The 57671-nt window shown below is 52.2% G+C and carries 49 protein-coding genes and 1 pseudogene (1 of these 50 running past the window's edge); 11 read left to right on the top strand and 39 right to left on the bottom strand.

What is annotated here, in order from left to right:
- Positions 1–1988, top strand: the 3' portion of a protein-coding gene (locus BLQ17_RS14735; protein WP_092224176.1) for a xanthine dehydrogenase family protein molybdopterin-binding subunit. The gene continues 157 nt to the left of window position 1, outside the view; only the last 1988 of its 2145 coding nucleotides appear in the window; its start codon lies beyond the left edge, outside the window; it ends in the stop codon at positions 1986–1988.
- 211 nt (positions 1989–2199) lie between these two features.
- Here BLQ17_RS14735 and BLQ17_RS14730 read toward each other — a convergent pair whose 3' ends face one another.
- The 3 genes from BLQ17_RS14730 to BLQ17_RS14720 form a co-directional block, all read right to left on the bottom strand.
- Positions 2200–2505, bottom strand: a complete 306-nt coding sequence (locus BLQ17_RS14730) for an EthD family reductase (protein WP_092224174.1) — start codon at positions 2503–2505, stop codon at positions 2200–2202.
- 307 nt (positions 2506–2812) lie between these two features.
- Positions 2813–3199, bottom strand: coding sequence for an Hsp20/alpha crystallin family protein (locus tag BLQ17_RS14725; protein WP_092224172.1), 387 nt, complete (start codon positions 3197–3199; stop codon positions 2813–2815).
- A gap of 42 nt (positions 3200–3241) precedes the next feature.
- Positions 3242–3688, bottom strand: coding sequence for an Hsp20/alpha crystallin family protein (locus tag BLQ17_RS14720; RefSeq protein WP_092224170.1), 447 nt, complete (start codon positions 3686–3688; stop codon positions 3242–3244).
- Between the two features lie 412 nt (positions 3689–4100).
- Between BLQ17_RS14720 and BLQ17_RS14715 the strand changes: the two genes are divergently transcribed.
- Entirely contained in the window at positions 4101–4985 is an 885-nt protein-coding gene (locus tag BLQ17_RS14715; RefSeq protein ID WP_092224168.1) for a hypothetical protein, read from the top strand.
- A 180-nt stretch (positions 4986–5165) separates the two neighbouring features.
- Here the strand turns inward: BLQ17_RS14715 and BLQ17_RS14710 are convergent, their stop codons facing one another.
- The 10 genes from BLQ17_RS14710 to BLQ17_RS14665 form a co-directional block, all read right to left on the bottom strand.
- Positions 5166–5669: a type II TA system antitoxin MqsA family protein gene (locus BLQ17_RS14710; RefSeq protein ID WP_176761253.1), complete on the bottom strand. Its 504-nt coding sequence runs from the start codon at positions 5667–5669 to the stop codon at positions 5166–5168.
- A gap of 269 nt (positions 5670–5938) precedes the next feature.
- Positions 5939–7690 carry an NADH-dependent [FeFe] hydrogenase, group A6 gene (locus tag BLQ17_RS14705; protein WP_092224164.1) on the bottom strand — a complete coding sequence of 584 codons (1752 nt, stop codon included), beginning with the start codon at positions 7688–7690 and terminating at the stop codon, positions 5939–5941.
- A 15-nt stretch (positions 7691–7705) separates the two neighbouring features.
- The gene (locus tag BLQ17_RS14700; RefSeq protein WP_092224162.1) at positions 7706–9586 is read right to left on the bottom strand and encodes an NADH-quinone oxidoreductase subunit NuoF; all 1881 of its coding nucleotides are present in this window, start codon (positions 9584–9586) and stop codon (positions 7706–7708) included.
- A 12-nt stretch (positions 9587–9598) separates the two neighbouring features.
- On the bottom strand, positions 9599–10129 hold the full coding sequence (locus BLQ17_RS14695) for an NADH-quinone oxidoreductase subunit NuoE family protein (protein ID WP_176761252.1): 531 nt from the start codon (positions 10127–10129) through the stop codon (positions 9599–9601).
- 150 nt (positions 10130–10279) lie between these two features.
- Positions 10280–11494 carry a [FeFe] hydrogenase H-cluster maturation GTPase HydF gene (gene hydF / locus BLQ17_RS14690; protein WP_092224160.1) on the bottom strand — a complete coding sequence of 405 codons (1215 nt, stop codon included), beginning with the start codon at positions 11492–11494 and terminating at the stop codon, positions 10280–10282.
- Positions 11491–12894, bottom strand: a complete 1404-nt coding sequence (locus BLQ17_RS14685) for a lyase family protein (RefSeq protein ID WP_092224158.1) — start codon at positions 12892–12894, stop codon at positions 11491–11493. Before BLQ17_RS14685 ends, hydF begins: the two co-directional genes overlap by 4 nt.
- Positions 12887–14005, bottom strand: a complete 1119-nt coding sequence (gene hydE / locus BLQ17_RS14680; RefSeq protein ID WP_245695164.1) for a [FeFe] hydrogenase H-cluster radical SAM maturase HydE — start codon at positions 14003–14005, stop codon at positions 12887–12889. The genes BLQ17_RS14685 and hydE overlap by 8 nt, the downstream gene beginning before the upstream one ends.
- A gap of 9 nt (positions 14006–14014) precedes the next feature.
- Positions 14015–15409 (bottom strand): [FeFe] hydrogenase H-cluster radical SAM maturase HydG, encoded by a 1395-nt coding sequence (hydG, locus tag BLQ17_RS14675; RefSeq protein ID WP_092224156.1) that lies wholly within the window; start codon positions 15407–15409, stop codon positions 14015–14017.
- A gap of 637 nt (positions 15410–16046) precedes the next feature.
- Positions 16047–17159, bottom strand: coding sequence for a hypothetical protein (locus BLQ17_RS14670; RefSeq protein WP_092224154.1), 1113 nt, complete (start codon positions 17157–17159; stop codon positions 16047–16049).
- A gap of 498 nt (positions 17160–17657) precedes the next feature.
- A complete protein-coding gene (locus BLQ17_RS14665) occupies positions 17658–23039 on the bottom strand; it encodes a sigma 54-interacting transcriptional regulator (protein WP_176761251.1) in 5382 nt (1793 codons plus the stop codon).
- A 443-nt stretch (positions 23040–23482) separates the two neighbouring features.
- Between BLQ17_RS14665 and BLQ17_RS14660 the strand changes: the two genes are divergently transcribed.
- The 4 genes and pseudogenes from BLQ17_RS14660 to BLQ17_RS23715 all read left to right on the top strand — a co-directional run.
- Positions 23483–24955 carry a trimethylamine methyltransferase family protein gene (locus BLQ17_RS14660; RefSeq protein WP_143005519.1) on the top strand — a complete coding sequence of 491 codons (1473 nt, stop codon included), beginning with the start codon at positions 23483–23485 and terminating at the stop codon, positions 24953–24955.
- 106 nt (positions 24956–25061) lie between these two features.
- Positions 25062–26429: an APC family permease gene (locus tag BLQ17_RS14655; protein WP_092224148.1), complete on the top strand. Its 1368-nt coding sequence runs from the start codon at positions 25062–25064 to the stop codon at positions 26427–26429.
- A 612-nt stretch (positions 26430–27041) separates the two neighbouring features.
- On the top strand, positions 27042–27662 hold the full coding sequence (locus BLQ17_RS14650) for a hypothetical protein (protein ID WP_092224146.1): 621 nt from the start codon (positions 27042–27044) through the stop codon (positions 27660–27662).
- A 326-nt stretch (positions 27663–27988) separates the two neighbouring features.
- Positions 27989–28174: pseudogene (locus BLQ17_RS23715) on the top strand (DnaB-like helicase C-terminal domain-containing protein); the annotation flags it as partial.
- A gap of 218 nt (positions 28175–28392) precedes the next feature.
- Here the strand turns inward: BLQ17_RS23715 and BLQ17_RS14640 are convergent.
- The 23 genes from BLQ17_RS14640 to BLQ17_RS14530 are packed head-to-tail and all read right to left on the bottom strand — an operon-like array spanning position 28393 to position 49274.
- Positions 28393–29484 carry a beta-ketoacyl synthase N-terminal-like domain-containing protein gene (locus BLQ17_RS14640; protein WP_176761250.1) on the bottom strand — a complete coding sequence of 364 codons (1092 nt, stop codon included), beginning with the start codon at positions 29482–29484 and terminating at the stop codon, positions 28393–28395.
- Entirely contained in the window at positions 29481–29951 is a 471-nt protein-coding gene (locus BLQ17_RS14635) for an acyl-CoA thioesterase (protein WP_092224140.1), read from the bottom strand. Before BLQ17_RS14635 ends, BLQ17_RS14640 begins: the two co-directional genes overlap by 4 nt.
- A gap of 3 nt (positions 29952–29954) precedes the next feature.
- Entirely contained in the window at positions 29955–30371 is a 417-nt protein-coding gene (locus tag BLQ17_RS22290; RefSeq protein WP_176761249.1) for an ApeI family dehydratase, read from the bottom strand.
- On the bottom strand, positions 30368–30982 hold the full coding sequence (locus BLQ17_RS22675) for a hypothetical protein (RefSeq protein WP_176761248.1): 615 nt from the start codon (positions 30980–30982) through the stop codon (positions 30368–30370). Before BLQ17_RS22675 ends, BLQ17_RS22290 begins: the two co-directional genes overlap by 4 nt.
- Positions 30925–33294, bottom strand: coding sequence for an MMPL family transporter (locus BLQ17_RS14620; protein WP_092224136.1), 2370 nt, complete (start codon positions 33292–33294; stop codon positions 30925–30927). The genes BLQ17_RS22675 and BLQ17_RS14620 overlap by 58 nt, the downstream gene beginning before the upstream one ends.
- Complete coding sequence (locus tag BLQ17_RS14615; RefSeq protein ID WP_176761247.1) at positions 33287–33922, bottom strand: LolA family protein; 636 nt, start codon at positions 33920–33922, stop codon at positions 33287–33289. Before BLQ17_RS14615 ends, BLQ17_RS14620 begins: the two co-directional genes overlap by 8 nt.
- A 4-nt stretch (positions 33923–33926) precedes the next feature.
- Positions 33927–34379, bottom strand: coding sequence for a hotdog family protein (locus tag BLQ17_RS14610; protein WP_245695162.1), 453 nt, complete (start codon positions 34377–34379; stop codon positions 33927–33929).
- The gene (fabG, locus tag BLQ17_RS14605; protein WP_092224132.1) at positions 34376–35104 is read right to left on the bottom strand and encodes a 3-oxoacyl-ACP reductase FabG; all 729 of its coding nucleotides are present in this window, start codon (positions 35102–35104) and stop codon (positions 34376–34378) included. The genes BLQ17_RS14610 and fabG overlap by 4 nt, the downstream gene beginning before the upstream one ends.
- Entirely contained in the window at positions 35105–35899 is a 795-nt protein-coding gene (locus tag BLQ17_RS14600) for a beta-ketoacyl synthase chain length factor (protein WP_092224130.1), read from the bottom strand. It abuts the gene before it with no gap.
- Entirely contained in the window at positions 35896–37131 is a 1236-nt protein-coding gene (locus tag BLQ17_RS14595) for a beta-ketoacyl-[acyl-carrier-protein] synthase family protein (protein WP_092224128.1), read from the bottom strand. The genes BLQ17_RS14600 and BLQ17_RS14595 overlap by 4 nt, the downstream gene beginning before the upstream one ends.
- 4 nt (positions 37132–37135) lie before the next feature.
- On the bottom strand, positions 37136–37576 hold the full coding sequence (locus tag BLQ17_RS14590; protein WP_218121808.1) for a hypothetical protein: 441 nt from the start codon (positions 37574–37576) through the stop codon (positions 37136–37138).
- A 26-nt stretch (positions 37577–37602) separates the two neighbouring features.
- Complete coding sequence (locus tag BLQ17_RS14585) at positions 37603–37857, bottom strand: phosphopantetheine-binding protein (protein ID WP_092224126.1); 255 nt, start codon at positions 37855–37857, stop codon at positions 37603–37605.
- 24 nt (positions 37858–37881) lie between these two features.
- Entirely contained in the window at positions 37882–38784 is a 903-nt protein-coding gene (locus BLQ17_RS14580; RefSeq protein WP_092224123.1) for a lysophospholipid acyltransferase family protein, read from the bottom strand.
- A complete protein-coding gene (locus BLQ17_RS14575) occupies positions 38774–39952 on the bottom strand; it encodes a DUF2062 domain-containing protein (RefSeq protein WP_092224122.1) in 1179 nt (392 codons plus the stop codon). The genes BLQ17_RS14580 and BLQ17_RS14575 overlap by 11 nt, the downstream gene beginning before the upstream one ends.
- Entirely contained in the window at positions 39949–41313 is a 1365-nt protein-coding gene (locus BLQ17_RS14570) for a lipid biosynthesis B12-binding/radical SAM protein (RefSeq protein WP_092224119.1), read from the bottom strand. Before BLQ17_RS14570 ends, BLQ17_RS14575 begins: the two co-directional genes overlap by 4 nt.
- Complete coding sequence (locus tag BLQ17_RS14565) at positions 41298–42557, bottom strand: B12-binding domain-containing radical SAM protein (protein WP_092224117.1); 1260 nt, start codon at positions 42555–42557, stop codon at positions 41298–41300. Before BLQ17_RS14565 ends, BLQ17_RS14570 begins: the two co-directional genes overlap by 16 nt.
- 3 nt (positions 42558–42560) lie before the next feature.
- Entirely contained in the window at positions 42561–43124 is a 564-nt protein-coding gene (locus BLQ17_RS14560; RefSeq protein ID WP_092224115.1) for a hypothetical protein, read from the bottom strand.
- A gap of 11 nt (positions 43125–43135) precedes the next feature.
- Positions 43136–44188: a radical SAM/SPASM domain-containing protein gene (locus tag BLQ17_RS14555; RefSeq protein WP_092224113.1), complete on the bottom strand. Its 1053-nt coding sequence runs from the start codon at positions 44186–44188 to the stop codon at positions 43136–43138.
- An 18-nt stretch (positions 44189–44206) separates the two neighbouring features.
- Entirely contained in the window at positions 44207–45511 is a 1305-nt protein-coding gene (locus BLQ17_RS14550; RefSeq protein WP_092224111.1) for a phenylacetate--CoA ligase family protein, read from the bottom strand.
- 12 nt (positions 45512–45523) lie between these two features.
- Complete coding sequence (locus BLQ17_RS14545; protein WP_176761246.1) at positions 45524–46279, bottom strand: lysophospholipid acyltransferase family protein; 756 nt, start codon at positions 46277–46279, stop codon at positions 45524–45526.
- A 9-nt stretch (positions 46280–46288) separates the two neighbouring features.
- Positions 46289–46552 (bottom strand): acyl carrier protein, encoded by a 264-nt coding sequence (locus BLQ17_RS14540; RefSeq protein WP_092224107.1) that lies wholly within the window; start codon positions 46550–46552, stop codon positions 46289–46291.
- Positions 46549–47799 carry a beta-ketoacyl-[acyl-carrier-protein] synthase family protein gene (locus BLQ17_RS14535; protein ID WP_245695160.1) on the bottom strand — a complete coding sequence of 417 codons (1251 nt, stop codon included), beginning with the start codon at positions 47797–47799 and terminating at the stop codon, positions 46549–46551. Before BLQ17_RS14535 ends, BLQ17_RS14540 begins: the two co-directional genes overlap by 4 nt.
- Complete coding sequence (locus BLQ17_RS14530) at positions 47772–49274, bottom strand: phytoene desaturase family protein (RefSeq protein ID WP_245695158.1); 1503 nt, start codon at positions 49272–49274, stop codon at positions 47772–47774. The genes BLQ17_RS14535 and BLQ17_RS14530 overlap by 28 nt, the downstream gene beginning before the upstream one ends.
- Before the next feature lie 199 nt (positions 49275–49473).
- Between BLQ17_RS14530 and BLQ17_RS14525 the strand changes: the two genes are divergently transcribed.
- The 5 genes from BLQ17_RS14525 (at position 49474) to BLQ17_RS14505 (ending at position 54195) form a co-directional block, all read left to right on the top strand.
- Entirely contained in the window at positions 49474–50082 is a 609-nt protein-coding gene (locus tag BLQ17_RS14525; RefSeq protein WP_143005517.1) for an acyloxyacyl hydrolase, read from the top strand.
- 20 nt (positions 50083–50102) lie between these two features.
- Positions 50103–50858 (top strand): hypothetical protein, encoded by a 756-nt coding sequence (locus BLQ17_RS14520; protein WP_092224101.1) that lies wholly within the window; start codon positions 50103–50105, stop codon positions 50856–50858.
- Between the two features lie 169 nt (positions 50859–51027).
- Complete coding sequence (locus tag BLQ17_RS14515; protein WP_092224099.1) at positions 51028–52404, top strand: glycosyltransferase; 1377 nt, start codon at positions 51028–51030, stop codon at positions 52402–52404.
- The gene (locus tag BLQ17_RS14510) at positions 52401–53075 is read left to right on the top strand and encodes an alpha/beta hydrolase (RefSeq protein ID WP_092224097.1); all 675 of its coding nucleotides are present in this window, start codon (positions 52401–52403) and stop codon (positions 53073–53075) included. The genes BLQ17_RS14515 and BLQ17_RS14510 overlap by 4 nt, the downstream gene beginning before the upstream one ends.
- Positions 53065–54195: a radical SAM protein gene (locus BLQ17_RS14505; RefSeq protein ID WP_092224095.1), complete on the top strand. Its 1131-nt coding sequence runs from the start codon at positions 53065–53067 to the stop codon at positions 54193–54195. Before BLQ17_RS14510 ends, BLQ17_RS14505 begins: the two co-directional genes overlap by 11 nt.
- Before the next feature lie 12 nt (positions 54196–54207).
- On the opposite strand, the gene BLQ17_RS14500 is transcribed toward BLQ17_RS14505, so the two are convergent.
- The 3 genes from BLQ17_RS14500 to BLQ17_RS14490 form a co-directional block, all read right to left on the bottom strand.
- Complete coding sequence (locus BLQ17_RS14500) at positions 54208–55668, bottom strand: B12-binding domain-containing radical SAM protein (protein WP_092224093.1); 1461 nt, start codon at positions 55666–55668, stop codon at positions 54208–54210.
- Positions 55669–56018: 350 nt separating this feature from the next.
- Positions 56019–56459 (bottom strand): hypothetical protein, encoded by a 441-nt coding sequence (locus BLQ17_RS14495; RefSeq protein WP_092224091.1) that lies wholly within the window; start codon positions 56457–56459, stop codon positions 56019–56021.
- 25 nt (positions 56460–56484) lie between these two features.
- The gene (locus BLQ17_RS14490) at positions 56485–57060 is read right to left on the bottom strand and encodes a hypothetical protein (protein ID WP_143005516.1); all 576 of its coding nucleotides are present in this window, start codon (positions 57058–57060) and stop codon (positions 56485–56487) included.
- Positions 57061–57671 lie beyond the last annotated feature (611 nt).

The following is a 57671-nucleotide window of genomic DNA, read 5'->3' as shown; positions in this document are numbered from 1 at the left end:
TCGACGGTACGGTCACTGTCTGGACCGGCCAGACCAATCTCGGCCAGGGCAGCCACACCGGCATTGCCATGATTATCGCCGACGAACTGGACGCTGCCTGGGAAAACGTCCAGGTAAAAACGGCTATTGCGGCCGAACCGTTTAAGGACCCGGTATGGCATGCGCAGGCGACAGGAGGCAGTACCAGTATCCGCCACCGGTGGGACCTGCTGCGCAAGGTCGGCAGCGCCGGGAGACAGATGCTCGTGGAGGCTGCAGCAGAGCGGTGGGGGATATCCGCTGACCGGTGCAGTGCAAGAGAGGGAAGGGTCTTGCATCCGGATGGGCACAGTCTGAAATATGGCGAATTGGCGGAAGCTGCCGCCAGACGACCTGTCCCGGACAACCCCAGCCTGAAGAGCCCGCAAGATTATCACATCATTGGTTCCGTAAAAAAACGTCTGGACATACCGGACAAGGTCCTGGGAAAGACCGTTTACGGGTTCGACTTTACCCTGCCGGACATGTGCATAGCCGTTGTCGGGCGGCCGCCACGGTTCGGGGCGAAGGTTGAGGGCTATGATACCCAAGCGGCACTGGCGATCAAGGGAGTGCTGAAGGTAGTACCTTTGGAGAACCGGGTAGCTGTCTGCGCAGAAACGACCTATGGTGCGCTACAGGGCCGGAAGGCTCTTGACATCAAGTGGTCCGAAGGCTCCCTCCCCCACCTGAACGATGAAACCCTGGATCTGCTGTTTACCGATCATCTCAACAAGCCGGGGGCCACCGCCGAACGCAGCGGAGATATTGCAAAAGCACTGGCGCAGGCGGACCGTACAATTGAACAGTCCTACAAATTGCCATATTTATCCCACGCCCAGGTCGAGCCGATCAACTGCACTGCCCATGTAGAAAAAGATCGCTGCCGGATCTGGATTCCGACCCAGGGCCAGACCGCCACCCAGCACACCGCAGCTAAGTTGACCGGCCTGCCCGTTGACAAGGTGGAGGTCATGACCACTCCTGCCGGCGGTGGTTTTGGCCTGCGGGGGGAACAGGACCCGGTCGTCGATTCAGTATTGCTGGCAAAAATCCTGAATCGGCCGGTTAAGGTAATTTTCACCCGTGAAGATGATTTTGCCAATGACTATTTCCGTCCCGCAAGTCATTGTAAAATAACCGCAGGTCTCGATAAAGAAGGAAGAATCACCGGCTGGTCGCACCAGGTGGCCGCCCCATCGGTCATGTCCAGGGTAATGGCGCAGTATGTCGAAAACGGTGTCGACGCCGATGCTGTCTCGGGCATAACCGATATGGTTTACTCGATACCAAACAAACGTGTCACCTACGCGATGGTCAACCTTCCTGTCAGCGTCGGGTGGTGGCGCTCGGTAGGATACTCGATCAACACCTTTACCGTTGAGTCCTTTATGGACGAACTGGCCCATATTGCCGGAAACGATCCGCTTGCATTCCGTCTTGCCCATATGGAAAAAGACAGCAGAGCATACAATATTCTGTCACTTCTTGCTGACAAATGCGGATGGGGCGACTCCCCTTCTCCAGGGCGGGCACGGGGAATCGCCGTGGCCAGCTGTTTTGAATCATATGCAGCCCATATGGCAGAGGTCTCGGTGGGAAAAAACGGAAAAATCACTGTGCATAAGGTAGTCTGTGCCCTGGACTGCGGCACTGCGGTACATCCCGACGCGATACGGGCCCAGGCCGAAGGCGGTGTGGTTATGGGGCTCAGTGCAGCCTTTCACGAAAAAATCCGTTTTAAAAACGGCGGAGTGGATACCGCCAACTACTATGACTACCCGGTACTAAGCATGTCGGAAGTACCGGAAATCGAGGTATATATCGCCGAGAGCCAGTTGAAGGCGGGGGGGATCGGCGAGCCGGTCTTGCCATCGGTTGCTCCGGCAGTCGCCAATGGTGTTTTCAAGGCAACGGGCGTCCGCCTCAGAGAATTGCCGTTTAAAACCGGATTACTGGCGAGAAATTGACGAGACGACCGGCTGCATAGCCGGTGTAGATAGCCGGGTCGACAAGACCCGGCTTGACAAGACAGCAGCATCCAGCCCATGTTTCGCCAGCTTTTTCCGACTGCCAGGCCGTCTTCACTCGATAGATTTCGGCCCCGTATTGCTATTGACAAGCGGGTTCAAGACCATCGTTGAGCCCATGGTCCCGTGCAAAACAGAAACCTCTTTTTTGTTACTCCTCCACAGATCCCATGACTACCGTCACACCGCCTGTCGCGAAGTTCGACAGATCGGCTACAGTTGCCTCACCCTCGGGGGAGCCGAGTGTCGTCTGGCATTGATTGTCATCAGAAAAATAAAGTTCCGCCATACGATAATAGGCAGGTTTGCTCCCATCAGGGCCAGCCTCAAACCTGGTCAACTCAAGCCGCGCAATTCCTTTCATGGTTGCCGCAAGGGGTAGATGGGTTTCATGATAATACTTTTCAAAAGCTTCGGAATCTTCCGGATGGTTATACAACACGGTAACTTTTTTCATAATATCTCCTCTTTATCATACTGTCGGCACTGTTTTCACCACTGCTTGCAAAAAGCTGGAAAATATATTCTCAGTTCAGAATATTTTTAGCAGGAAAGGCTCAATTTTCAAAGATCTTTTCTGAAACACCAACACACACAAAGACAGTGTAAAGAGTATAGGATTCACCGAAAATATCGGATAACCACGCCCCGCTCAAATAAAAAATGCGGGCAACCGATTAGTAACAATCGGTTACCCGCGCCACACTCTGGCCGGTTCACTATGATGCAACCAGCTGAAACCAGGGGTTGGCTGCCCCCCCACGTTAGGCCGTGCGGATTTCAATTTTTCGTGGCCTTGCCGCCGCGGCCTTCGGCAGATGCAGTTTCAGCACACCGTCACTGAGTTCCGCCTTGACCTTGCCCGCATCGATAGTCTGGGGCACCGAAAACACCCTGCGATATTCGGCATCACCGAACTCCTCCCAGGCTGCCACTCCCTCCTTGTTAATTTTTTTCAGTCCGGTAATCTCGAGTCTGCCGTTGTCGATATTCACAGTTATCTCTTCCTTTTTAACACCAGGCATATCCGCATGAAGAAGAATTTCTTCATCATTCTCATAGATATCGACCAAAGGAGCGACTATGGAAAGTTCACGACTGCGCTCCGGCATAGTTTCTTCACGGGTGACAAGATCTTTTTTCTCGCTCATAATTCAACCTCCGTTTTTATCAATACACTGGCACAAAAAGCTTTACCTGATAGTGATCTGCTTCGGCTTGGCCGCTTCAACTTTGGGCAGATCCATGGTCAGGATTCCATCCTTGAGTTCCGCTGCGACTTTTTCTGCGTCCACATCTGTCGGCAGGGTAAAGCTTCTGGTAAATGTTGTCGTTCCACGTTCAACACGATGCGCTCGGTATCCTTCCGGAGCATCTGATTTACGCGCCCCGCTCAGTTCAAGATAGTTTCCCTGTATCCGCACACTCAGATCTTCCTTGGCAACGCCCGGCACCTCTGCAACAATCTGCAGTTTTTCCCCCAGGTCATACATGTTCGTTTTGGGACCTCCGCTGATTACCTTCCAGCCATAATCATCCCCGTACGATCTGTCGAAATCCGTGAACAACCTGTTCATTCTGGAGCGCAACAGATTCATGGCACCAAACATCCGGTCAATATCATTTATTCTTGTCCACATAACCGTCCCTCCTTGTTTATTCGTCCGGTTTTTCAGAAAAGGTTTATGCTCCGGCTCCAACCCAGCTTGCACCTTCCTGTGACAAGGTCTTTTTCCCTTGCCTGCAGGTCTCGTCCGGGGCTGCTCCCTGTTTGTGATCAAAAAATAAGTCGACCGCATATCATGTCAATATCATAACAAACATTTTTGTGCATTTTTATTACATATTACTTTTTTAGATTTTTATCAATAGTAACTCCAACTGGCTTTTTCAGGAACACGTGCTGTTGTTTTTCCGGTTATTGTTAATTGGAGGCAACATGTGGCGACTGATCCATCCACTATATATCTGGCCTGGTTCTTGCTATTCCTTGTTTAGAGACCTTGGTATAACACTGTTCTATCACCAATCATTCAACCGGTGCACAATCCCATGAAACTCCACTTTCTCATCTCGATCAGTTCGGAATCGGAAAAGCTTTTCGGGGTGCGTTTCCTCCGCTCTTTTTTCAAAACCGACAACCTGTGCGATATAACTCTTTTTCATGTCAATACCACAGACCTGAAAAGCCAGGCCTGCTCACTTATGGCAATGTGGGAGAGTCCCGGTACCGACAACACCGCCCCCCTCACGGTCGCGGCCAAAAAAGCGATTGCCCGTGCGAAGTTGTTGCTGCAATCGGGGGATATCGGTGTAGATTCTCTGAAAACCAAGACAATAACGGAACGCCACGGGAAGGTAGGGGACATTCTTCTTGAGGGGGCAAACAATATGTATGATGCCATGATCCTGGGCAGAAGAACGACATATGCGCTGCAGTGGATGTTCGAAAGAGCAGCGGACGAAATTGCCCAGGCTTTGATACGAAATGCGGCGTTAAGCAGCCCCATATGGATATGTTGTGACCCTGAGGAGGGAAGACGCCATGTACTGCTCTGTGTCGACGGTTCCCGCAGTTCCCTGCGAATGGCAGACCACGTCGGCTATATTCTCAGTTTCATCCCTGTCCACAACGTCACGCTCCTTCATGTCAAAGGCCCCTTATCAAGCGACAGCGAACCAATATTCCGGGAGAGCGAATCGATTCTTGCCGGCCACCACATCGGCCCGGAACGGATTACCCAGAAGACTGTCACGGGGCTATCGGTTATAAACACCATCTGCAGGGAAGAGACAACGGGGGAATATGCGGCTGTGGCTGTCGGACTGAGCCGTCAGCCTGATAAATCGATAACCCTGGGGTCATGGAAAGTTGGCAAGACCACCACGGCGCTTCTTAGTAAAATTTCGCGAGCATCACTTTGGTGTTGCCCGTAACACCGCTTGGCCGGGCTAAAATGACACTGCAAAATAGACCGACACTATGTTAAATAAGCTGACAGCGGCAGCCTCCATTGCCACAAGGCGCTGCTCCGGGCAATACAACAGTGGAGGCTGAAGAGACTCTCACTGAGTCCCGTATCCTGTCCTCCCGGCCAAGGTCGGGGCGGATAATTGTCACATGTAGTTTCTGGTTTCCCCAGGATGGTGGAGTTTTTCAATGGGTATATTGATGATGGCCTCTTGTTCCCGGTCCTGTATTTCTCTGATAGTCTCCTTTAAAAGGCACCCGATCTCATCCTGGGACATGCGCTTTATATTTGCATAGATCAACCTCACCAGACGATCGTTGGACTTATCGATACATTGCTTATTGTTCTCCCACCGTGACAGGGTGGATTTATTCACTCCAATATATTCGGCAAAGGATTTTGCGCTCATTCCGGCATTTTTCCGCAGGAATTTAAGTTCCTCCCCGCTGAGATGAGCACGTTTTTTGATCAGGCAGTGGCAAATGGCGGAGTTGACCTCAACAAGATCCGGGATTGACGCAATTTCTTCTCCACATTGGCATTTGTAGATGTTGACATCGCCTAAGTATACATTATCCAGGCCAGATTCAGTATAGTGATAATCCTCTTTTGAGACGGCCATCTCCCTGTTGCACCTATGACACCTCACAGCACTCCCTCCTTTGGATACAACAATACAACTGATGTGCGGTAAATACGCTTGCCCGGTTAGCGATAATAAGAATTTTTATCCTTAATTTTCACTAGCCCTAGGCAATTTCCCGCTATCATACACACTAGGAATGAAGCATAGATTGAACGAAGAAACAATCTTTTTTTGGAGGGAGGGCAGAGTCACGCACCGATCATTAGCCAGGAACAGCAGCCATCCCGGCGTAAACACCGGGATGGCCATGCAGGCGCCGTGGGAAACTTAGGCTATTCTTCTGAGTAATCCTTATTGGGGAAATAATGGGTGTGCAGAAGCCTGTGGGCTTTCTCACTCCCGGGTTGACCCAGAAATTCCTCATACAGTTTCTGGATGGACGGATTCAGGTGGGATTTACGCAACGCCTTGCCTTCATCTTCACTGTAAAGGGCCTGACGCCGCTTTTCTATCAGGCTAAAATCTCCATGAATGGAAGGCTGGCCGCCGCCATTGATACACCCGCCCGGACAGGCCATGATTTCAATGATATCATATTGGACCTCATTGTTGCGGATCTGCTCCAGCACGGTCCTGGCAGCCCCCAGACCCGAGGTGATGGCCAGGCGAAGGATTGTTCCGTCCAGGTTCACGGTAGTGGTCTTGATTGCTTCCAGTCCCCTGACCTGCTTGAATTCCAGTTTAGCCAGCTGTTTGCCGGTAACTGTTTCATAGGCGGTTCTCAAGGCCGCTTCCATCACCCCCCCCGATACGCCAAAAATCACGCCTGCGCCGGTGGATTCGCCCAGGGGATGGTCAAAATCCTCGTCCTCAAGGGTAGCCAGGTCGATACCCGCCTCTTTGATCATCTTGGCAAGTCCCCGGGTGCTGACCACATGGTCCACATCGGGTACGCCCTGAGGAGCAAATTCAGGCCGGGCAGCCTCATATTTTTTCGCCAGGCAGGGCATGACAGAGACCAGGACAATGTCTTCGGGTTTTTTGCCCAGTTTTTCAGCATAATAGGATTTAACAATAGCCCCCATCATCTGCTGGGGCGATTTACAAGTGGAGGGGATATGGGACAGGTCCGGGAACTGGTATTCCAGGAAATTGATCCACCCTGGACAGCAGGAGGTCAGGATGGGCAGATTTTCCTGTCTGGTCACCCGCTCAACTATTTCATTGGCCTCCTCCATGATGGTCAAGTCGGCGGCAAAATCCGTATCGAACACATCGTCAAACCCAAGATTATTTAAAGCCGCCACGAGCTTGCCGGTAACCGCCTCTCCCGGCGCCATACCAAACTCTTCGCCAATGGCCGCCCGGATGGCTGGCGCGGTCTGGGCAATCACATATTTATCCGGATCAAACAGGGCATTCCAGATTTCCGGCCGCGCCGTCTGTTCGGTCAGAGCCCCCGTGGGGCAGACAGACACGCACTGGCCGCAGTATACGCAGGTTGACTCTGACAATGGCTGCATATCCGCAGGTGCCACCACGGCCTCGAATCCGCGCTGGTACCCGGTGAGCACGCCCACGGTCTGAACCTCGTTACACATGGTTTCGCAGCGGCGACACATGATGCATTTGTTCAGATCCCTGCGGATTGCCTTGTTGGAGATATCCAGGGGGTAATGGGAAGCAGCGCCCTGGTAGGGCCGAGTATCGATGCCGAACTCATTGGCCAGAACCTGCAGTTCGCAGTCCGTTGACTTGGCACAGCTCAGGCAGTTGAAGGGATGGTCGGACAGGATCAGTTCCAGTACGGTCCGCCGGGCCTGGATGGCCCGCATGGTGTTGGTCTTGACGACCATGCCGTCGAATACCGGGGTGGCGCAGGCCGGCGCCAGGTTTCTGCGCCCCTCCACCTCCACCACGCAGATCCGGCAGGAAGCGGTTCTGTTAACCATCTTGATATCGTGGAGATCAAGATGACAGAGAGTGGGAATCTTGATGTGCAGTTTTTGCGCAGCTTCCAATATGGTGGTGCCGCTTTCGACGATAATCTTCTTGTCATTTATGATAATATTGGCAACGCTCATTGATTCGTCCCTTTCTTAATTTCTTATGATGGCGGTAAATTTACACTTGTCAAAGCAAACACCGCATTTGATGCAGAGTTCCTGATCGATGACATGCGCTTCTTTCACAGCCCCGGAAATACAACCCACCGGACAGAGCCTGGAGCAGGCGGTACATCCCTTGCATTTTTCGGCTACGATCTCATAGGTGATCAGCTTCTGACACACACCGGCCGGGCATTTTCTATCCCGGACATGGGTAATGTATTCATCCTCAAAGTATTTGAGGGTGCTGAGAACCGGGTTGGGGGTCGTCTGGCCCAGGCCGCAAAGCGAGGTGTCTTTGATGATTTCCGAAAGGGTTTTCAGGGTTTCAATGTCTTCCATGGTTCCCCTGCCCTGGGTGATCTTTTCCAGGATTTCAAGGAGCCGCTTGTTGCCCACCCGGCAGGGGGTGCATTTGCCGCAAGACTCCTCGACGGTGAACTCCAGATAGAACTTGGCGATGTTCACTATACAGTCCTTCTCGCTCAGGACAATCATACCTCCGGAGCCCATCATGGAGCCGATGGCTGCAAGTGAATCGTAGTCAATAGGGGTTTCAAGGTTTGCCCTGGTGATACATCCGCCCGACGGACCTCCGGTCTGCACGGCTTTAAACCTGCGGTTATCCTGAATACCACCCCCGATATCATAGACGATCTCCTGGAGGGTGATGCCCATGGGCACTTCCACCAGACCGGTATTATTAATCTGGCCGGCCAGGGCAAAGACCTTTGTGCCCTTGGAAGTTTCGGTCCCGATACCGGCATACCAGTCGGCGCCTTTGTTGATGATGGGGCAGACATTGGCATAGGTTTCCACGTTGTTCACACAGGTGGGCTTGCCCCACAGGCCGCTGTCCGAAGGAAAGGGCGGCTTGGTGGTCGGCTCACCTCGCCGACCTTCAATGGAGTGGATCAGGGCGGTTTCCTCGCCGCAGATAAAGGCCCCTGCCCCGTACTTGAGTTCAATGGTAAAATCAAATCCGGAGCCGAGAATATTGTCCCCCAGAAATCCGATCTCTTCTCCCTGGGTAATGGCTTTTTTCAATCTGGCGATACAGGAGGGGTATTCCGCCCGGATGTAGATGTACCCTTTATTGGACTGGATGGCGTACCCTGCTATGGTCATGGCTTCAAGCACACTGTGTGGATCACCCTCCATGATGGACCGATCCATAAAGGCGCCGGGGTCCCCTTCATCGGCGTTACAGATGATAAATTTTTCATCACTTTCGTTTTTAAGGGCACCCTCCCATTTCAAGCCGGTGGGGAATCCGCCGCCGCCCCGCCCCCTAAGACCTGCGGCCTTAATCTCATTTATCACGTCCTGGGACTGCATATCGTTGAGAACTTTGCCCAAAGCCATATACCCGTCATTGGCAATATATTCATAGATATTATCCGGATCAATAAGCCCGCAGTTTCTCAAAGCCACCCGCTTCTGCTTTTGATAGAAAGGTATCTCCTTTTCCGGGACAATCCTCTGGTTTGTTTCCGGATGCACGAAAAGCAGGCGCTGGATAACCCGATTATTGATAATATGATTTTCAACGATTGCATCAGCATCTTCAGGAGTCACCTGGGTATAAAAGACATCATCGGGAAACACCTTGACGATGGGGCCTTTTTCACAAAAGCCGAAACATCCGGTAATTTTTGCGGAGACGGTATCTTCAAGATTGTTTGCCAAGATGAGTTCATTGAGACGGGTCACGATCTTCTGGCTATCCGACGCCTGGCAGCCGGTGTCGCCGCAGACCAAGATCTCCCGTTTTTTGCCTTGGTATCTATCCAGGAGGATGCGGGGATCCAGAAGCGATTTTACCTTGTCATGGGTCTCAGTCAATTCCTGATACGTTTTAATTTTTTCCATCTTCGCTCCCCCTTAAGCTTCTTCTTGTACAAGACAGTCTTCGATGATTTTCTCCACATCCTGGGGAGCCACCCGTCCATAAACTTTGTCATTTATCGTAACCACCGGGGCAAGGCTACAGGCCCCGACACAGCGCAGGCTGTCGATGGAAAATTTCCGATCCTCGGTCACCTCTCCGGATTTGATTCCCAAAATCCGCTCAAACTGACTGAGAATCTTATCAGCCCCATTCACATAACAGGCGGTGCCCATGCAGACACTGATTGTAAACTCCCCCTTAGGGGTGGTGGTGAAAAAGTTGTAAAAACTGACCACGCCGGACACCTCGGCATGATGAATTCCAAGACGGACGGCGACATACTCCTGCAGTTCCCTTGGCAGATATCCGAAAATCTGCTGCCCCTTGCGCAGGACCTGAATCAGGTTACCTTTTTTCCTGGGGTCAGCAGGATCAATGTCCAGATCATCGACGAACCCGTTGAGTTTCTCGTACATCTCGTCAGGAAAGACTCTTTTTTGCTTGGCAGGATCTAATAATTCCATTTTTTTCTCCCTTTATTCCTACTATTGCTCTGTTACTACCCGCTAATAACCTCCCCCCTAATCACTTACACTTACACGTATATCTTTTTCCGGACCCGGAATAGCGAGCCCTGGGTATCTTGTTTACAGTTGAGGGTATAAACAGCCACGTCAGTTCAAATCCGAATAAAGTGGCGCCAGCTCGTCAAAGGGTTCCAGTGCCCGAGGCAAAAGCCCGTTCGCCCACGCCAAAAAAAGGCCGAAGTTAAGCATTGGAATGCCGTGGGTTTTGAAAAATTCAAGGCGGTTCATCATCACCCGCCTGGTGATCATGCACCCTCCGCAGTGAATGACCAGATCGATATTTCTTGGATCTTTAGGCAATTGTCTGGCATAGGTAAATTTAACCCTTGCTCCCACCAGTTGCCGAAACAGCCGGGGGATTTTCACCCGGGCAAGATCATCGGCCTGGCAGTGGTGGGAACAGGCTTCCATCACCAGGATCTGCCCCTTGTCCTTAATATTATCCAGAGCTGAAAGGCTCTTGATAAACCAGGCAAGGTCAGCCTTTTTGCGGGCAAAGAGCAGGGAAAATGACGTCAGCGGCTGGTCCTCGGGAATATCCGCGGCCACCTTGTGAAAGGCCTGGCTGTCCGTGATCACCAGGGAGGGACGCATACCCAGGCGATGATAAAAACTATAAAGTTCCCGTTCTTTGATAATCAGGGCGGCACAGTCCCGGTCCAGGATATCCCTTATGGTTTCCACCTGGGGCAGGATGAGCCTGCCCTTGGGGGCTGCGAGGTCCTGGGGAGTCACCAGAAGCACCAGTTCCTGCTCGGAGACCAGACCGTGAACCGGACTGATCTCTTTTTCCAGCTGCCGGTCAAACTCTTCAATGGCTTTTACCAGCTGCCGGGCGGACGCCGGGTCGAGATTGTTCTGAACCACCTGTTTTGACTCGGGGAAAAATTCTTTTTTTTCCGGATCAACCGGTCGGTCTGCAAACGTCAGAATACCAAGCCATGGCAGGTTCCGGGAATCCAGCCAATCACGCAGTTCCCGTTCATGGGAGGTAAGCGGCAGATGCCCGGGACTGGCAAAAAGGATCATGTGGGAAGAGATCATCTGCTCCCTGGCCTTTGCAATCCGTTTTTCCCCCAAAGCGCCATCGTCATCGATTCCGGCCGTATCGGTGACGGCGCACATTCCGATCCTGCCCAGCTCAATTTTCCGGGTCACAGGATCGGTGGTTGTTCCGGGAGTGTCGGAGGCAATGGCCACATCCTTCTGAAAAAGATTGTTCAGCAGTGACGACTTGCCTGCATTGCGGATACCGGCAATGACAATTTTGTTCAACTCCGCCAGGGGGGTGGTAAGTTTCATTTGTTCTTTCTGTTAGTTATATTGTTTGCTGCTTCGGTCTCGCCCCCTCCCATGGCGGTCAAGCTCAAGGGAGAGGCCCATTGGTCCAGAAAAGGCCGTGTCAGCTCGGTGTGGGCTTCAAGCCACAGTTTCAGGTCCGCTAAATTCCGGGGAGCCGCTTTACTGATCTCGGGAGCAAGCTGCTTGACCCGGGCATATCCCAGTACCTCCCTGAGACTGTTTAAAATGGCAGGACTCTTGGCCAGGTTGGCCTCCATCCGGTTTACGTCGGGAACAAGACCCTCGTTTACAGTTGTTATGGCCGTATCCAGAGCCCGGATCAGGCGGGTGGACAGCCGTATCATCTGGTCGGAGATAAAAGGCAGATTGGCGTTGAGCTGCAGTTGCCCGGTTTTCACATAGTCACAGATCAGTTGCCCTGCGGAAGCACACTCCATGGAAAGTCCCCGGATCAACTCAAGGCGAACCGGATTGCTCTTTACCGGCATGATGGTGGAGCCGTACTGCAGCTCCTTGTGACGGATTTCATTCAAGAAGCCGGAGGCATAGAGCAGCAGATCCGATGAAAACTTGAATAAATTATCCGCACAGAGAGCCATCCCCCTGGCGGTTTCCGCGAGGCTGTCCGAGTGAGCCACCTGATCGCATAAATTCTGGCTTCGGCAGAGGGGATATCCCGTGATATTCCGCAGATGCCGCTCAGCAGCAAACACATAGTCCCTGGGGGCGGAATACCCAGTACCTATGGCGGTACCGCCCAGGGGCACGGTACGCAACCGCTCTTTTAATTTATGGAGTCGCCACCGGTCCCGTTCTACAGGACCGGCCCAACCACCGAACACCTGGCCCAGGGTAATGGGCAGGGCGTCCTGAAGCTGGGTGCGGCCGCAAAGAATCTGGGTTTCATACTCTCTTTCCTTTGCCACAAGCGCTTCCTGCAGCCCGATTATCCGGGATTCAACTGTTTCCAAAAACTCAAACGTTAACAGAATTACGGCCGTGGGAAATGTGTCATTGGTGGATTGAAACCGGGCCAGATCCTCAATTGGATGAGCCCGGAACTCCTTGTCCGGATACCGGTGCTGGTACTGTTCATTGGCAAGAGCTGCAATCACCTCACAAAGGTTCATGTGCAGACTTGTACCGGCCCCGCCCTGGGCCAGGGGAAGCACAAACTGGTCATCCCACTGCCCGTCAGCCACCCCCTGGGTCACCTGCTCCAGAAAAGGAAAATAGTCACCGGGATAGAGGTTGCAGCTCTCCTGCTGGGCCCTGAAAGCGGCCAGCTTCACCAGAGCATAAGCTTTAACCATCTCACTGGGCGTCTGTTCGCGCCCCAGATGGTCAAGGGCTTTGGCCGTTTCCTCTCCATAATATTGGCCTTTTGCCGCCTTATCCATACAGGCCTCCTTTGGTTAAATGGCGGCTATGCCGCCAATGTGCGAGCTTGACGGCATCCGCCCTTTCAAAACTGAGTGCGCGACCGATGTCGAAGAGGCTTTCCTTCAGGTCTGCCAAGGACCGGGCGCAGCTTTCTTCAATGCAGATTTTGCCAGGATACAGCAGATATGATTTTTTAAAGGCCTCAGGGGTCATATTGGGCATGAGCACATTGGCGCCGTGAAGAATCATCAGCTCCCTGCCGTTTTGAACAATTGAGCCAGCGGCCGTGGTGGCCGGGATATGGGCCAGGGGCAGGGCCAAGCGAAGAAGGGCCGTGCCCTGCAATGCCAACTCTATCCCCTGGCTGGACTGACCCGCCAGGGGCGTGTCCGGATGGGGAATAAAGGGTCCAATCCCCACCATATCCAACCCAAGGGACTGGCAAAGCAGGATATTGTCCAGCCGGGTTTCGGGGAGTTCCCCGGGCAGGCCTGTCATAAATCCCGATCCCACCTGGAAACCGGCCGACCGGATATGATCCAACGCCTCCAGCCGCTGGTCCAGGGTCTGGCCGTCACGCAGCCGGACGTGAAGTTCGGGATCGCTGGTTTCAAACCGAAGCAGGTACCGGTCGGCGCCGGCGTCTGCAAACTTACGGTATCCGTCCCCGGATTTCATTCCGCAGCTCAGGGTGACGGCGACCCGGTTTCGGGTGGCTGCTTTAATGGACTCTACCAGACGACAGATCCGATCCACTGTCCACCGGGGGTCTTCGCCTCCCTGGAGCACAAAGGTTTTAAATCCCATGCTCAGCCCCTGTTGGACGGCATCAAGGATCTGGCCCTCATCCATTCGGAACCTGCGCACCTTCTGGTTATCCCGTCGGATCCCGCAATAGAGGCAGTTGGAGGTACAGTAATTAGTGAATTCAATCAGCCCGCGCAGATAGACGGCGTGGCCATGGACCCTCTCACAGACTTTACGAGCCGCCCCTTCCAGATCCGAAAGGGAACAGCAACGAAAAAATCGTTCAATTTCCTGCGCGGTGCAGGCCCTGGGGACAGATTGTCGCTCCCTGGGGAGTGGCGCACCGCTTGGGGCCATATCCGAGGTGTTCAGGCAGGGCATGATTTTGTCCTAAACAAAAAGATCCCTTTTGCCCGCCTGAATCTGGGTAATGCCACTATCCACAGTGGTTTTTATTTTGTCATTCTGCTCCCTGGCCTGCATTTTTTCGATCAGGGCATACCCTTTTTTCCGGGTATCAGCAGTGGCATAATCCTCCAGGTACTCGGCAAAAGACATGATCCCGTTGGGATGGCAGAATAATTTGATCAGTCCGGGTTTGGCTAGATCCATAAAGTCCTTTCCCACCCGACCCCTGCGGTAGCACCCTGTGCAGAAAGAGGGGATAAATTCCATCTGGATCAGGTCTCGGATCACGGTCTCCAAAGGCCTGCAGTCACCCAGGGCGAACTGACTCCCTCCCTGGGTATCCGGGGCATTGTCCTCTGAGTACCCGCCGATGGAGGTGGCCGAACCGGCGCTGATCTGGCTGACCCCATATTGAAACAGCTCCCGGCGGAGTTCAACCTTCTCACGGGTGGAGAGAATAATCCCGGTATAGGGCAGGGTCAGCCGCAGGACCGCGATGATAATGCGGAAGGCGTCATCGGACACCAGATGAGGCACCCTGCTGCTTAAGGGGGCGCCATCCGCCGGTTCGATGCGGGGAACGCTGATGGTATGAGGCCCGCACCCGAAATGAGTTTCCAGTGCCTTGGCGTGCTGCAGCATGGACAAAACTTCCAGCTTATAGTCCGCCAGACCTAAAAGGGCCCCGATCCCCACATCGTCAATGCCGGCCGCCATGGCCCGGTGCATGCAAAAGAGACGGTATTGGTAATCGGATTTGGGGCCTGAAGGGTGATAGTGTTTGTATAAACCGGGATCGTAGGTCTCCTGGAAACAGATATAAGTGCCGATATCGCATTGTTTGAGACGGCTAAACCCCTCCACATCCAGGGGAGCCACCTCCACATTGATCCTGCGGATATTGGAAGCCCCCTCACGAACCTTGTAGATGGTGTTAATGGACTGTTCAAGATAGGACAGGTTGTACCCCTCACCAAACAGCAGAACGATCCGCTTGTGCCCCTGGTTGAGCATCCGGCTGGTCTGTTCATGGACCTGGTCCTGGGTCAACTTCGCCCTTTTCAGCACCTTGTTGTCTTTGCGGAATCCGCAATACAGACAATTATTCACACAATGATTGCCGATATACAACGGAGCGAAAATAACGATGCGGTTGCCATAGATTGCCTGCTTGACCTGTTTTGCGGTGGTCATGATCCGCTGGATCTGTCGGGGATCTTGTACGGCAAGCAGTACGGCAGCATCCTCAAGGCTCAGTCCGTTCAGCAGTGTTGCTTTATCAAGAATTTCATCAAGCCGGTGTTCATCAGGGGAACGAACCCCCTTCAACTGGGCTATCAGGGAAAAATCTAAGAACTCCGGATAAGTCTGGGGCATAAATTGGTATTTTCTGTAATATGTACTGGTACAGAGTACATTGGACACTATGGAGTTGTTTGTATCTTTTTTTACCTGTACTGGGTATACTACAGACGAAGTTGACCGAAAGTCAACAAAAAGTTAACGCAAGATCAACTTTTTCTATAAAGATACAATATTTCAAGTGTGCTGGCGGGATGATACACAATCGCTTTTCAGCAATTTCACGGCAATATTTTTCATTCCATGAGCCGTGCTTACCCAAGACTCCGTACAGGAACTTCTATAAACTTTTATATAAATGATTTTAAAATGTTACCACCATAGCTAAAAGAGCCCCTCCACCTCCATCCCAAATAATGCGCTCGATACCATGATTTAGAATTACAGGTAGCATGAAGACCTTTCCTGCAAATCCGGGCTTCCCCGGCTGCCTACAAAACGACTGTCGGAATGTACATGTAAACCGAGATGCCAGGACACTTTACGACACTTTTAAAAAGTTAGGCACAAAAAAGACAGCAACTCACGTAACGGAAGCTACATCGTGCGGATCAAGGGTAAGTTTGGCAAACACTATATTGCAGTTTCCCATGACCGGCAAACACCCCTGTCAAAACTGGTATTTGCCAGATAAAGTCGGCATTACAACTTCTCATCTCTGCATCTCTTCTGCCACAACACTATTGTAGAGATGCAAATCAGCAGAAACCAGAGGCTTTGCAATTTCACGAGCTTCGGGGTCTGTATAGTTATAGAGAATATTCAGCTTTGCTTTGTTAAGCCTTTTTGGCATTGGCTTTAATGGTGCATGGTTTGCCGCAAGAAATTTCTGCTGAAAACCGATGAGGTCTTCAGTAAGCCCCACATGGTTAAACTGCCGCAACACATCCAAAGCTTCATGGGCATCAGATTCTTCAATCCGTGCTTTATCATGCGGCAAAAAATATCTCGTTTGCTGATTATCTATATTCGCCATTGCAGAAACAGGCAACGTGTCAATAAGGTGCTGGAGATCTACATGATTCAACTGCTCTTTACCACTGAGATGGCAAGAAATATTTCTAAACTCGTCGTTATGAGCACGATAAAAATCAGATTCCTGATCTACCGCCACACTTCTGAGCCAATTCAAATGAGAATGAAGATGAGCATATGGCTCTCGCAGCAGAGAATACCAGAGAAATTTATCTTTTGGGAAGTAACGATGAAAACGGCTATATCGAACATGCCCGGCAATATAGAGAAAATCTTCTCCATAGCTGGAATATTCACTCTCGTTAAAAACTTCAATATGACGAATCGACGGTGATTTGAAGTGATTTTCTACAAAGGTGTTGAATGTGGTTCCGGCAGTTTTGGGGATGTGCATAAAAAATATCGGTTGTTTGAGTGTTGCTTTTCCACTCCACCTGCGCCGCAGATATTGAAATAACGAAGGTTCTTGCTTCAGGTTTTCACCGCACCGTTTTTTGGGTACAGAAGCAAGCAGTGAGCCTTTCTCAGCAACGCGAACAACAATATTGCCTCCTGTTTCCCAATCAAGAGCCCCAGGAAAGAAAAAACAAAAGCCACACTTCCCATCAGGGTGAACATTTAGAGCCTTCAAATCTTCCCTGTATTGATTGGCTTCTGCTTTTCCCAACAACTTGTCACCTTCATAGAACTCCAGGACAACAGAGCGTTTTTTGTCAAAGCGGTGAAAGCACCATCCAGAGATATATGAACGCTTGAATACGTCAACAGCATATTTATATTGAATTTTCATACAGCTTCCATAACAGGTATATTGAAAAGAACACCCCGGCAGGACTGCAAAGCTTTGAGAAACCGGACAGCACTTTGGAGAAGCGCGACTACCACCTGACAATGGCAGGTGAGTAGTTTTCTCAATCCTGCCAGATCATGCACGGAGGCACTAACGGATAATCTGACCCCAGCAGACCGGGCCAGAGCTTATCGCAATACGTATGTTTAGAAGCTATCGCATTTGGTGAAAAAATCCGCCAAATCAACCGGAATCAATTCTTGTTGAACCGTGTATACTACACTCCATCAGGTGTTAGTGTCAAAGAAAATTCTGAACATTTTCAACAATAACGAAAGCTTGACTTACTGGCCACTGTTTTCGCCTGACAACGCCGCATCATTTTTCGTCGCTCCGGCAGGTATTTCGCAAAATTATACGATGCCCTGACATTATCTTTCCGGCATGGCTCCAAGTGATTTTCCATAACTCAAGGGTGTCCAGAAAACCGTTGGCAATTCATTCAGGCCTGATCCCCAGCTTTACCATCTTTGATCGCAACGTACTCGGGTTCAAGCCGAGCCTTTCCGCGGCATTTCCTTTACCCTTGATCTTCCATCCGCACATACTCAGAACATGAACGATATGGGCGGCCATGGCTTTATCAAAGCTTGTGTCCGAAAGGGGTTTTGGGACGGTGGACACGCCATTAAAGCTATGGTCAATGGTCAGGCTGGCCCCTTGGGAAAGAATCATTGCCCGTTCAATGAAATTTTCAAGCTCCCGGATATTTCCGGGCCAGTCGTAGTCTGTCAAGGCTTTCATCACCTGGGTTGAAACCTGTTTGATGTTTTTATTGAGCTGCTTGTTTTTCTTGTCTATAAGGTAGCGAACCAGCAGTGGAATGTCTTCTGTTCTCTCCCTTAACGCCGGCACTTTAATAGGGAATATACTTAGGCGGTAATATAAATCCTCCCTAAATTCACCTTTTAGGATGGACTGCTCAAGATCTTTGTTGGTTGCGGCAACCACACGGACATCCACCTTTACGGTTTCGTCCGATCCAAGAGGCTCAAAGGTTCCCTCCTGAAGCACCCTCAGCAGTTTCACCTGAACCTCCACCGGCATATCCCCGATTTCGTCTAAAAAAAGGGTTCCTCCATCCGCCATGAGAAACCGGCCTTTCTGGGATTTCACCGCTCCGGTGAATGCCCCTTTTTCGTATCCGAAAAGCTCGCTTTCAATCAGAGTCGCAGGCAAGGCCGCACAGTTGACCTTCACCATTGGCCGGTCCTTGCGGGGACTTAGCTCATGAATACCTCTGGCAATAAGCTCTTTGCCTGTGCCGGACTCACCGAGAATTAATGTGGTCGTATCAAAAGAGATCACCTGTTTTACCAGGTACAATGTTTTCTTCAGTGCAGCGCTGTTGCCGATAATATCTTTAAATCCATGGGTATTTCGAATCTCTTCCTTCAGGTATTGATTTTCCTCATTAAGTGAATTTTTCAGCTTGTTCAGCCGCTTCACCGTGACCTGCAACTCTCTTTCCTTGTTCTTTCTATTTTCAATTTCCTGGATCAGCTCCCGGTTCAGGCGGTTGCGCTCAATGGCTGCAGCAATCTGGTTGGATAAAAGCTGGATAATGTGAAAACGTTTCTCACTTAAGGTGTTTTTTACCTGATGATTTTCAAGATAAATAAAAGCGACGGTTTTATTCTGGTAGGCGATGGGCATACAAAGAACAGATTTCAAACCGGTCTCCCGGACATAGGCGGTATTTGAAAACTGAACGTCCTTGGAAATATCGGAGGCCAATACCCTGTTATTTGTCCTGCAGACATACCGCGCAATACTATGGCTGATGGAATCGTATTTTTCAATGGGGGTTCCCGACGTTAGCCGAACCGCCTCCTCTTCAATGGACACGTGGCATTCCACCACTATCTTCTCTTTCCGAAGAGATAACAGATACCCCCTTTCCGCGCCTGAATTCTGAAGCAGAATCAACATCAACCGCTGAAGCAACGTTTCGCCATCCTCAGCACTTACCAAAGTGACAATGGCCCTGTTGATGCTGCTCCGATCCATTATACTGTTTGAGTCATGGGATACGTTGGATGGTTGGGTGCCCGGATCGGCGGACAGACCGTCAGACAAAAAGGAATGGGATCGCTGAATCTGGCACAGCTTTGATCCTGCCCCCCATTTTTCATATGCAACAAAAGCCTCCTTCAAATAGATCTTTGATAATTGTTCCACCCCAAGTTCCTTGAAGAATTCAGCTGCCAACTCCCATGCGATGGCCTGGTCCACAATAAAACCTTTCTCTTTTGCCGTAAAAATCGCTTTTTCATAGTGGAGCAACGCAGCATCCATCTGCTTTTGCAGCCTGTATTTTTCAGCCAGAACCAGATGCTGCCTGTGAGCAAATGTCTCCTGGCAAAAGTCTGACCGGCGCTTAAGCCGCCCGTACAGTTCATCGAGAATCGCCATGTAATCACCACAGCCGGCCTTTGCCTGCAACCCAAGCAAAGAGTAAAATACCGTAGGGATCATGATATAATTGTTGCCGTATTTCAAAAGTTCTTCTGCATCTTTTGCGGCAGCCTCTTTTCGCCTGAAAACAATGTTCAGGAAAAGTCTGATATTGATGGGCAACTCCTTGGTGACAACGCTCTTCTCAAGACCGAATTCCTCCATGGTCTCCTTGGGTTCAAGGGGAGCTGACAAACCCTGAACAATATTGCTGATCATTTTCAAGTTGGATTGAAGAGATTTTATGCCCGGAAGGGAAAAGGAGATTATTTCATCGAATTTTGCAACCAATCGCTTGAGTTCAGACAGGTCCATACTTCCGTAAAGTCCGGTCAGGCAGGCGGCATGAGCACTTTCTATGGCCGTCATGATATTTCCGCTCTCAATGGACTTGTAATACACCTGGGTCAGTTTTTTTATGGTCACCTTGGGAGGAGAGATCAGGCAGGTGATCTCTTCATGGAAGTAAGCCTGGGCATCGAGCAGCCACCGTGCTCGATTGTTTTTTTCTAAGTACTCCAAGCCATATTCCGCCACTTTACGGCCCAGGGAGTATTCCTCCAGCAAATGACAGAAGGCACCGCCGGCTGCGACCAGGCCAAATGCAGACTCATCTGTAAACCCGTGCTCCTGGGAAATCTTCAGCATTTTCCCCACAAAGACCCAATAGTACAGATAATCGTGCCATCCGGTGGCTCTCACCCCGTAGACCAACAACCGCATCACAGTCTTGAACTTGGTATCTGTCATGGGGCTGACCTGCGACCAGGGTATTTCAAGAATCAAATACGCTATTTTCTTCAGTTTTAGAGTTTCCTGGACAACCTCTTCCCGAGATACGGGAGACGGCATTGAGACACCGAGCCGGTTAAGTGCGTGCAACAGTGTCCGAACCGCTTTATCCGGTTTATCCTGAAAAATTGCGCATTCAATTTGAGACTCGTAACCAAGCGTTCTGTCTATATCCGTACCTCCGTTTTGGATAATTGCCTGGGACATACGCTCAGATTCGTCAAACGACCCACTCAGAAAGGCCAGAATGGATGCCTGAAAATATAGCTCAAGGGTGAGGGCGTAACTCTTCTCCCAGGCACGATCGCCCAAAATGTGAATGCCGGTAACAAAATATCTATAACTCTCGCTGAAGGCCGCAACATCCTTGGCCTGTTTTCCGGCTGCCAGATTCAGCCGGGCCAGTTGTATCTTTTCCTTTTTTGCATTAATCAGGCGGTGGGCAAAATTCAAATGGGTAATATGCCTGAAAATGCGGTTTTTATCCTGATACTCCCTCTTGGCAATTGATTTACCCAGCCGGAGATGGATTTGATCTTTCTCATGCTCCGGGATCATCTTATAGGCGTTTTCCTGCAGCCGGTCATGTTCAAACTGATACAACCCCTTTCCCCGGGAAATCAATATGTTCTTCGCACATGCGGCGTTAAGGTGGGTCCTTATCTGCTCCTGGGACATCTCTTTTTGGATGGTCAGTTCCTCTTCATGGAAAACGCTGCCGATAACAGCGGCAACCGAAATGGTATGTCCGGATTCTTTTCCCAGTCCGTTGAGTTTTTGTCGGGCAAGGGCGTCAAGGTCCGGGTTGATATCTATCCGCTCTATTTCATCTAAGTGCCACGCCCACTCCATTCGGTCGTTGAGGCAGATAAATTTCTTTTTTACCAGCAGCTCAACAAATTCCTTTGTAACAATAGGGTTGCCGCCTGTCTTTTTATGAACGATTCCGGCAAGAATAGTACTCTCCCGCTCCTTGAGGTTCAGGGCGTCTTTAAAAATTTCCTCAATAGTCTTCAGCCCTAGGCCTGAAAGAGAAAGAGTATTGACGGCTATGTTTTTTTTCTCGATTTTTTCCAGCGCGTTTTTAAGAATATGAGTGGAAGATACTTCATTGTCCCGGTACGCACCGATCAAATACAGCCCGTGGCTGCCCGCAATGCTTTTGATCAGTTCCAGGGACGCCTGGTCCACCCACTGCAAATCATCAAGAAAAATAACCACAAACTCCTTGGGCTCGCATAAAACATCTATGATCGTTTTTATGCACTTGTGCAGCCTGCTCCTTGATTCGATAACCGTTACATTGGAAAAAAAAGGGACTTGCCCCAGGATAGGTTCAAATTGGGGAATAAAGTTGGTGGTAACGCCTACATTGTCCCCCAGAGCACTGACCAGCCGATTTCTTATTTTCTGGTAGGCATCATCGGTTTCCATCAGAATCAACCTGGCAATCTGCCCAAGTGCTTTCAGGATGCCGCTGTAGGGTATGGTTGAGGCGATGGGTTCATACTTGCCGACGGCAAAATATCCCTTGTCCACCGGGAGGGAGCGTTCAAAGGATTTGATCAATGACGTTTTTCCCACACCGGACTCCCCGGAAACCATGGTCAGATAACCTGCACCGCCAATCACCTTGTCAAGGCAGGCCGAAAGGTGATTCATCTCCTTTCGCCTTCCGTAGACCTCGCCTGGGTATACAAAAAGATTGGAGTCGCAAAGGACATCCAGACGGAACCTGGGAACGGTCTTGTTGATTTTAAAAGCATCAAGGCATCTTTTTAAATCCACCATGATGCTCGCCGATTGTTGATACCTGTCATCGGCGGATTTTGCCATCAGTTTACTAATGATGTCTGACAGGACAGCGGGTACCTGCGGGACGATCCGCTCTAAATTCGGAACGCTTTTGGCAATATGGTTATGGATAACCTCAAAAGAGTCAATTCCATCAAAGGGAGGACGGCCTACGATTGCGGTAAACAAGACAGCTCCAAGGGAATAAAAATCCGTCCGCCTATCGGCTTTTTCATTAAGACGGCCGACCTGTTCAGGCGACTTGTAGAGCCAATAGTCCTTGGTATCGAAGACATCCTGGTTTACAACACGGCCTGCAGCAGGGGAAATTCCGGGCCCCATAAGTTTGACAATCTGTTTATCCGGATTGACCCAAATGGTATCCGGATTTATTTCATGGTGGGTATATCCGGACTTATGAAGCCTGAAAATAATCTGGGAAAGTTCGATTCCCAGGTTCAGTGCAAAAAGGACCCTGTCTTCCAGGCTGTCAAGACAGGTCGACAGAGGGAACAGGTCGCCACCGGCATACACAAGCCCCATAAGGTCACTGTTCTGAACAAGAGCGTTGGGGGAAAGAACACCGGGCAAGGAATCTGCTTTCCTGGCGACCTCAAATTCATAGGCAAGCTGAGCCTTCAAATCATTTTTTGCCTCTTTTTTTAAGATTGTTTTCAAGAGAAACTTTTCTTTTTCTGCATTCCTGCTGGCGATCTGGAACCTTAACTGGCCGCTTTTTAATAATGTTTTTTCTATTCTGTAACCTTCAATTTCCATGTTCACCTCTGTATAAGCCATCAAGGGTTGATATTTCGCACCCATTTTTTATCGCGATGGTCAATATATCGCACCATGCAAACAAACTCAACTTCTCTCGTAAACAGGGTAACAAACGGATAAATCCATGAACAATCAATCAAGAAACCGCTAAAAAGAAACCACTCCACAGCGGCAAAGGCGACAATGGTCGATATATCGCACCATCATCGACTCCAGGAAAGGCACATTTTCCTCCACGCCCGACCCCATTTACTCAAATCGCAAATATAATCTATTGATTTCAAACTGTTACAAAATTACCGCCTGCCATGGTACGTTTTTTGTTACCAGAACATACTGGTAAGGTATGTCCCATTTGACGGCTGTTGATAAAAAGACAGGCAGCGCTGCCGCCGGTGGCAACTGCTGATTTATTATTCACCCACAATTTGAGAGAAAAAATGAAAAAAGAACAAACCAGACTAGCCTGGCCCCTTTCTGTTTCGGAAATCGAACAAGTCCACCACACCGCCTTGGATATTCTTGAAAAAATCGGCATGGGAAAACCACCGGAGGAGCTAAAGGCCCTGGCCCTGGAAAAAGGATGCACGATCTCCAATGAAGGCCGTCTTTGCTTCCCCAGAACCTTGATTGAAGACATTCTGTCAAAATGCATCCCAAGAACAGTTCTGCCGAGCCGGGGCGGCGCACCGGTTCAACTTGATGACGGTTTTGCCCATTTCGGCCACATCGGGGTTGCCCCGTCCGTGGTGGATTTTGAGACCGGGGAATACCGGGACTCCACGCTGGTCGATCTATACGACCTGAACCGACTTTTTGATGCATTGCCCGGCATGTCAACAGGGGATGTTCCTGTCTCTGCCACAAACATATCTGATCCGGGCAGCGTCGGCGTGAATACCCTTTACGCCATTCTGGCGGCGACCAATAAGCACGCAATCGTGGACATGGCCGACCAAGACCAGCTTGAACCGATGATACAGCTTCTGGAAATGATCATCGGCAAAGATAAAAAAGGCATTGATTCGCCGGTCACATTTATCTACTGTCCCACCACATCGCCGCTTAACTACGAAAAAAAATACATGTCCATGTGTTTGGACGTTGTCAAAAAAGGATATCCCGTCACCCCACTTATCGCCCCCATGGCCGGAGCGGCAGCACCGGCAACCCTGGCAGGCGCCCTGGCCATGACCGTAGCTGAAGCGCTGGGCGTCCTTGCCGCCGTTCAGATGCAATCCCCCGGTCACCCCACGATGCTTGGCGTCTGGCCTTTTGTGGCAGACCTTCACACCGGAGGCTTTGCAGGGGGAGCGGCTGAAGAACCTCTGCTTTCGGCTGCGGCAGCCCAAATGATCAAATGGTACGGCATTGAAGGAACCGTACCTTCAGGAATGACCGACTCCAAATTGATTGATGCGCAATCCGGATATGAAAAGGGTATCTCGGTGGCCCTTGCCGCCTTGGGAGGCGGCACCTTTGTCGGAGAAGCCGCGGGCATGCAGGGCAGCCTTATGGGTGCTTCCTTTGAAGCCTTTGTGCTTGATCAGGATATGCTCTCCTATATCAACCGCCTTCAGCGCGGCATTGCCGTAAACGAAGAAACCCTCGGATTTTCAATGATAGCGGATGTCGTCAAACAAGGCATTGGCAATTTCCTCTATCACCCCCTGACAATGAAGTACATGCGGTCGGAGTATGAATATCCCCAATTTGCAGATAGAACCATGATAAACCAGTGGAAAGCCAAGGGGAAACCGGATATTCGACAAAAGGCAAGAGAGAAAACAAGAAAACTGCTTTGCGAACATTATCCGGCATATATTGATCCGGATCTGGATGCCAGGATTCGAAAGACCTTTAACATTGAACTTAATACTGAAGATATGCGGCCAAAGTGCGGCCGCTGGTAACCTTCCAAACCGACTATCAACAGTCCTCCCTTTCGCAGGAACAGACATGCTGTTCAAGCGTGAGGGGAGGGAACAACCAACCCTATAAAAGTTCGCAGGAGCTATTATGGCTGAAGACAATACGCAGAAACTGAAACGAAGTGCAACATGGAAACTTGGCGTAACGATTATACTCACAGGCATCCTGGACTGGACCTACCTGAGCGGCCCTGCCGTGGAAAAGGTCGGTGCCTGGGCACCGCTGGCATGGATTAGCACGGTTGTGGCCATCGCCGTCATCTGCTACTGCTCGCTGGAAATTCTTTTGATGTTTCCGAACAAAGCAGGGGGACTTGCCACCTGCATCATTGAGGGCTTCAAGAAGCGGCACCCGATTTTTGCTGTCATATCCCAATGGGGATACGTCACGGGCTGGGGACTTGCCGTAGGTGCCATTGCCGCATTTGCCAGCTATTTTATCAAGTATTTCATCGAATTTCCCGATGCCTATATCAATTATGTGGCCATCGGGATCTTGACAGGCGTATTTCTGATTAACCTGATCAGTATCGAGATTATAGAAAAACTTCAAAGCCTGATTTTCGTCCTGTTCGGCCTGACCGTAATGGTCATCGCAGGGGCATTTATCAAACTGCCGATGCTTTCTCCTGACTTTTCAGGCGTTCAGATCAACGCATCCGACACCAACCCCGCTGCCGTATTTTTAAGTGCATGCTTCCTTGTTGGATGGTCGGCCTGCGCCATGGAGGCGGTACTCACCCTGATCGCCGAATACAAGCAACCGGAAAAAGACACCAAAAAAGCCTTGTCGTCAAGCGCCGCCGTCATGCTCGTCATGACGCTGACCATCTGCGGAGCCATGACCTGGTATCTTCCGCTGGACGTGGTCTTAAACGATCCTTACACCCCCCTGCTGCCCCTGGCTGAAACCATTTACGGGTCCATGTTCGCCAGGATTTTTGGCTTTTGTCTCATTGTCGGCTTGGTTATAGGCGCAAACGCCTGCTTTCTGCCGGCCTCCCGAGTGCTGTTTGAAGCCTCCCGAAGCGGGTTGATGCCGAAATGCTTTGGAAAACTCAACAAAAACCAGGTCCCCTTCGTGGCCATCTTATCAATTTATGCCGTCAATTTCTTGTTTCTAATGACAACAGGAGGCGAACAACCGACATTTATGGTGGTTGCCGGAGGCATTTCGTACTTTCTGATGGTGTTCTTTGCTGGCCTTGCAGTACCTATGATGAGAAAAGATTTCCCCGACTTGGCTCGCCCCTATAAAACGCCGAATCTGATTTGCGCCCTGAGTGTTGTCGCTTCCTTTTTCTTTCTTACACTCCTGATTGCCGGAACCATCCCCTACGGTCTGAAAAACTGTTTGTACGGCATCGGCGCAACGCTTGTAGCCATTCCGTTGTACTGGTACAGGGTGCATGTCGAAGACAAACGCGAAGCTGAGCCAATCCAAGACAGCGTATAATATATTTCGTACATTTCTTTTAAAAGGTGGCCTCAATATGGTTAACTGGCAATCGCCAAAACAAACCATCAACCACGAAGGAGGCCACCATAAAAGAGCATTACCCCAAAAAGCTTGGCAATATCATTGTAAAACTCACAAATCCAGCGTATACCACCATCTCGACAAGCCGGTTCGGAGGGGGCAGCAGAAGAGAAGATCATGGTGGACCCGAAACGAGCTTATCAGGCGAACATCGGGGATATCGTTGAAGTGGAACTTGACAAACTGGTAATGCTGATCTCTTCACACAACAGGCAATGACCTCCTTTATCCGAATGTATCAACTCCGACCTCGAAAATTTCCAATTCCCGCTGAATCAATCCAGACAAGCTAACCCGAGATTTTCTTTCGCGTTATCCATAATGTCAAGATCGATACAGAGCATGTCTTCGATCCTGAAAGCAGGGTTGCCGAAAACGACTCAGAATTACGGGAGAAAGCTAATATTGCAGGCAGTTTTCCATCTGTTCTCCTTGTAATATTTGGAAATCGCGGATACCATAATCACGGTTGTATCTGATTATGGTCGTGTTGCCAGTGAACCTGCAAAATCAACTTAGGAGCCTAGCATGGATACGAGAACAGTAGAGACAACACGAGTTGACGCAAAGGATAATGTAACGGTCAAGAGCACAGATAGGCGTAAGATCATAAAAATAATGGCAGGCGGCGTCACCGCTGTGGCTGCTTACAATACATTGCCTGTCAAGTGGGATGTGCCTGTGATTCAGCAAATATTTCTTCCTGCACATGCTGCCACAAGCGGTGAAGCAGTTTCCCCACCCGAATCTGCGATTATTTCAAGTTCCCCGTCTTCTCTCTCTGCAACTAATGTAACAGATCCACCAGATACTGGTGATGACATATATATCGTCTTTGACGGTGCGACCAGCCTTACTTTAGTGTATGTCGGTGATTTAGAACCGCATCCACCTTCTCCTAATGCAGTAATAGGGATTGACACAGATTATGATGTTCCATCAGTATGGGAACATTATGATAATGGAAGCAATTGGACGGTTCTCTCTACTAATGTAACTTCAGGCTACCTGCCGTCCGGTTCGTATTTTATAATTATATCCGGCGCAACCCCAGGCAGCACATTCAGAGTCGATTTCGATGTCTCGGTCGACAGCAATTTGCCGCCAACTGCAACAGTCAGCAATGTTACAGCTCAGCCAGTAACGTAACATAGGACAACATTTCGCTCAGATCTGCTAATAAACGAGTGCCTTGCGCAGGCCCCTGCGAGGCACTTTTCAGCGCTCTGCAAACAATCCGCGCAATGTGTGCTATGGACAACTCAGCTGCTTATAAAGCCACCCCGCGATCATTACCGCATAGCCATCTATCGCCGCCACTATTGTACCCACTAACTCACGACAATGGATTCTCCATTTCCTGCTGAAGCATTACACTGCCACCAGTGAATTCGCTGGACTCGCCTATTGCTCCAGCCCGGACTTTATCGCTTGATTACTGCGAATAATTTCGCAAAACCGTATCTCCAAAGTCCGGCCTGCCTGTAACCAAGATGAAAGCACGGGCGAAGATGGTTCATTCCCGGACCCCGCTCGGAGCAATCTTTATCGACTATCTACAGCTTGCGACCGGGACCGGTAACAACCGCGAGCAGGAAATCGCGGATATCACCCGTAACCTGAAATTTCAGCATTCTTTTCTTTTGCAAGCTTGCGAATAGCTGGAAGATCCTCGGCCATCCACGTGTACACAGTAAGTTCATCACGCTGTATCGCTCTACAAATATGGTGTTGCGGACTAAGCCCGGTTTTTTTCAAGCATCCTGACAACGGACACTTCGCTCAATTTGACTTTACCTTGCCGTAAGATTCCCGCGGGACTACCCATGAGGGCGCTCCCAGATTTTTAAAATTATACGATCAGATACGTTCCAGCATATCAACAACGAAACAATAATCCTCCGTTTATTCCACCAAATCCAGAGTTACACGTTAATACAGATGGGGCCGCAAGCGGAAGCGGGCTCGTACCGGAAAGGCGGCAAATAGTCTTTTCACCTTTTACCAGCCCCACCGTTGGTGGCAACACCATTTCCTGTATACTTTGCACTGCTAGCAGCGCCTCCACAATCCCGGCCGCGCCCAGGCTGTGACCAAGGCTGCCTTTGACGGAACAAAGAGGCGTATGAGGCGGCATGGTTTTATTAAACGCCACAAGTTCCATGGCATCGTTGTACACGGTGGCCGTACCATGACCATTAATGCCGCCAATATCTGGCGGATTATCAGCCATAATCTGCTGCAACACCGACAGCAGACCGACCCCGGTCCTGCTTGGTGCAGTAATATGAACAGCATCACAAGCAATAGCCCAGGAATCTGCATAGACAGGGTTGTCACCTGAGTCAAGCAGTGCATCCTCAGCCGAGAGCAACATCCAGCCGCCCCCATCTCCCAAGGAGAGTCCATCCCTGTTGCAGTCAAAAGGTCTGGCACCGGTTGGGGACAACGACTTGAGACTTGAAAAGCCCGTGACAACGAAATGGGAAAGCAGATCGAAACCGACAATCAGGGCATGGTCAACCTTGCCAGAGCGAATATCCATAGCCCCACGGATAACCGCTATCAATCCAGATACACAGGCCGCGCTCACCGTCACCGGCTCCTGCAGCCCCATCTTTCGCGCGAGATAATCTCCCACCTGCCAAGGCTGTCCCGTCAATTGCATGTCCAATACCGGATCGACCGGTTCATCGATCGCTGCCTTGGTCGTCGCACAAAACAGCGCGGTCTTTCCTGTTAGCATGGGAACGTCTGCAAGCAGCCGGTCAAGCATGGATCGCAACCGCAGCCAGCTACCGAAAGAACCTTCCAGCCCATCGATCACTCCGAGAGGCAACGGGTCCATCGAACTTTGAAACTGCTGAACGTCAAGCCCGCGTTTCCCCGCCAACAACCCGTTCCACGTCTGCTGCAGATCACCAAGCGGTGTGAGGATATTTCCTGCAGCAACCATGACCCGACGCGTCATGAGCCCCACCCTCCGGAACGCCATTTTCTCCGAAATGATTCCAGCCACTCTGGCACAACCAGCAGCATGGTCCCATCGGGTTCAGTCATCAGCTGGACCGTATACCCCGTCGCCGCCTGTCTGTCTTCATGGTTGTAGATGACGTAGGAAAAATTGAGGCGTGCCGCATCGGACCAGTGCAGGCTGGTCTCGATCCGCACCATCTCATCAAACCGGAGGACACGCCGGTAGTCGATATGCATCTTCACGATGGGGGCGACGGTATTGTTTACCATAAAGCTCTGGTAAGTAAGTCCGTAGGCGTCACCGAAGGCGATGCGACCGTCTTCAAGATAGCTGGGATATCGTCCATGCCAGACCATCCCAAGCCCATCAACCTCTTCGAACCGGACCCGACGTTCACAGGTCACCGTAAGCGGTTCCGGCGCCAGAAGATCGGGTGGAAAATATTCGTTCCGTGCTCCCATACCTCAATCCACCCTCGGCTCTACGGAGACAAACAAGGCCTCTCCTCCTGCGATTTTTTCACCGTTGTCTTTGTCAATACCAAATTCCACGAACCAGCTCTCTTTTTTTTCTTCTTGCAGTTGCACCCGGACAACAACCTGTTCATCCGGCGAAACGCCACTCCGGAACTTCACCCGCTTATACACCACGGGACGAACCTCTTGTCCGAGCACTGCCCCAGTGACATACCTGACGGCAGCAAGCTGAACTACGGCAGGGAGGATAGGGGCTCCGGGGAAATGCCCTTCAAATCCGGGATAATCCGGACCAAAGGTAAAAACAGCATGTCCAGAAAGATCACCTATGGCAAAATCAATTCCCCTGCAGCACGAGAGAAGACTCCTGTACAGGGAGACCATCGCTCTACCTTCCGTGTTCATTTCGTCCCACCCTCTATTTCCTTTATGGCAACTCTTACGCCCAGCCACGGTTGACCATACACTATGGTATTTCCAGCTTTCGTCTTGATTTTTTTTATTTCCCAAAGAGTAAAAGGGCCGGCTTTCAGGTATTTGACGATGTTCCCCTCCCGTCCGACCTCGGCACAGAAAGTACTCAGCATATCCCTGCTGCATGGCCTCCGCACCGGTTCCTCAAGAAATATCCGCCGCAACATCACCGTCAGAAAGTCGCCGACACGGCTTTTTTTCATCACTCCCCGCAAACCTCCCGCACCCTCTTCAGGATCGGAAACAACCGCCCCTTGAAGCAGGACCACCCCGGTAGCGTCAAGCAGTGCAAACGACAATCCATCGTATTTGTCCTGCACTGCCAGCAAACCTGAAAAACGATGCCGCCCCCACTGCTCGATAATAATATTGGCAAGAAGACCTGCCTGCCTCGCCTGTCGGTCCGAGCCCGATACTGTATAGAGTCCGGGCCGACCGCAACCAGACAGCAGCACCACCACCATAATACAGGTGACCAGCCGGCTCATGACCGACCCCTTTTCCCGACGATCAACGGACTGATGACGAGGGCCGTCGGCCATGCCGCGCCGATCCCTACGAGAACCGTCACCCCCAGGGAGTAAAGCGCAGGGTGGTCGGCAAAAGCAAGGACACCGAAACCGACAAGCGAACTGGCCGCACAAACGGAAACGGCGTACTTGGCGCTCACCGCGACCCGATCTAACCGTGAGCAGACGACAAAGATACCGTAATCGACACTCAGGCCGATTACCATGATGCCCATGATCAGGTGCATCATATTCAAATCCCCCGACGTTGCCCAGCAAAAAAGGGACATGGCGGACAGGGCAGACACTACCGGCGCCAGCACTGCCGTAACCGCCCGGAAATCACGAAACTGCAGGGAAACGAGAAGCACTACCACAACAGCTGCGAGCGAGGAGAGCAGCAGGATATCCTTTTTCAAGAAATGCTCCACCTCGGCGCGCCATTTCCTGTTCGCCAGCACCGTAATCGAAGAATGTTTTTCCTCATACTCCAATAACGGCTGAAGGTTGTCGTCTGTAATGCCCATGGTGGTCAGCACCAGCCTGCTGCCGACACCATCCCCTCCCCCCCAGGGCCTGAGCATAGTGCCGAGAAGCGGTGCAAAAACCGACTGGTTATAGTCCTGCTCCCTTATCAAGTCCGGTGGAACAATCAAGTTATCAACAAACGGCTGGAAAGCCCGACTTGAAAAACCGTACTTGTCGGCAGACTCGTTGAGTGCCCTCAGTAATTCCGGTTGATTCCGGTCCACAAATTTTCGCCATTGCGCCAACCGCCTCTCCTGGGTGTTCCGGTCCGGTAACAGGACCACCGGGGACTGGATATCTGTATAACCGTTTGTTGTAATAAAGGTAAATAGCTTTCCCGCAGCCTGCAGAGCCTTTTCCGTTGTTGTTCCAGTGGCCGCAACGAAGGCCTGTTCCCCCTTTTCGCCCCATGTTGCCGCAAAACGTTTCTCGACATCAACCACCTCCCTGGCAGAAGCGTCCAACACCGCCAGGTCCCCGTTATAATGGAGATGAGGCCAGCAGAGGACACCCGCTGCGACAAGCGACAGCCACATGGCCAGAATCCACCGGCCAGCGTGAGAATGGTTCTCTACCGGAGCTGCGTCCGACGCATCTGTTGCCGCCCCTTCCCGGTCACCAACAATAGTGGGAATGAGCAGCCAGGCAAAAACCACCCCAAAGAGGACTCCCGCAAGCGCCAGCACCGCCATCTGTCGGTGGGAGGCGACATCGGAGAGAAGCAGGACGACCAGAACCGATACCGTGGTGAGACAGGCGAAAAGTATAGGTTTGCGCACTTCCCTCAAAATTTTTTTTCGCCCCCCCTTTTCACGGGTCAAGGCGAGATAAAGATGCACGGAAAAGTCCACGGCGATGCCAAGGATCACAATCCCGAATCCCAGCGCAAGCGCGCCTATTTCGCCGAAGATAAATCGGGTAATGCCGATGGCGGGCAGCGCCCCCAGAAAGGGGACTCCAAACACCACCACGGCCCGGATATCGCGTAAAGTAAAAGCCAGCAGCAATGTCAGCATAACGGTTGCCGCCGCCAGCAGAAAGCGTAAATCTTTCTTGATAATGCGGCTGTTCGCCAGGGTGTGCGGCAAGGTACCTATCATCTCGGCACTTATGCCCGGTTGCAGAACCGTCTCGAATATGGCCTGCAGTTCATCATCCAACAACTCACTATTTTTAGAATCGGTGAGCGAAACCGTGCTCTCGGCAAGAACGAGCAGGCTCCGCCCGTCCCGGCTCATGAGAAACCCCGCGTCGGGCCGGACCTGGAACTCAGCCTGGAGAAAAGCAAGCTTGTTCAGGAGTACGGACAAAAAGTCCAGCGGGTCGTGCCGCACCCGCTCTTTCATCGCCATACCGACCGGGCTGTTGAGCAGAAGGAAGTTCTCGCGCATCGCCTCTTTAATGGCTGCAGGGGTCAGTTTCCGCTCTATCTGTTCAAGATCCCCTTCATCCAGAAGCAGTGGAAGCATATGGAGTAACAGAGTAAAGAGATCTCCTGAAAGATCAACGGGCAGGTGTGCCAGCACATTGGTAAAATCGTCCCTGCCAACAAGTGCCTGGCCAAGCGCTTCAGCGCTTTTTTGCAGAGCGTCGCGGGCCGTGTCTGCCGACAGATACAACTGACCGTCGGCAGAAAGGGAGATGAAGATCCTGTCCACAAGACCGATCTGCTGCAACATCTGCAGGTCGCCACGGACCGCCCCGTCCGGCAAAAGGTCGAGGGCGTCGTCATTGATGGTGAGACGAGCCGCCGAAAGACCACCAGCCAGGACAAGGAGAAGAACGACAATCCACCGTATGATACACTTGTCAGTCATCGATCCAGCAGGAGCGGAACAATTCGTCCGCCAACGCACCGTTTACCATCGGTTCACCAAAAACAATACGGGTCGTATCCCCGCCCGCCTCATTGATTGTCACCTCCGCCGGCTGCATACTTGGCTGCGCAAAGGTGATAACAACAGAGGCTATATATTCTTTCTCTTTCTCACTTACCGGTGTCACCACCAGAGTTGCCGGTTTTTCCAGCCTGAGGGCATATCGATCTTCCATCGCTGCAAAATCCCCGCTGATCCACAGCTGCAGCTGCCCGCCAACAGCCCGCATTACCGGGTCTTTCGTCATATCGAACACTACAGGGTCCCCCCGGTCGCTGCAGCGCATTCCCGTCTCGCCGTCAAAGATAAGGACTGAAAGAACGGGGTCGATAAACTCCCAACGCAGCCTGTTGGGCCTGGCCATGGCAAGTTTCCCTGTAAAAACAACAGGTCGATCAAACATGGCCAACCGCTTCTCCTGGGTAAACGGACCAGCCAGTGAAACAACTTCCGCAGAGTGCTGCCGCAACCCGGCCAGGAAAGCATCTAGGTCAGCACGCTGAGCCGCAATCGCGGGAAAAACAAAGCCGAGAATAACAAGGGTGATACAGTAAATAACTCTTCGCATCTTTTCAGCCCGGATCTTCCCACACCTTGATATCGCCTTCAGCAACAAGCCGCCCATCGCAAAAGACCTCGCCGTGAATTATTCTCACCGCCCCGAACTCAAACGTTTTCTCGGTTACAATCTTCAACTCTGCACCGGGTGATACAGATCCGGAAAAACGAAACGTGTCGATCCCCACCAGCATACCGCCCGACATCTTCTCACCAGCACACGCTGCATCATAACCGTTGGCCATCGCCACAGCCTGGGCCACCACTTCCACAAAATATTCGGGAAAAATAAACTGATCGTCAAAACAGATACCGGAGGCGGGCATAACTCCACTCGCAACTGCCCTTTCCCCCGAACGCTCCAGCAAAGTGTCTACAAAACGCATGGGCGGCCTGTGCGGCAGGTATTGCCCGCCGTCCTGCGGTAATTCCGCTTTTCTCTGCGGCTTCAATTCGTCGCAGCTCACATGTACATCCCCCCGTTGACGCTTAACACCTGCCCCGTGATATAGGAGGCGTCATCGCTGAGCAGGAAACGAACAACTCCGGCGACCTCTTCCACCTTGCCGACACGGCCGAGGGGAATAAGTGGCAAAATCCTGTCCAGGGGGAGTTTTCCAATCATCTCAGTCTCGATAAGGCCGGGTGACACCACATTGACCAGAACATTGCGCCGCGCAAGTTCACGGGCGAGCGCCTTCGAGGCTCCAATGAGCCCGGCCTTGGCAGCCGAGTAGTTGACCTGACCCACCTGTCCCGTTTCACCGGAAAGAGACGCAAGCGTGATGATCCTCCCCTCACGCTTCACCACCATGTACTTTGAAAACAACTTGCCGAGGATAAAAAAAGAGTTGAGATGCACATCGATGACCTGGTCCCACTCCTCACGCTTCATCATAGGCAACAATGTGTCCCGTGCAATGCCGGCGTTGTGTACCACGCCAAACGGCACCTGCTTTTCAAGAAGCGGTGACAGCGCATCGACCGCCGCTTTCTCGTCGGATACATCGAAAGGAAGGAGGATACAGGTTCGCCCCAGCTCCTCAACCCGCTCCCGTATCGCTTCGGCCTGTGCGGCAGAACTGCGGTAATTCAGCCAGATATCATACCCGGCCTCAGCCAGGTTGACGGCGATTGCCGCCCCGATTCCTCGGCTGCCGCCACTGATAAAAACTGTTTTCGCCTCTCCCATCTAGACTCCCTCAAACGACCTGATATTCATACACACCGTGCCGTATAACGATTCTACCCGGCAAGGATTTACCCCCAGCCGCCCCTCTTTCACCAGCAACCTCGAAAGCATGGCTGCAGCGCCGAGATACCCGGGCGTTGTTTCCTGCTTCCCACCCAGAGATACCGTTTCCTGCAGACTCAACCTGTCTTTTCCCTCAGTACCGCCGGATTCTATTTCCAGGTCTTCCAGCAGAAATAGCGGTTTTCCTGAAAGCGCGGTTCTTTCCAACAGCCAGCAAACAACACCGGCGGGCCATGGTTCTGCTCCCCCCCCATACCGACTTGTACCATCGATGAGCACGTCGCTGTAGGTTTCCACCTGCAACACAAGGCAGCGATCAAGCATGCCGCTCTCTATGGCCGCCATGCCCTGCTGAAGCGCTCTGAAAAAAGGAAAGCTGAAGTCGGTCAGCGTAACTGAACAACCACGGATACCCAGAATAGATGCAATATATCCCGCAGCGGTGTTAAAAACCGAAAGAGAAAAGAGTATCGGCGAAACAGGCTGCTGTGTAACCACCTGGTCCAGCACCTCGAAGTTGGTCTGCATGGGGCCAAACGCAGAACCCAGGTACATTCCGGTTTTCTTTGCCGAAAAGCCCCCTTTTTCCATACAACCGGCAAGGACACCGTGGCCAGCCGTAACACCCAGGTGGACAAAGTCGTCCGCCCTCCGCAACTGCCGCGCCAGTTCACCGGGAACGGTAAGGTTATCCAGCGTTGAACGAAAACAGTTTGTCACCGGCACCGTCATCGGCCGCACCCCTCCATGACCAGCACCGCGTTGGAACCGCCAAAAGCAAGGGACTGGCTTATGCCGATCCGGCCCGTCAACGCCATTTTTTCTCCCTCGGCAAGAGGGCTGAAATGAAAATCGGGATCAACCCTGCTGCACCCCGGTGTGCCCGTAATTTCACCACAGTTCAGCGTCAACAGGGTCAGCACCGCCTCGACACCGCCGGCCGCTCCCAAGGTGTGCCCCGTTGCCCCCTTGGTTGAGACCATCGGCTGCATGTCGGAATCAAACCCCATGGATTTCATAGCGTTCGTTTCCGCCCTGTCGTTGGCGGGCGTACCGGTACCATGCGCGTTGATCATGGCGATATCAGCAATGGTGGCGCCGGCGTCCGTCAAGGCCAGGGCGGTTGCCTGCTTCAACCCCCGCCCTTCCGGATGAGGCGCCGTGGGATGGTGCGCATCGCCGGCAATACCGTACCCGAGAACCCTGCCGTAGACCTCCCTTCCCGAAGCGTGCACTGAATGCTCCTTTTCCAGGACCAAGATTCCGGCCCCTTCCCCTAGATTCAACCCCTGCCGGTTTTTATCAAAAGGACGACACCGATCTTGAGAAACCAGCATCAGGCTCCTGAAGCCGTGACAGGCGACCCGGGAGAGTTCATCCGCTCCACCGCAGATGACGATGTCGCAGAGATCAACATCCAGCCAGCTCTTTGCCAGCCCCACGGCATCAGCCCCGGAAGCACAGGCGTTGGTGATCACCGCCCGCGGTCCCGAGAGCCCGAGCAACTCCTGGATACGTTCGGCGAGATTGGCATTTAAATAAGTGTTAAACGCCAGCGAGTCTGTCTCCCTGCCATTTTTCCAGTCGATATAATACGCTTCGTTGTGGAAGGTGCAGCCCACCGTCGTCCCGAGAGCAACCCCCACACGCCGTCTATTCAATTGTGCCAGGCTCAGGCCGGTGCGGGCCAGCGCCTCATCCACGGCCTGCAGGGCCAGCCGCACAGTACGGTTCACCTCATAGGGCTGATTTTCAAGCAGGTTCGTCGGCAACAGGTCATACTGTTGGTGAAGCTCCGCCACAAAAACAGGGGCTGAAAACGAAGGGGGAAAGAATCCCTCCATGGCCGCGGTCCGGACCACTCCAGCCTGCAGGTTGGTAAAAGCTGCCTCGCTGTTTCGTCCCGGCGCGGCAACCAGGCCATAGCCGGTTACTGCCGCGCCTCGTGTCCCATCCTTTGCCATGATCCTATTTTGCAAGTTTGACAACCGTCCCCTTCAAAGCGACGTTCACCATTACTGATCCAACCAGGCACCTGTACTCCGTCTCGCTTGATTCCTCGACATTCTTGATATTGGAGACCAGCCCGAGGACCGCGTTACCACCCTCTTTTCTCGCCCGCTCCTGGAACACGATCAACGCCGAAGCGAGGGCACGGGCGCAGGCATCCTCATCCGCCTTCATGAAGCCGTTGGTACGCTTTGAGGTCTTGTACACACCAATTTTTTTACTGACTGCAGGATGGCTCTGGTTGCCCCAGTACATGGCGATATCCCCGTCCAATATCTCCTGCACCGCAGCGCTCGACCTGGCACTTTCCAGGGTGAGTGTTTTCTTGACGTCAGCAGCGGAGACGCTTACCGCCGAAAGCAGACATACGGCAACTACTGCCCATTTGATCTTCTTCACTGACTTCCCTCCAAATTCATAACAATCTATTGCCTTCTTTCCAGAATGAACACAGCCAGGGCATTCACCGATTCAAAGGCTTTCTGGCCCTCGTCCATATCGGCGATCTGCACATCAAAATGTTTCTGGACCAGCACAACCAGCTCAACCGCATCCAGCGAATCGAGCCCGAGGCCTTCTCCGAAGAGCGGAGCCTCGTCTGCTATTTCCTCCGGTGTTATTCCCGGAATTTTTAGATCGTTTATCAATATTTCCTTTATCTTCTTCTTTGTCTGTTCCATGTTCCTACCACAATCTATCCAGGCCTACTGGTCCCAGAAATTATAAAAATTGTACCACTGATACGGGTACATCTGCAGATACTCCTCAATCGCTTCCATAAACCGGGACGAACAATCCCGGAGCATCCCCTCCCGTTCATCCCGGCTGCAATATTCGGGCTGAAAACTATCAACTACCGTAAGATTATAGGTCTTCGCCCCGGTCTTGGCCGCCAGCAGGATCACCACAGGCGCCCCGCAGGTCGCCGCAAGACTGTATGCACCGTTCGTTACCCTGACCGTATCTCCTAAAAATTCGACCTCAGAGAAAGGTCCCCTGGTGTATCGATCTCCCATAATCGTCACCACCTCGCCCCGTTGCAAGGCCGCGGCCGCCTCGATCATCCCTCCGAAAGAAGAATTCACGTCAATAATCTCAAACGACCTTTTCTTTCCGCCAAGATCGAAAAAGTGTTTCGCCGCCTCCCTGTCGTACTGCATCAGAGCATGCACCCGTACCGGCAACTCACCGATACGCTCCAGGGCGCTCTGCCAGTTGCCCACATGGGCGGTAACCAGCACCACACCGTTACCCTGACCGATAAGCTCTTTAATACGCTCATAGCCAATCAGTTCCCCTTGAAAATCGGAACGCGGGGAAAGGCCGAGCCAGCCGCGATCCACGAGAATACCACCGAAGGAATAAATTATCTTCAGGACGTACAGCCGATAGCAAAGCCAACTCTTTCCAGGAAAGCGCCTAACGAGATAATATCCCACAATCTTATGAATTTTGCGACTGAAAAGCACATAGCAAAAGACCACCGGCCCCAACAGCAGCCTGCCGCCTCCATGTCCGAAAAAACGCATGGCAACATAAAAAAACCAGTGCCCCAACGTCTCAAGACGCCGGCATATTTCTCCGAACCTCTTTTTCTCAGCTGACATCGGCCACCTTTCGTCTCTGCACCGTCGCCGCAAGCCGGTAGACCAGAGCTGCTCCTATAAAAGCGAGTATGGGACTGACGACAAGGGACCCCAGCAGCCACTCCCACAACCGATGGTGCACCTCGAGGACCCAGCGATTCCATGATAAATCGAGCAACAGGCCGCCGGTGCGCATAAAATAGCCGACTTCGATGCATAGTGCCGGAACAATCGGCGGCATGCAGAACTGGCTGGCCGCAACTGCAGCGACCTTGTTGAGCCGGAGTCGATACGTCACATAGATAATGGCGATGGTATGGCAGGCGATAAGTGGCAGGACTCCAAGAAACAGCCCGACCCAGACGGCCACTGCCAGCCAAAACGGTGAGGCGCTTTCCCTGCAGAGATTTTTCAGGGTCTGCATGGGATTTTTCACCACCAGCAGCTCCTCCTTCAGCCGATTCCCGGTGAGTCTGTGGTGGGGAATTGGCAGCAACCTCCTCAGTACCAGGCCGCTATGCAGCAAGGTAAGGCGCAGGTTGTCGATCAACTTGTGAAAATGGCTGACCCGTTCCTCTGGAGGCGGGTAATGCACGGGGACATCCACCGAGCGTACATCCACCCCTGCCCAGGCCGCCTTCACCAGCGCCTCAATCTCAAAATCATAACGGTTCCGCTTCAAATTCGTCATCACCATTTCACGTACCGGGTACAACCGCATACCGGACTGGGTGTCCGGCAGATCGAGGCCACATTCGAGCCGAACCCAGAAATTGGAAAAAGATCTGCCGAATAGACTGGAGCAGGGAACCGTCTCCTGCTCCATGCGGCGAGCGCCGATGACAATCGCCGGCCACGGTCCACGCCCTGCCTCTTCCACAAGACATCTGGCCAGCCGGGGATCGTGCTGACCATCTGCATCGATGGTGACAATCGCCTCAAACCCTTGTTCTTTCGCAAAGGCCAGGGCGTCTTTCAGGGCCGCCCCCTTCCCCAGGTTTTCCTTGTGTTGCAGCCGGTGGATATCGACGCCGTCAAGCTTCTTCATGCCGCCGTCCGTGCTGCCATCATCCACCACAAGCACGGGATAACCGGTCTCAAGGGCCTGCTTTATAACCTTTCTTACGGTCTCGGCGTGATTGTACAGGGGAATCACCAGCAGGACGCTCTGTTTATCCACTCTGTTCATTGACGTCTCTTTTTCAGCAACAAGTCCCATAGCGGTCCGGCATGTCCCATCCCGTGCAGCATGGCGATACGATCATAGAACTGGTGGCAGGGGAAGATCCGGTCGATTCGACCGGAAAAGGCCTGCTGTACAGCCGATTCGATCTCTTCTCTTGCCACGTCGGGCGAATAGTAAAATTTCGGTTCCAGCAGCGAGTCGTCGCAGCTGATAATACCTTCTGATACAGCCCGCTCAAAGATGGCTGTTTTCGGCAAAATCCGTATACCGACAAAGCCGAACACAGCGGCGCCATCAAGCCGGTCGATGTTAGCAAGTCCACGGGCCAGAGTCTCTTTATCCTCTCCGGGGCCACCGAACATGATAAAGTGGGCGCAGGATATATCCATATCCATCGCCCCTTGGTGAACCTGAACCACCTCCTCGAAGCCAAACCCCTTGTTCAGCCCGGCAAGGGTCGTATCCGTGGCAGCGTCGGTTCCCAGTTCCATGGCGACGAGTCCGGCACGCTTGAGCAGGCGGAGCTTGCTCTTTGTTATCCCCTGGGGCCTGAAAAACGCGCACCAGGGCAGGGATACATCGCGGCGAATCATCTCCTCCACCGTCTCCAGATATTTCTCCGCCGAGTCGTTGAAGACCGAATCGGCGAAAAAGAGATAACGCGCGCCATACCGCTCCTTGAGACAAACAATCTCTTCGACGACCTCTCGCGGGTCGCGAAACCGCATACGGTTTCCCTCAATGGTCGGGTAGGAACAGTAGCCGCAGGAATAAGGGCAGCCGCGCTTGGTCTGGACGTTGAGCATCCCGCCATGTTCGAGGTAGTAGCCAACCGTGTTCGCAGCAAGCCCGACACAGGGTGCGACCCGCTTTACTCGTTGGCCAGCAAGCATACCCGGTTCAGGCGGCCTGCCGCAGGCCAGCGCTCCGGCCAATTCCACCACAGCTCTCTCGCCCTCGCCGACGACACCGTACTCGGCCCCGACCAGTGCAAGGAACTCCTCGGGCATAATGGAGAAAGCCGGTCCGCCAAGCACCACAGGGGCTGCGGTAAAGTCACGAACGCACCGGGCTACGGCAACCACATCATCCAGATACCCCCTCGGGTCCGTGCTATCCACAGTGTCAATGTTGCGGATGGAGATTCCCACCAGGCCGAACGTTTTCTGCGCCAGCAGCCCAGCTAGAGCCTGCAGCCCGCCATCCGCCAGCATGTCGAAATGCACGGTCGGGTGACCGGCTCGCTGGAGGGCGTCGGTGATATAAGCCGCGCCAAGCGGGTATACCGGATACGGGGTGACAACCTGGTTTGCCGAAATAATCAGGCAGTCGACCGTTGCTCCACCTGTCAATTGGCTGCCCATTTCCGATCCCTTCCAAGCGACATAGCCTTATAGGTCCCATCCGCCATCTCCTTTTTGACGAGATCGGTGAACAGCCTCGCCATCCTGAGTGATTGCGGCATCTCCTTGTAAAATGTTTCCCATGCGTAGCAGTACATCTCCTGCAAAGTCTCCGGGCTCATCTGCCTGGGCTTAAAAACAACCTCTGCGGTGGTGTAACGGCCCCAGTCCCGGTGAAGAATCCTCCCCTCCCGTTCATAGGTCGCGGTAATCGGCGCATGGGGAAACGGGGTGAGGATAGAGAACTCGCACATATCGACATCGATCTCCAGCAGGAAATCCACCAGCCGCTTGATATAGTCAGCATCCTGGTTGTCCGTGCCAAGGAGTACGGCGGCCTCGACCCCGATGCCGTGGTCCTTGAGTCGTTTCACCCGGTTGCGGATCACGTCCGAGGTATCGAAAACGGCCTGATAAACGTACCAGCAGCCAGCCTCGGCGGCCCTGGCAATCACGGCATCCTCATCTACGATCGGGTGGGAAATCCACTTTTTCTTCAGTGGAATCAAGGCATCGAACAGTCCCATTACCCAGTCGCGATCCTGGGCCAGGGAATTGTCGACGATAAACAGCCTATCGTTATCGATACCGCTGACCTCCTCGACAACCTTGTCATATGGCCTGGGCCTAAATTTGCGACCACCGAGATAGGCGGTGGAACAGGGAAAACAGTTGAAACGACACCCCCGCGAGGCGTGGACGAGATCGACCATGCGTACGCCGCGATACACATATTTTTCATCATTGAGGATCGACCTGCGGGCCGGGCCGATCGATTCAATGGGGGGAAAATCGTGAAAAAAGTCGTATCGTTTTGCAAGACGCCCCTGTTCAAGATCCCGCAGCACACCGGCGAGCCTGCCGCCCTCCGTCTCCCCGAGGAACACCGAGTCGACATATTGCTGCACCTCGTCGGCGTGGAGCATGGTCGAGATCCCCCCCGCGATGACCGGAACGCCGAGTGCGCGGAATTTTTCCGCAATTTCCCGGCCCCGTGGTTGCTGACAGGTCAGCATCATGGAGAGCAGCACCGCATCGGGCCGTTGGCTAAAATCTATAGCGTCGACGTTCTCATCGACAAAGGTAACGTCGTAATGCTCGGAAATAGAGGCGGCCACACAAACGGGGCCATGGGGTGGAAGATGAAACTCCGTCTGCTCCGGAATCTTCTGCCATTTTGGATAGACAAGTGTGACTTTCGGCATTCTTTACCTGGAAGATACTGTTAAGTTGACAAAAATATTTTCCGGCTCGTCTTCGCCGGGATAGTGATCAAAAACACAGGCCAACACCCAATCGAGATTGGCGAAGGCGTCGAGAAGACTCTCTGCCTCAAGCCTGGCCCGTTCGTGCAGGTTGTCACCGTCATGATAGATAGCATAAACCGGCCCCGTCAGCCCGAAGATGACGGCGGCCTCGGCCAACGGCGTATTGGGGAGGGTATACCCGAACAGGGCGGGACTGGCCAGACCGGGGCCAAGGGTCATACTCTTCTTGAAGGCAAGATCAGTTTGCATGGAGCCGAACCGGGTCGCCCCTACAAGACCGACGGTCATACCGTTGTCACACAACCTGGTGCCGTTTTTCATCAGTCCATGCGATTTAAGGACCGCGCCCGTTTCAACGATCATGGCCCTTGAGAGCAACGGCATCCGCCCCCAGCGTGAGGGCAACCGACCGCCAAGAAGTTCGACAATCTCCGCTGCAGGATTATCGGCGATACATGCAGCCTTTTTAGCCATTGACCGAAAATTTTCCAAATAATCTACCATGCCGCCACCCGTCAGCTATTGCTTGGTGGATGCTTGAGCCAGCAAATCGGGTCCTCCGCCAGGTAGTCGCCCGTGACCTGGTAGGCATGACCGCGGCACCCGTAACAGACCTCCCCGAGCTCGCAGATGGCGCAATGCCCCTTTATGGTGTCGCGTATGTTGCGCAAATCCCTGAAAATCCTGCTGGTACGGACGATATCGGCAAGACTCGTGTGACGAATAGAACCTCCCGACACATCCACCCCCGGACAGGGGTGAACTTCCCCCGTGGAGGTTACGGTACAGGAATACTCGTGTCGGGCGCAGTGTGACCCCACAAGCGGCGGATGCGGCGTCCAGCTTCGCTTGAACTCCTCACGATCAATGCAGGCCAGCTCCTTAAAAAGCTTCTTGAGTTGTTCCTGCCCGACCTCAAGCTCACGATACTCCACCGCCCGCCCCTGCATGGTTATGGACTCAAAATAAGGGACGATGCCGTTTTGACGAGCCCAGCGCCACATTCCGGGCAATTCCGCAATATTCTGACTGCAGATAATCGTCTCGATGGCAAGCAAATGATCCGAATCCGGATATCCTGCAGTCTGCAGGTTTTCAAGAGCCCTGCCGATCGCCTCGTGGGCACCCTTTCTACCGGCCAGCCGATCCTGGACCCCCGGTATTCGGCTGTTCATCTTCAACGCCACGCCGACACCGAGGGCAAAGAGTTTGTCGGCGAGTTCACGGTTCAGTGTCTGGCCGTTGGTGAAAAGATCCACTACCAGGTTCCTGCCACGCAGATATTCGAGAACATCCATCAGGTGCGGGTAGAGAAGCGGCTCACCGCCTCCCAGCACGATGATCTTTTTTACTCCCAACCCGATGGCTTCATCAATGATGAAGCGGATCTCGTCGAGGCTGAGCTCATTTTCAAGCGCTTTGCCCGAAGCCGCATAGCAGTAGAGGCATCGCAGGTCGCAGAGCCGCGACAGCTCCAGCTCCATGGACAAGAGCCCCTGCGCTTTCCTGCACCCGGCAATTTCCTCCAGGCTGAACTCCATCCCAAACTGCTCCCCGACACACGACATTACCTCATTCTCCCAGAGCTATCTGTAATCGAAAAATTTCCTCGGCTTTCTGCCACCGTCGGCGGTCATTACCCGCTCGACCTGTTCCCCCGTTCGCACCTGGACCTGGGGACGAACCCGGAGCCGTGCCTGCAGGCTCTCTTCGAGTCGGCCGGCCCCGATTTCTTTTTCAACACCCACGACCACGGTCACATCGTCGGAACCGTCGGCCGCAAGACGAACCTCCACATAACCGGCGGATACCCCCTCGATCTCCTGCAGCACATTAAAGATCATCTCCGGATAGATGGTGGTCCCCCGGTATTTCAACCGCTGGGCAAGTCTGCCTTCCACGGCACCGAGCCGCTTACTGTTCCATCCGCAGCCGCACGGGTCGCTGTGCAGGCGGGCGATATCCCCGGTTTTAAACCGCACCAACGGGAACCCTTCCACCCCGAGCGGAGTCACCACCACCTCACCCGAGGTGCCGTTGGGAAGGACGGTACCGTCGTCACCCACGATCTCGACAAGCATCAATTCGGGATGCACGTGCCCGCCTTTTCCCTGGCCGCACTCACAAAAAGCCGTTTCGAGTTCCGTCGCCCCGTAGGATGAGGCGAGTCTTGCCTGCCAGATGTCGATCAGCCTGCCGCCAAGCGGCGTAGGAGAGTGGTCGGCCTGTCTTGCCGGCTCGCCAATGGTGACGATGGTATCGATGGAGCAGCGGCCGACATCAATACCGTTCTCAAGCCCCCATCGGCCCAGACCATAGAGGAAGGCAGGTACCCCGACGATGACCCGCGGCTTCAACGTCCGTATAACGTGCCACTGCCGCTCGGGCTGCCCGGGGCCGCTACGAATAGCCGTCGCCCCCAGCCGGGTCGCCCCGCTGTAGTAGGCAAGGCCGGCAATGAAGCAGCGATCCAAGGTGACGGTGAGCATCAGCCGGTCTTCCTGGGTAACACCGGCCCCCAGATAGCCCATGGTCTCGTTAAAGGCCAGCCTTTCCAGGTCATTGGCAGTGTAGGGGACGATAACCGCCTCGCCAGTGGTACCCGAGGTAAGGGCGATATCACGAAAGTCGCTCTCTTTGCCACTGCCGAATTTTTCGGGACTCGCATCCAGATCGGTTCGTGTTGTGAAGGGCAGATTCGACAACTCCTTTATCGACTGAAGACCGTCGATATCAAGGCCTGCTCCGTCGAACAGTTTTTTATAAAACGGCACGGTTGCAGCCTGTCGCAAATGGTTCTTCAACAGCGGCAGCTGAGCCCGCTCAATCTCCTCGGCAGTCGACTTCCTGAGCGCCGTGGCCCTGTCCAGATCGTATAGCGTTTTATTCATTTCGTTCTCGCGTCAACCCACAGCATGAATCCGGAAATGTTTGTTTTCACTTAGTTCTGCCTCCAACATCCCGCGAATCCTGCGCCGAAGATTCCGAACAGCCTCCCCCCTGTCTCCACCACCGCATTCCGGGTATACCGGATCGAGCACTATGAGCCGCACCCTACCGGGTGTCATCAGCATGTGTCCGGGCGGTAGTACCGAACCCGAGCCGAGAATGCACACAGGCACAATCGGTCGCCCCGTGTCCACGGAGAGAGAAAAGGCCCCGTTCTTGAACCGCCCAAGTTGAAAATCACACGACCTGTGTCCTTCTGGCCAGATGGTCACGGAACAGCCCGCATTAAGGAGTTTTATACATTTTTCGCGAACCGAATCCCATCCTTTCCGGGCATCGGCATATCCTGCCAGACGCATAAAAAATCCGTACACCGGAATGCGAAACGGCCAGGATGTCACAAATCCGTTTTCCACGGGAATGGTCCCAAACAGGTACGGATCGATCGCCGAATTATGGTTCGCCACGAATATCGCGGTGGACGGCAGCCTCTCCCCACTCTTATACTCCACCTCAACGGGAGCACCAAACGGCACAACACGAGTCAATATCCAGCCGTAGAGCCTGATTGCCCGCCTGAGAGCACCGTCCGGAGAACATTTTCGGATAAAGACTATCAGCAGAAGCACAACAGGAAGGAGAAACAGACCGGTTACGGTAAGAATAACAAAAACCAGCCAGAAGTAGACATTCCACAATAGTTTCAGCAAAGAACACACCTATGCCCTACTCTGCTCCGCCCGCAAGCGGATGACAAACTGCATCAGGTCGTCCACCGTCCGGATGGACCGGAGCGCAGCTTCATCAGTCACTTTCATGCCAAAGGTTTTTTCAAGCACCACGACCATGTCCACCGCATCCAGGCTGTCCAGGCCGAGATCGTCATACAGTGTCGCCTCAGGCACCATCTCTTCCGGATCCAGTTCAAATTCTTGCGCCAGGACCTCTATCACCTTTCGGCACAGTTCATCATCGGTTATCATAAATTCACTTTGGTAATCGCCAGCGAGGTGTTCACCCCGCCAAGGGCAAAATTATTCTTAAGTACCGTACGGATCTCCGCCTTCCGCTTTTCCGTTTCCAGCCGGGCGTCGGCACAGCGGGGATCAACGTCTTCAAGATTTCTCGTAGGCAGGATCTCGCCTCGCTCCATCATCTCAAGCACACCTATCAATTCCAGGGTACCCGATGCACCGAGGGTGTGGCCGAGATGCCCCTTAAAAGAGCTCACTGGTGTCGAGGAGTCAACGGCGACGCCTATGGCGGCGGCTTCGGCGACATCACCAAGCTCTGTGCCGGTGGCATGGGCATTGACGTAGTCAATATCCTCCGCCCTGAGACCCGCCTCGTCCATTGCATTTTTCATGGCCCGCACCATGGAATCCTTATCAGGGTTTGCGATGTGGCCAGCGTCATTGACATTGCCAAACCCCACGATCTCCCCGTATATTTTCGCACCACGCGTCTTTGCGTGCTCATAGTTCTCCAACACCAGGATACCGCTCCCTCCGCCGCAGACCACGCCATCACGACCGGTGTCAAAAGGTCTGCACGCGCTTTCAGGGTCATCGTTTCTATATGAAGCTGCGCGCAACAGGTCAAAAACCCCGGTAACCGAAGCGTGTGTTTCCTCGGAACCTCCGCAGAGTACCACCTCCTGCCTGCCGGTCTGCACCAGCAGATAACCAAGCCCGACGGCCTGGGATGACGACGTACAGGCACTCACCGGTGCCCATTGCTCCCCCCGGATGCCAAGAGCCAGGCAGACATTGGCCGTGCAGGTATGACCCATCATCTTGAAGAACTCGCCTGACTTGATCCCTTCAAACGCGTTGTTGGGCAGATACCTGGCATAAAACTTCTCATATACCGCCGGGCTTCCCGTAGTAGAGCCAATGGCTGCACCGGTTTTGCCCGATTTCAGCAATTCATCATCGATGCCGGCGTCGCGAACCGCCTCCATCGTCGCCAGGTTGGCATAGATTGCCATCTTTCCCATGGACCGACGGACCGTCCTCGGCAACAGCGATTTATAATCAAACGGAGGGACCGGTGCGGCGATACAACTTTTCAGTCCCTCGATCCCGCGCCACTCTTCCATGACGCAGACGGCTGAATTCCCGGCCCACAAATTTTCCACTAACCGTTCCACCCCCAGCCCGAACGGTGAAACAGCACCCCGGCCAGTTATGACTACCCTGTTCAACACCACGACCGTAAACTCTCCCAAAACGGTTCCAGACCAACTATCTCACCCGCCGCCGTCATACCACCAATGGAGGCCCCTACAACGCCCGTCATGAGCGTGGACTGACCTGCCAGGTAAAGTCCTGGGAGACGGGTACGCACATCGGGGGTGAACTGATCAAGACAGTGCATTGCGCCATACACACACCCCCCCGGCGCCGCCAGCTCATCCCTGAAGGTAAGCGGCGTCCCGACAGCAAATGGCTCTATACGCCCTGTAAAGTGGCCCCAGCGTTTCTCTGCGGTTTCCACCATTTCAGCGCCAACCTCGGCCTTGAATTTTTCATACCCGGCAGCCCTGTTGCCAGGTCGCGATACCGCAAATGCCTTTACATCCTCCCAGAAACCGGGACGCAATATTATAATCCCGTTCCGGAGGGACGGCTTAAATTCCGGCCATTCTCCGCCTGTCGACGCGATCATCATCGACCGCAGAGCAGGTGGCGTGGAATCATCAGCCGACAACATTTCGCCCCCTTCCGGCAGCAGATAGTAATTCAACCCGTTCGCCTGCACCCGAAAGTCCTTTTCAGCGGTACCGAAGACGGCAAACATCGACAGACTGTTCTTGAGCGTCAGCAATCGTTTCCGATAGGCGGGCCGAAATACCGAATCGGGCACCATACCCGGCACCGATGACGGGTGGCCGGAGAAAATAACATCACTGCAGGCTATACATTTGCCATCTTCAATCTCAACCCCGGCTACCCGGTCGCCATCGACCCGGATAGAGACCGCCTTACTGCTTGAAAGCAGTTTGGCCCCGGCTTTTTCCAGGGCCGCCAGAAACCCATCGACAACAGTTTGCCCCCCACCCTTGACCGTATACGCACCGGAGTAGTAGCCATGAGCCACCAAAGCATGGGTCTCGAGGCTGCACTGGTTCAGCGGCACACCGTACAAAAAAGCCGGAGCAGCCAGGACAGAACGAAGCTCAGGGTCGGTGGTTACACTATCGAGAAAAGACGCCAGGGGACGCGGCCTGGATTTGTAGCCGCGAAGAAAAGGAGCAAGGGGAAGGTCAGGGTTGTAAAAAGGAACCTGGGAGCAGACATCTCGTATTTCGCGAAGGTAGCTGTCTATCCCAGCTTTTTCACCTGGAAAACAGCTCTTCAGCTCTTCCCCCACCCGCGCATAGGAAAAGTATCCACGGACAACGGTATTCCCCCCGAAAAATTCATATTGATCATACCCGTCTGGGAAAACGGGATCCACCTCCACGCGATCCCTGACACCGCAACGCTTCCAGAGCAGGTCGAGAATCTCGCCGTCACCAAGGCAACCGGTATAGTGGAAACCAACATCGAAACCTACCCCGTTCCGTTTGAAACGACGGATGGAGCCTCCAAAGAGATTCCGTCTCTCCACTATAACGACATCCTTTCCAGCTAAAGCCAGCAGCGTCGCCGCGGTGAGCCCGCTAATACCGCTGCCGATGACAACTACATCAGTTTTCACACACAATTTCCTTTACAGCCTCTCCGACACATCGTTTACACCCAGCAAACGATATGCTACTCTTTTTCAATAATTACCTCACCACATCAGGAGGACGATAATGGCAGACCTGCTGCAGCAAGTCGACGACATGCTACTCCATTTTGAAAAATAATTCATTACCTCAATTCACCACCTTAGCGGGGCGATAGTGGCAACCATGACACGTTATGCTATTTTTAAACATTTTCCATTACATCGGACTCCCATAATCCACCTTGTCATTGTCACCACATTTTTCGCCGGTCTCTTCACGGCTGAAGGATCCGTTGCCTTTTCCCTGTCGTCGCCTGAAAAAACAGGAGTTGCCATCAGCGGTGGTTCAAGCTACGACCCTGAGCCAACCTTCGACTTTTTGCAAATGAGCCTTTGTGCCATTTACGATTATGAAGACATCATGCCCCACCCGGCGCCGGATCCGCTCAAATTCAAATTTGAACTCAACGCAGGGGGAACCGACCATCCCGACACCCGGCTACTCACCTCGTTCAACTTTTACGCCGTCTACTATCTTTACGCTCTTTCCGCTCCAACCATGACCCCGTATATCGAAGGTGGAGCGGGCATCGTCTACAGCGACTTCCAGGTTGAGGGACAGGGACTGCGTCTCAACTTCAACCCGCAGGCAGGAATCGGCTGTGAATGGCAGCCACATCCGGATCACACCCTGTTCACCGCCTTCCACGCCTATCATATTTCCAACGGGGGACTAAACAGCGACAACCGTGGAATAAACGGGGTCTTGGTGCAGTTCGGTTATTATTTTTAGCATTACCCAAGGAGATCACCATGAAAACCGTGTTACGCTGTCTGGTATTCTGTTTTGTTCTGGCGACAATCTGCAGACCATGCCCCGCCTCCGACACTCCTGATGGCAAAATAAACAGCCTCATCGACGATCTCAACTCAGCCAGTATCACCCGGCGTATCAATGCGGCGAAAATTGTCACCCGCGCCGGTTTCGAGTCCGAAGAATTATTTACAACCATCGAATCACTGCTGAAACAAGGATACACCACCGCAAAAAGCAGCAAAAGCATCGATGAAATGTCCTGGTTGTGCAAGGCCCTTGCGGCCTCCGGAGATTACGCTTACTCCAGGCTGCTCCACGAGGTGGCGGACAAGGCAAGCAGCCCGAAGCTGAAGAAATATGCCCGTCAAAGCGCAGATCTGATCGAAGAATATGCAAAACGCAATGCAGTGATGAACAACAAAACATCATGGAAAACAGATCTGACCGATGAAGAAAACCGTTTAATAAACATGCTCTTTTCAGGAGATTCTGCACTTATAAGGGAGGGTGCAAAGATGATCTACCGTTGCAACACACTGGACATCGCGGTGTATGACGCAACAGAAAAACAAATTCTCACAATGCTCCCCAACATCGACAATTCGCTGCAATCAGACACCGTAGCCTGGCTCTGCAAGGCACTATCCTCCTCCGGCAATAAAAAATATATCCCGACCCTGAAACGCGTCTTATCTTCTACCCGGAGCAATTCCCTGAAAAAGCACGCACGAAAAGCGCTAAATAATCTTTGACTTTCAGCTCCCCACGGTTTTCAATGGCCGAAGTGTGGATATGACAGATGTTTTAAGCTAAACCCCGGCGACTGCTTGGACGAGGTGAGGGACTAGAGCAACAGGGCACACTCTTTTTACCATAGGGTTTTACCTATGATCAATACTTTCACATCGACACTTTCCACGGATGCCTCGCATACTGCTACTGCCTTCCGGCAACACATTTTCCCACCTCATCGAGTGTCACTCCATCGGCAGCAAGCTGCATCAATACGGACACGATATTCATTACGGCATCTCAAGACACTACGTCAGCTGGGCGAAAAAAAACCGCTTGACCCATACTGTTATACCGGAATTGTGGGAGAAGGGGCCCACCGACCACCCAAACGTGTCCTGGTTCATCGACAGAGACTACGTCCATCACTGCGTACTGGAGGAAATTCGCCTTATCAAGAGGATCAAACCCGATATCATCATCGCAAACTTCAAGTACACGACAGGCATCAGCGCCCGTGTAACAGGTGCCCGACTGGTTACCATGAACATCCTCTCTATGCTGCCGCAATATGAGTCGAATTTCGGTTACCTCGAAGAAGATCACTCCAACGACGCCAAACGGCAGCGCCAACACCTGAATTTTTTCAAAGAGTTCTGCCAAACCACCTTGAACGACGCCGCAGCCCGGGTTGGGCAACCGCCCCTCGCCGGCATGGCCGAATACCTGGAGGGGGAACGATGCATCGTCCCGGACTCCGCCTGGTTCCACCGGGTAAAACCAACTTCTATTGCGCCACACCACCTACAGGTAGATCCCCTGCAGTGTAAGAGAACCCCTCCGGAGCTGCAGGCTTCACATGCCTGGAAAATCACGGGAGGCCTCACAACTGCACTACAGAGGTCGGCCGGCAGCCCCGAAGAGTATATTAAGGCAGCGCCCAACCTGGGGAAAAAGAGAATCCTCCTCTCCCTGGGCAGTATCTGTCGCTCCCATAACACCCTCTGGTCACTTGTATCGACACTTTCAAAAGGACCGTGGCAGCTCCTGGTCTCCATCTCGAGTAACAATCCCCAATTACTCAGCAGGATGCAGCGTAACTTTCCCGGAGTGTCGTTTTCCTCATTTTTCGATATGGCTCAGCTTGCCAGTCAAAAGGTGCATCTCCACGTATGCCATGGCGGACTGGGCAGCCTTTTTACAAGTATTCTGCACCGCATTCCGGTTCTCGTCATTCCCCAACAGCCGGAGCAAGACCATAATGGCATGCTGGCCGAGCACCACGGGATAGGCTCACGGCTGTGGCCAAGCAGGCCGTTTCGCGGACAGGAAAACCATTACATCACCAAACTGCTGGATACGCCGGAGAAGACGATCCTTGATGCAGTTCACCGCTTGCTTGAGGAGCCTGCAATCACCTCTCACCTTGACCAGGCACGTGAAGCCCTAACCAGGGAAGCAACACAGTTGCCCGATCCCGGCCAGCAGATGATCAACCTGCTCAAGACCATCACACCGCCCACGGATAGCAAAACGATTCGTCTATCGGAGGAAGCCGTCCTATGAACGTCCTTTTCTTCCACGGTTTTTCCGCAAACCCGGCCGATCTTGAAAAAAGCGTCACCCTGCTCACACGCAACGGCCATACGGTCTTCACCCCGGCAATGACAACCCTGGGGGCCGATGGGAAAAATTACGGCCCGCCGGGAGCGTGGCTTAAAGAAGCAGGAACCCTCTTCCAAACGTATGCTAACACCACTGAGCACCCGTTCTGCATCGCCGGCCACTCCCTGGGAGGTGTTCTTTGTGCCCGGATACTGACATCCCCCACCCTGCAAAAAACCTATATCGACAAGGTGGCGGGGTGTGCTTTCCTTGCAACTCCAGCAGGAATTGACGAAAAATTCCTCCACTTCCGAAATGCACAATCGATCGGTCAGACACCATGGCCATTTGCCCTGCAGGTGAAGATGTTTTCCTTTTTGCGGGAAAGCGATACCTTTTACCGTAAGGTACCGGTCCCGTCAGTGGTGCTGCAAGGAGGAAGCGACCGCCATATCCCGCCAGACTCCGGAAAAACCCTGGCGGGGCTGTTAGGGTCCAACTGCACTGCGCTATATCACCGCGAGAAAGCAGACCATTTTTTCCCCAACGGTTCCAGCACCGCAGCCCGATTCCTGCAGAAAAAACTGGCAAATTTCATCACAACCATGAGCATATACGACAATGACGCCTGAAAAACTCATTTCGCAATACAGGTGCCACTATCCAGCCCTGCGACAAGCTTCCGCCGGCGCCTTTCTGGCCACCCCCGCAGTACGACGAACCATGGAAGACCGGTTGGCTATGGCACGCAAGCCGCTTGAGACAGGAGATATCGACCGCCCCGCTCTGCCCTTCTTTCTTGACCTGGAAATCACCACCGGTTGCCAGTTACAGTGCTCCTACTGTGCCAGGACATTTCTTGGAATCGAGCCGGAACACATGCCCATCAAACGCCTGCGCCAGATCCTCGACCAGGCTCCGGATGTGATCGCCATCAACCTCGTCGGCCTTGGTGAGCCACTGCTTCACCCGCAAATCGGCACAATCATCACTACGATGAAAAAGAGGAACATCCGAACCGCACTGGTCACAAACGGCATGACGCTCAATCCGGCAAAAACAGCCATCTTGCTTAAAAGCGGTATCGATGCAGTCACATTCAGCCTCGACCATGTGGACCCGAAACGTTTTCACCACGACAGGGCAAAAGCCAACCTGGACCGCATTCTTGACAACATTCGCCACTTTACCGAAGAGGTAAAAAGAAGCGGCAGAAATGAGATCACCTGCAACATCTTCAGCGCCCTCCAACCCCAAACCATACCCCTGCTTGGAGAACTCGCCGTTTTCGCCCGCTCCGTCAACATCGCGGCAATCGTAATTTCGGACCTGAATTTTGTTAACAACAGACCTCTTTCCATACGTGAAACTGACAACAGGGACAAGCTGACAGAAGAACTGCTCGCACAAATGCGAAAGGCGGCTTCAATGGGTGTGGTGTTTCTTGATCCTCACATCCTCGACTCTGCCGCCATGGCAATCGACTGGCCTTCATTTATCATCAGCAAACCGGACCAGGTCCTCAGCCAACACGCAACTGTACAACATCGGTGTCTGGCACCACTGCGAACACTGGCTGTTCGGGTCGACGGCACGGTCAATTACTGCAACTGCACACCGCAATCCAATGCGGGCAATCTCACCCTGCAGACATTGCGCGAAATATGGTGGAACAGAGGATACCGGGATTTTCGCAAGGAGCTGTACAGTAATTCTCCCCCAAAACCATGCCAGGGGTGCCCCCGGCTCTAACCGGCACCTCCTTCAACGCCGCCCCATACGCCGGTTCGTAAAAGCGAAGCGGATAAATCCGAAAAAACCGACCAGAAACCGGCGCCAGCTGTCCGGGGACTTCCAGAGCATGGTCACATATCCCCAGAGCACCCCCGGCCTCTGAAAATGGCAACGGTAGAAATCTATAAACAGCTCGTCCAGCCGTTGTCGGGTCAGTTCCTTGGGCACAAACCGGAACTGCATGCAATCCATTTTCTCCCAGTCCTCATCAAAACTGCCAAGCTGCTCGCCGCAAGACTTGATCTTCTCATAGATGGGAGAGCCGGGAAAGGGGGTAAATTTTGCAAGGTTGAAATCGTCGATTGGGATCGAATAGACATAATTTCTGCTCTTTGCGATGCTATCTTCCGTCTCCCCCGGCAGCCCCATCATCAATAGCCCCTTAACCCGAATTCCTGCCTTCTTGATAAGGCCGATCTTCTCCCTCATCATTTCCAGGTCAGGATTTTGACGATGCATAGCCAGCAGGTCGGGATCACCGGTCTCTATTCCCAGACTGATCATCCAGCACCCTGCCTGTTTCATAAGGGTGAGCAGTTCGTAGTCAAGATGTTCGGCCCTGGCAGCACAGTTGAAAGTCATCCCCAGAGGTTTATCGATGATTTTTTGACAAAAATCGACAACACGCCGACGGTTAAAAGTAAATTGATCGTCGTAAAAATTGAGATGTCTGAGGCCATATCGCTCGTTAAGATACCGCATATGCCGGTACATATAGTCGGCTGAATTGTAGCGGAAAGTCCGGTTGAATACAGAGCGGTCGCAATAGCTGCAGGCATAAGGACACCCCCGGCTTGAGAGACAGCTGCCGTTGGGGGCCTTCGGGTAATTAAAGATCGGCAGGGAATAAGCCTCCGGATAACCAGCCAGTTTATAATAGGCAGGAAAAGGAAGCGTATCGAGATCAAGCTGTTGCTTCCTTCGCCCGGTAAAAAAAGGAATTCCGTCGTCTCCCCTGAGTACCAGGCCCGACACCTCTCCCCTATTATTTTCAGGGGTTACAACCAGCTCCCGAAGTGTTTCCTCTCCTTCGCCTACAACCGCATAATCTATAACCGGAAAGCGGGCAAGAATTTGCTCTTTCAGGGCGGACACATGCACGCCTCCGAAAACGACTCGTATTTCCGGCAGGACCTTACGCGCTGCCTCCGCAAGCCGTACACCATCGAGGAACGTTGAAGTAGTACAGGAAAACCCGATGAATTGAGGCCGATAACGTTTGAGATAGTCAGCGATCAGCACATCGGAATGAGGATGGGCATAACAATCAACAATATCATTATCGCAACCATTCTCAGTCAGGTAAGCAGAGATTGAGGCCAGCCCAAGGGGCGGCATGATATTGGCCAGTCTTGAGACATCCGCTCCCGCTCGATCGCCAGAATAACCGAGGGGATGAACAAGCAGGATCGTTTTTCCTTTGTACTGCATAAATAGATACACCTCAGCCCCCTTTAACTCAGGCGCCGACACGAGCGGAATAGGGCATTTCCAACAACACCCTTAACAATCAATATATAATCCGTGCAAGTAACCGGTAAATGATTGGCCGATTCATACTTTTCAACCTCTCACACAACTTCTGGAGCAGAACCATGAGATTCAGGACTACTCTGGAATTTGGCCAGGATATAGTTGAGGCGGCAGTCGTTCTCTCCTTGCCAAATTCAGCAGAGCCGAGATACACTGAATACGAGTGACACCTCTGGCTATTATTAACCCGGCGGCCAAATAGAATAAATACCCGCCGGGTTAATAATACTATACATTCAGTCCCAACACTACTCTGTGACCCCTGGAGGTGAATAGTTGAACATATCGTACAGCACTTCTTTAACCATTTCAGGGGGAGACTTTCTTACCAAAGATGTTCTGAACGATTCACCAATCCCAATCATACTATCATCACTATCTCTCATAGTAATTGACAGTTTAATCATGTAGTTAGTCAAGTCCCATTGCCAATTATCTACATAAGTTACAATTGCATCTACATCTTTCGGAATATTCTCCTCCTCACCATAAGTTGCACGAAACCCCATATTGTTAAGTTCATCACTTATCATCTTATCAATCCCATGCCTTTCGTCGTTGAAATGAACAACATAGAAAGAGTTTATAGAAGTGAGGTCAATTCCAGGCTGAATATTAGATTTTAATTGAGCTGAACAACCTGACAGAAAGAGTATTGCTGCTACAAATAGATAACTGATAATTCGCATAACGGCACCTTTTAAGATTTATTGATTAATATTTATTGAGGGCAGATTGGAGATCTTTGAGCCATTGTTGAGTCCTAACAATCCCCGCTTCTTTAGTTTCATCTATTAACAAGTCTATGGGGTGTGGAGTTTTTTGGGTTATCAACTGCCAGTTCTGATCATTAACATTATGAAGTTTATAGAAAATCACGGCATCGTATCGATCAACCTTTCCAATCGCAGTTTTTTGAGGGTTTCCAGATTCTTTAATGGTGAGTTGTTTAAACAGATTGTACTTTTTAAGACTATTGACCATAAATTGGAGATCTGCTTGTGTTGTTCTACTCACATATTCTACTATTTCTGGTGAAGACAGCCTTGTCTTCTTAACTGATTTGTTATTGATCGCTGCATAATCTGGCAAAATTACTAGAGCATCTTTGTATAGTGGTTTGATAATAGGGGTTATTTGTTCAATTATGTTTTCTAGATGCTTGTGTTGCTCTTCATATGCAACATCAGGATCTGAGAAAGACTGGTCATTGTAAAAATAGGTCGGGCTACATCCTGTAATTAACATGAGAATAAGTATTGTTCCGCAGAGCAGTTTAAAGTGTGACATTAATTTCTCCCAAATTGTAAATGTATACCTATCTGGATCCATTTCACACCCCCCCTATTCTCTCGAATAATGCCAAAATCAATTTAGCATTGATTGGGATAGAAGGATCCTGCCCCTGTATGCCGCAGATACGACTAAGCACTAATAATTAGCATTCTCACGATAAACTGTCAAGGTACCCTATCAACCAATAGATTACAAAATGGACCAATTATTCAACCAGTGAGAAACACCCAATGATAGTGTCCAACCAGCTATTCCCGTTTTAGCGACTTATTCGCCAAAGACGCAACTCTTCATGAGGTATCAGAGGTTGTCATGATGAATTTTAAAGGAGCAAGGCTTTCATCTACGATTTATCCGGAGATGAAGTCTTTTTTTCCTAAAATTGACTGTTTCTTGGGCACATCAATCCATTTTCCCATGGAAATATGATTTTTTCATGGGGATTTGATCTTTGAAACAACGTTTTTGGGGTTGAGCAAGAAGCCATTACGTTTTGAAAGCCTCCTTGCTGCCAAAAACTATTATCCGCAGGACTCTCTCCATGGAATCTACCTCAAATAACTGCATGGTAGAGCGGATGAGTTCCCAAAGGGTTCTTTTTATCC

Source organism: Desulforhopalus singaporensis (genome assembly GCF_900104445.1).
GTDB classification, from domain to species: Bacteria; Desulfobacterota; Desulfobulbia; order Desulfobulbales; family Desulfocapsaceae; genus Desulforhopalus_A; species Desulforhopalus_A singaporensis.
This window is presented reverse-complemented; position numbering and strand designations above follow the sequence as displayed.

Excerpts from the sequence above, each read along its gene's own strand:
- BLQ17_RS14730 (WP_092224174.1), bottom strand. The coding sequence starts at position 2,505 with ATGAAAAAAGTTACCGTGTTGTATAACCATCCGGAAGATTCCGAAGCT.
- BLQ17_RS14725 (WP_092224172.1), bottom strand. The coding sequence starts at position 3,199 with ATGAGCGAGAAAAAAGATCTTGTCACCCGTGAAGAAACTATGCCGGAG.
- BLQ17_RS14720 (WP_092224170.1), bottom strand. The coding sequence starts at position 3,688 with ATGTGGACAAGAATAAATGATATTGACCGGATGTTTGGTGCCATGAAT.
- BLQ17_RS14715 (WP_092224168.1), top strand. The coding sequence starts at position 4,101 with ATGAAACTCCACTTTCTCATCTCGATCAGTTCGGAATCGGAAAAGCTT.
- BLQ17_RS14705 (WP_092224164.1), bottom strand. The coding sequence starts at position 7,690 with ATGAGCGTTGCCAATATTATCATAAATGACAAGAAGATTATCGTCGAA.
- BLQ17_RS14700 (WP_092224162.1), bottom strand. The coding sequence starts at position 9,586 with ATGGAAAAAATTAAAACGTATCAGGAATTGACTGAGACCCATGACAAG.
- BLQ17_RS14695 (WP_176761252.1), bottom strand. The coding sequence starts at position 10,129 with ATGGAATTATTAGATCCTGCCAAGCAAAAAAGAGTCTTTCCTGACGAG.
- hydF (WP_092224160.1), bottom strand. The coding sequence starts at position 11,494 with ATGAAACTTACCACCCCCCTGGCGGAGTTGAACAAAATTGTCATTGCC.
- BLQ17_RS14685 (WP_092224158.1), bottom strand. The coding sequence starts at position 12,894 with ATGGATAAGGCGGCAAAAGGCCAATATTATGGAGAGGAAACGGCCAAA.
- hydE (WP_245695164.1), bottom strand. The coding sequence starts at position 14,005 with ATGCCCTGCCTGAACACCTCGGATATGGCCCCAAGCGGTGCGCCACTC.
- hydG (WP_092224156.1), bottom strand. The coding sequence starts at position 15,409 with ATGCCCCAGACTTATCCGGAGTTCTTAGATTTTTCCCTGATAGCCCAG.
- BLQ17_RS14670 (WP_092224154.1), bottom strand. The coding sequence starts at position 17,159 with ATGAAAATTCAATATAAATATGCTGTTGACGTATTCAAGCGTTCATAT.
- BLQ17_RS14665 (WP_176761251.1), bottom strand. The coding sequence starts at position 23,039 with ATGGAAATTGAAGGTTACAGAATAGAAAAAACATTATTAAAAAGCGGC.
- BLQ17_RS14660 (WP_143005519.1), top strand. The coding sequence starts at position 23,483 with ATGAAAAAAGAACAAACCAGACTAGCCTGGCCCCTTTCTGTTTCGGAA.
- BLQ17_RS14655 (WP_092224148.1), top strand. The coding sequence starts at position 25,062 with ATGGCTGAAGACAATACGCAGAAACTGAAACGAAGTGCAACATGGAAA.
- BLQ17_RS14650 (WP_092224146.1), top strand. The coding sequence starts at position 27,042 with ATGGATACGAGAACAGTAGAGACAACACGAGTTGACGCAAAGGATAAT.
- BLQ17_RS14640 (WP_176761250.1), bottom strand. The coding sequence starts at position 29,484 with ATGACGCGTCGGGTCATGGTTGCTGCAGGAAATATCCTCACACCGCTT.
- BLQ17_RS14635 (WP_092224140.1), bottom strand. The coding sequence starts at position 29,951 with ATGGGAGCACGGAACGAATATTTTCCACCCGATCTTCTGGCGCCGGAA.
- BLQ17_RS22290 (WP_176761249.1), bottom strand. The coding sequence starts at position 30,371 with ATGAACACGGAAGGTAGAGCGATGGTCTCCCTGTACAGGAGTCTTCTC.
- BLQ17_RS22675 (WP_176761248.1), bottom strand. The coding sequence starts at position 30,982 with ATGGCCGACGGCCCTCGTCATCAGTCCGTTGATCGTCGGGAAAAGGGG.
- BLQ17_RS14620 (WP_092224136.1), bottom strand. The coding sequence starts at position 33,294 with ATGACTGACAAGTGTATCATACGGTGGATTGTCGTTCTTCTCCTTGTC.
- BLQ17_RS14615 (WP_176761247.1), bottom strand. The coding sequence starts at position 33,922 with ATGCGAAGAGTTATTTACTGTATCACCCTTGTTATTCTCGGCTTTGTT.
- fabG (WP_092224132.1), bottom strand. The coding sequence starts at position 35,104 with ATGGGAGAGGCGAAAACAGTTTTTATCAGTGGCGGCAGCCGAGGAATC.
- BLQ17_RS14600 (WP_092224130.1), bottom strand. The coding sequence starts at position 35,899 with ATGACGGTGCCGGTGACAAACTGTTTTCGTTCAACGCTGGATAACCTT.
- BLQ17_RS14595 (WP_092224128.1), bottom strand. The coding sequence starts at position 37,131 with ATGGCAAAGGATGGGACACGAGGCGCGGCAGTAACCGGCTATGGCCTG.
- BLQ17_RS14585 (WP_092224126.1), bottom strand. The coding sequence starts at position 37,857 with ATGGAACAGACAAAGAAGAAGATAAAGGAAATATTGATAAACGATCTA.
- BLQ17_RS14580 (WP_092224123.1), bottom strand. The coding sequence starts at position 38,784 with ATGTCAGCTGAGAAAAAGAGGTTCGGAGAAATATGCCGGCGTCTTGAG.
- BLQ17_RS14575 (WP_092224122.1), bottom strand. The coding sequence starts at position 39,952 with ATGAACAGAGTGGATAAACAGAGCGTCCTGCTGGTGATTCCCCTGTAC.
- BLQ17_RS14570 (WP_092224119.1), bottom strand. The coding sequence starts at position 41,313 with ATGGGCAGCCAATTGACAGGTGGAGCAACGGTCGACTGCCTGATTATT.
- BLQ17_RS14565 (WP_092224117.1), bottom strand. The coding sequence starts at position 42,557 with ATGCCGAAAGTCACACTTGTCTATCCAAAATGGCAGAAGATTCCGGAG.
- BLQ17_RS14560 (WP_092224115.1), bottom strand. The coding sequence starts at position 43,124 with ATGGTAGATTATTTGGAAAATTTTCGGTCAATGGCTAAAAAGGCTGCA.
- BLQ17_RS14555 (WP_092224113.1), bottom strand. The coding sequence starts at position 44,188 with ATGTCGTGTGTCGGGGAGCAGTTTGGGATGGAGTTCAGCCTGGAGGAA.
- BLQ17_RS14550 (WP_092224111.1), bottom strand. The coding sequence starts at position 45,511 with ATGAATAAAACGCTATACGATCTGGACAGGGCCACGGCGCTCAGGAAG.
- BLQ17_RS14540 (WP_092224107.1), bottom strand. The coding sequence starts at position 46,552 with ATGATAACCGATGATGAACTGTGCCGAAAGGTGATAGAGGTCCTGGCG.
- BLQ17_RS14525 (WP_143005517.1), top strand. The coding sequence starts at position 49,474 with ATGACACGTTATGCTATTTTTAAACATTTTCCATTACATCGGACTCCC.
- BLQ17_RS14520 (WP_092224101.1), top strand. The coding sequence starts at position 50,103 with ATGAAAACCGTGTTACGCTGTCTGGTATTCTGTTTTGTTCTGGCGACA.
- BLQ17_RS14515 (WP_092224099.1), top strand. The coding sequence starts at position 51,028 with ATGCCTCGCATACTGCTACTGCCTTCCGGCAACACATTTTCCCACCTC.
- BLQ17_RS14510 (WP_092224097.1), top strand. The coding sequence starts at position 52,401 with ATGAACGTCCTTTTCTTCCACGGTTTTTCCGCAAACCCGGCCGATCTT.
- BLQ17_RS14505 (WP_092224095.1), top strand. The coding sequence starts at position 53,065 with ATGACGCCTGAAAAACTCATTTCGCAATACAGGTGCCACTATCCAGCC.
- BLQ17_RS14500 (WP_092224093.1), bottom strand. The coding sequence starts at position 55,668 with ATGCAGTACAAAGGAAAAACGATCCTGCTTGTTCATCCCCTCGGTTAT.
- BLQ17_RS14495 (WP_092224091.1), bottom strand. The coding sequence starts at position 56,459 with ATGCGAATTATCAGTTATCTATTTGTAGCAGCAATACTCTTTCTGTCA.
- BLQ17_RS14490 (WP_143005516.1), bottom strand. The coding sequence starts at position 57,060 with ATGTCACACTTTAAACTGCTCTGCGGAACAATACTTATTCTCATGTTA.